Source organism: Paenibacillus aceris (assembly GCF_017874035.1).
GTDB lineage: Bacteria > Bacillota > Bacilli > Paenibacillales > NBRC-103111 > Paenibacillus_E > Paenibacillus_E aceris.
The window spans coordinates 344,599-391,300 of sequence record NZ_JAGGKV010000006.1 but is presented as its reverse complement, the minus strand read 5'-3'; the positions used below and the strand labels follow the sequence as shown (position 1 = coordinate 391,300).

Genomic DNA, 46,702 nt, shown 5'->3' with positions numbered 1-46,702 from the left:
TCTCTCAAGTGCTCACGCACTCTCTCAAGTGCTCACGCACTCTCTCAAGTGCTCACGCACTCTCTCAAGTGCTCACGCACTCTCTCAAGTGCTCACGCACTCTCTCAAGTGCTCATGCCTCTCAAGTACCCCCGCACTCGAGCTCTTACTTCAGCAGCGCAATCATCTGATACACCTCGCGGTGATCGCCGGGAAGCAGGTAATCGGCGACTTTGAGCTGTGAGGAACCGTCGCCGTCAAGGAAGAGGCCGTCCACCAGCTGGCCGTTCCCCACCTGCTCCTGCACAGCTGTGCGGAATTGATCGCCGGTGCATGGCGTCGGGGCAACGACTAAGTACACGTTGTTGTTCCTGTCATAAACAATCCCTGAGCGCATCCGTTTCTCATCGATGACGGGCATCTCCTCCGAAATGGCTTGAGCAGCCCATCCGTCCGGATTCGTCAGTCCCATGCTTACGCCACCCTGCGCCCAATAATGGTCCCGATCCATGACTTTCAGCTCATCGGCGTGTTCAACGACTTGAATCGTGAAGGTTTGTGCCTTCTCGTCCCAGACTAACGTTCCCCGTTTGCGGTCAATATTAAACCAACCGGATCCGTAATCGCCAGGCTGCCCTTTGACAGGGCGGTCGTTGATGACGGCGATGCTTAGCAGATAGCCCTGCCAAAAGAAGCCGCCATTAATCCCGTTTTCTTTCATATCCGTAACATTTGCGGTGATGGCCTTTAGCCCGATATTTTGAGGCAGAGTCCGAATGCTATGGAGGGTAACGCCGTTGTTGGCTTGGACAATTCGATACTCGGATATCGGGAGGTTCGGCGGTTTGACATTGTGATGGAACCCCAAAATAATCGTCCATATGAAACTAGTTATCATAATCAGGATATAGATAAGTAGGGAGGCTGCTTTACTTTTGGCGGGACGGAACGTGGACATAAGGCAACTCCTATTCTCGTAATCATTCAACTCTTTTCTATCAGTCTATGACTATCAAATAGAAATTATGCTTGCTTGCCGCACGAAAAAAGCCCATCTGCATAAGTGAACGAATCACTCGGACAAATGGACTTTACGTCTATGTAAAGCTGATTTTAGAAAATTGGTATTCTAGCTTTATTTCCATCCTTTGCATATAAAATGGCTTCTGAACTAAATAGGTCCACATGCTCTAACGTATGGCCAAGGTTCGTCGTTGTAAATTTGTTATAACGAAGAGCGTTGATCAGAGATGGAATTAGTTTGTGGTCCGTACCAATAAAGTTCACAGAAATCGGTCGCTTGTTAAATAAAATATTCATTCTCAATTTCAACTCATCTCCTGACATGAAAATTATTATCAATTAACTGAGTTCTAAGCGTAACATGACTTGTAAAGGATGTCCGTCGATTATCGTTGTCGGAAAAGCACTACTTTTGTCGTTGTTGGAACGGAGGGGTTGATCAGGTAGTAGTCTCTTCAAGCTATTGATATGTAAGTGTGTTGTCATATAATCTTACATATGATAAAATCATGTCAATTGTTGTCGAATATAGTGGGGGCGAAATTAAGAGAAAACCTCTTCACAACGTCGTGAAGCGCATATTGAGCAATGAAGCTCTGAAAACCTGAAACTAGCAGAAAAGACAAAGTTTTTTTGTCTTGCTTGTTGGGGGTGTTTTAGAGCTTTTTTTATATTCTTTTTATAACAAAATTTCAACGGGGGTGGCTCGAATGAAGGTTTTTCGTTCTTCTGCGAACCAATGGATGGAAGACAAATTGATGGGCATGGCATCTGGTGATTTTAGTATGAAGCTTGCTTCGAAAGGTCGCCAACCTGTTCTGATCGTGGCCTTTAAGAAAGCGATGAGCAGTTTAAAAGCCATGATCCGAGTCGTTAATCGTTCTTCCGAGTATCTGCATTTGAAAATGGTAAATATGAGTGAACAATCGATCGTCATTGCTGATCAGGTGGAGGGTGTTACGAGCACAGTTCGCGAAATAGCCATCGGCATGCAAGATACATCGGAAACCATACAGCAGATGGCTGAGAATATGTCGCAGATTTATCGCGTTATACATAGTTTAGGGCAAAGCAACAGCGAGTTGTTACGAGACGCCAATCTTTTTTCGGAAAAGGTATCAGCGGGTAAACAGGACATTCTGTCTTCGAAGGAACAGATGTTTCGAATATCCAGGGATAGCGCCAGCATTCATGAAGGCATGAAGCAGTTGAACAGCACAATTAGCCAAATTACAGGCATCGTCCATCAGATCAAAGAAATATCCAGACAAACTCAAATGCTGGCGCTGAATGCCAATATCGAGGCTGTTCGCGCCGGTGAACAGGGTAGGGGATTTGCCGTTGTGGCCGGTGAGATTTCCAAGTTGGCTGTACAGACCCAGCAAGCTACGGTCAACATTAACGAGCAGATTATATCTGTAACGGGAAACGCAAACGGGTTAAAAGAAGGGATTGATCAGATGCAGCATGCCGTTGGCACCGGGGTAGCGACAATGGAAGCTTCCATGCAGGAGTATGATGAGATGGCTTTGTTCCTTGATCGTATTTTGGGACAGATGAAAGAAATGGATGGCCGCTTCTTGGTAATGATGGGCAGCAGTTCGTCAATTTCGGATGCCTTGAATCAAACGTCTGCCATGATAGAGGAGGTTGCTGCAGGTTGTGAGGAGGTACTCGCCTCGACGGAGATTCAGCAGCAGTCGATTTACCTGATGAATGATCATATTCAGGAAACGACGCGAGACAGCTTATCGCTTCGTTCTGTGATTTCGCAATTTAAGCTGCCTGATCCCAAAGATGCTCATCACCTTCAAGCGGCAATTGACCGCTGGGTGGAATGCGCACTTGGGATGCGAGCCATCATGGTTGCGATGATTGATTCCAGGGATGCGGATAAAATCCGTTATTGGGATGATCAAAAAGCAGCGAAAGAAATTGAGATGTCACAGTGTCTGGAGCAGCTGGGCAGGCAAACCGTCGATGAAAGAGATCGAACCTATTTTATTGCGCTGAAACAACGCTGGCAGGAATTTAATCGGGTGAAGGAACAAAATGCGAAATGGATGCTGGGTGCGGAATATGAGAAGGCGAAGGATGGATTAACGAATAAAGGGAGACAGTGTTTTAAAGGTGCTATGGACGTTGTAAATGAATGGATGGAGTTGGAGGAATGAAACAACGAATGGTTCATGTTTATTCGCTTCAGGATGGCAGTTATCGAAATAATCCAATCAAATGTTTTTAACGACTTGCAAATATCCATGGACAGGCTGTTCAGTCTTGAATAAATAACAGAAACCGGCCAGATGCGCTCGCGCACTCGGCCGGTTTTTTTCCCTTAAAGAAACCTGCGATGATGCTTCTTACCGTCAAAAGAGAACAAAACCGGTTTCTCTTCCACGACCGTATGCATGTGAATGGACTTGCCCCAGAGCTTGTAAATATAGGGGAGCGTTCGTTCAACGTATTTGAGATCCAATTCGACCCCTTCGTAACAATGCTTCAAATACAACTCGCCGTTGCGTTGGTAATCGCCATCCTCCACTACAATGTAGGGGAAACCGCCGTTGACGCGCGAGGCGAACAATTGATCCCGAGTATGTTCCCATGTTTTATCGGTAATTTTCCACTCTGGACCTTTCTTCTCAAAAATATATAAATCCAGTTCCTCCACCAACGGTTTATTCAAATAATTTCGGATAAAAGAGGTATCGGATTCATACTCGCGCACCTCGAACATTTTGCTCCGGCCTTCCCCTTTCTTACGGCCTTGAATGCGCATTTCCTCTTCGGTCGGATTGTCCCAGTGCTTCTCGATGTCTTCGAAAATTTTGACCCCCAAATAATACGGATTCAGCGTATGTCGGGAGGGAACGACGACGGACGAGTTGAGTTTGGAGTATTCAATTGTTTCTTCTTCGGTCAAATCCATTTCGCGCAATATGCGTTGATGCCAGTACGAAGCCCAGCCTTCGTTCATGATTTTGGTCTCCAACTGCGGCCAGAAATACAGCATCTCATCGCGCAGCATGGTCAGAATATCGCGCTGCCAATCCTCCATATACGGCGCATTCTCCTCGATAAAGAGCAGAATATCCTTTTCGGGCTTTGGCGGGAAGCGTCTGACTTCCTCTTTGTCTGCCGCTGGAGCGGGTTTGTTTTTGGGGTCAAGACTCCATAAGTCTTCATAGCCATAAGTCGCTTCAGAACGAGCAGCAGGGGCTGAGGCTCTGTTGGTTTCTTGACGATTGCGTGCCTGCCTGTAGGAAAGGGTGAGCACAGGATCAATATGCTCTTGAATCGCAAGCACCGCGTCAATGAATTGTTCGACTTCATCAATGCCGTGGTCGATTTCATACTGCCTGATGCGCTCCGCCGTGGCGGACATGCTCTCGACCATGTTACGGTTCGTTTTGGAGAAGCGGACGTTGTTTTTGAAAAAATCACAGTGCGCCAGCACGTGAGCAACGATAAGCTTATTTTGAATGAGCGAGTTGCCATCCAGTAAAAATGCGTAGCAAGGGTCGGAGTTGATGACTAACTCGTAAATTTTGCTTAACCCCAGGTCGTATTGCGTCTTCATGCGGTGAAAATTTTTCCCGAAGCTCCAATGGCTATAACGGGTTGGCATTCCATAAGCCCCAAACGTATAAATAATTTCGGCGGGACAAATTTCGTACCTCATCGGATAGAAGTCGAGCCCAAACCCTTTAGCAATCTCCGTTATCTCATCAATGGCATATTCAAGCTGCTGAATTTCGGATTTACTCACGGAACAGCCACTCCCTCCTGCTTGGTAAAAAAGGTTTTCAACGCTTTGTAAACTTCGCCTTTTTCGCGAATGACATAGTGCAGAAATTTAGGATCGTGAATATGGCGAAAAGCGGACATCAGCGTGGAGCTGCGGTTATATTGATTCACCTCGCCATAACCAAACATATTGCAGCGCTCCATTAATTGGGTGATGAGTTTCACGCAGCGTTCGTTATCCGACGTTAAATTATCTCCATCGGAGAAATGGAAAGGATAAATATTAAACTGCGAGGGCGGGTAGCGTTTATCGATAATATCGATGGCGGTTTGGTACGCCGAGGAGCAGATCGTGCCGCCGCTTTCGCCTTTTGTGAAAAACTCCTCTTCGGTGACCTCTTTGGCTTCCGTATGGTGAGCAATGAACACAATCTCCACGTTCTCGTATTTCGTGCGCAGAAACCGCGTCATCCAGAAGAAGAAGCTGCGTGCGATGTATTTCTCAAAGGATCCCATGGAACCTGACGTATCCATCATTGCAATAATAAGAGCATTCGAGTGCGGCTTCTCGACTTCATCCCACGTTTTGAAACGAAGGTCATCGGGGCTTATATGGTGAATACCCGGCGAATTCGAGCGTGAATTACGGCGCAAATTTTCTATGATGGTGCGTTTTTTATCGATGTTGGACATGATGCCTTTTTTGCGGATGTCGTTGAAAATTACTTCTGTGGTCGTCATGTTGCGCTTCTCTTTTTTCTGTAAATTTGGCAGCTCCAGCTCAGAGAACAGCATCGCTTGCAGCTCCTCCATGCTGACTTCGGCCTCATAATAATCTTCACCAGCCTGGTCGCCCGCACCCTCGCCTTTTCCTGGACCTTGAGCGGGCTGAGGGTCAGTTCCTAACACATCACCCACTTGTGAGTCGCCGTCTCCCTGTCCGACATGTTTCCCTTTGTTAAAGTTATAACGAAAACGGTACTCATCCAGACTCTTGATAGGTACCTTCACGACCTGCTTCCCGTTGGACATAACAATACTTTCATCTGTAACCAAATCAGGGAGGTTCTGTTTAATGGCATCTTTGACCTTCTCTTGGTGTCGGGTTTGATCTTGGTACCCTTTACGGTGCAATGACCAATCCTCACGGGAAACGGTAAATAGGGGTTCTGTCATGTTGACACCTCCTTGGGGGTGATCTTCCTAGGCAAGTAGCAGCTTACCCTTATCGTATGGCATGCACAGAGCAATGATTTAGATGTAAAAAAAAGCTTGTTACTAAATATATTCAAGAGCTTAGTGGATATGTGATGGTAAATGGATTTTATAGGATTGAATAATCGAATCAGTTCAATGGAACTACTATCGTTCGAGAAATTTACTCCTCGGAATCACTAAAAAGTCTGCTTAAACTCCTGCGACTAAGCAGCGGAGATCAAGCAGACTTTTTTTAATTTCTTCTGCCCCCCTCATATACACGGAAGGGGAGCTTACTTTATCTAAAAGAACATTCGTTCAACAAGCCAAATTCCGCCTAATGCTGTAATGACAAGTGAACCAATATTTATTGTGGACCTAAAGAACGATTTCTTCTGTAAGAAGATAAGAATAGGAAGCAAAACGAGTACAAGGCATAATTGAATACATTCAATTCCCACATTAAAACTAATAAGATCCACAGCTAAATGACTTTTCGGTAGATTCATTTCACGCAATATATCAGAGAAGCCGATTCCATGGATGAGACCGAATAAGAAAGTCACGATCCACCGGTTACGCAATTCTTTGCGGAACATATTTTCCAACGCGACATAACAAATACTTAAGGCGATCACAGACTCAACAATGCGTGAAGGAAGGCTGATGAAGCCAAGTACAGCGAGAGTTAATGTAATGCTATGTGCGAGGGTGAAAGCTGTAATAATGGAAGCATATTGTTTAAAACTTTGCTTGCGCAGCAGCAGCGCTAATAGAAACAACATATGGTCGTATCCGGTAAGAATATGATTGATGCCCAGCTTGAAGAAGGAAAACCATGATGATGTTGCTGGATCCGCTGAAGATACCGTTCCTTGATTACTGGTCTGAGCTTGCTGCGTTTGTTGCAACGGTTGGTCTACCTGGGCAGTACCCGCAGAAGTTGAAGGGGCCGGTTGTTGTTGTTGTTGTTGTTGTTGTTGTTCTTCTGCAAGGAGAGTGGTCCACGTACGGTTCTTTCCTTGTAAAACGGTTTCGCTGACTTGATTGCCATGCCGCGAAGTAAGCAAATTTACATAAGCGGAATCAGATGGGCCGGCGTACAGACCGTCATTGATACTTATCGTTTGTCCTGGTGCAAATGCAGGGTAAGTCAACTCCCAAGTAAGGACCTCCTTGTCCCCCTTCTTGCCGAGCTTCAAATCCGTAAGTTCCGCCTTTTGTTCTCTCCCGTCTTTCTCGAGGACTAAACTATCGTCAATCCATTCTTCTAATCGATGTTTGTTCTTTTCCAGTTCGTCTGCATCCAATAGGCCATTTTTGTTAGCATCTACATCCATACTTTCAATAACTGATAGTACATCGAGTGAAAAGGTGAAGCCCGTTTTGTCTTGTTCAAAAGCAATTGTCGTATAGCTAGCGCTGAGTGCATGAGCGGAGGCGTGAGAACTGAACGCATACAACAAGAAAGCTATTAGTATAGTCATGTTCAGAGTATTTCGAATAGCGCGCTTAAAATTGATATTACATGTTTGGTTAAACAAAGAAGCTCCTCCTCGAAGTTATACATGAAGTATGAAAAATGAATCTGCTATTAAATCATAGTCGACAATCTTCTTCACAGTATTACGCTAATGTAAACTTCAAGTAAAAGCGTTTACAAAGAAAAAACCTTGGGTTAATAATCTCCGTATAATCGCCAAGTAGAATGTTGAAGTGCGCCCATAACAAGATGAAGGGGACAATCATCGTAGAGATTTGATGAGAAATGAGGGCAGAATGATAGGGAAAGATGAAGTTTACGATGCTATTCAACCAGGTGCATGGAATCTAGGTTTTGATGAAAGAGAGGAAATGTATACATGATCGCTTCGTTTAACAAATTGAAGAAATGGACAAGCGTCGGGTTAGCTTCTTGTTTGTTTGTTGGTTCGCTGCTACCAATGAGTGGATTGTCGGTACCCAAGGCTTCCGCGGCCAGTGATCACATTGTGATCAGCCAAGTGAACGGTGGGGGAGGCAATTCGGGGGCAACATATAAAAACGATTTTATTGAGCTTTATAATCCTACGGATGTTGACGTAGATTTGACTGGATGGAGTGTACAATATACCTCATCAGCGGGTACATCATGGGCAGCTACGGTACTTGCAGGCGAAATAAAAGCACATAGTTTTTACTTAATTCAAGAAGCTGCTGGATCCGGTTCACAGCCAAATCTTCCAACCCCGGATGCAACTGGAACCCTCAACATGTCAGGAACTGCAGGGAAAGTGGCATTAGTCAATAAAACAGCCTCCATTACGGGGAAAGCGGATCCCGCTGTGATTGATTTTGTCGGGTTTGGAGGCGCCAATGAATATGAGGGTTCAGCTCCTACAGCTACACTGGGTAATGCCACAAGTGCACAGCGCAAATCAGAGGATGGCAGTAACTCGGCAAACGGTAAAGGTGCTGGTTGGGATACTGATAATAATAATACGGACTTTGTGGTTGGGCCTATCATTCCCCCAAGAAATTCAGAGACTCCGGCAGTTGTAGTTTCCAAGAGCGCACAGCCGATTCCACAACAAATTCAGTTTACCAATCAAGGAATGGTAGGTAGTGTAATAGGAAATAGAGCTTCTGTCACGCCGTCTACATATGTTTCTTTATATTTAAACAATCCGGATACGGCAAGCGTAGCTGTTACAGCTGCTGTATATGCAGATAGTACCGGTAAATTTAATTTAAATTTTGATAATTCTGCTAACCAAACACAAGTGTATCTGACAACCCGGGATGCAGATAAAACAGAGAGCAGCTCCGTTATGATAAAACAGGCTGCAGCCAGTGCGGGGCTAAGCGCTAGCAAACTGAGTTATTACGTTGATGCTGGCTTGGTTGGAAAAGTCGTAGGTGCTGCCGGAGCCGCAGCGGCAAACTCCCAAGTTTATGTATATAACCTTGCTGCAGGAGGCAGCCGTTTTATCTCAACAGCGGATGGCCAAGACCATGCTGTTGCAGGCGCCGACGGTTCCTTCACCTTTACATTCAGCGCTGGGACAGATGATGTTTATGTGTCTCAATTAACGACAAGTGTGAATGGTCTCAACTTAGAAGGTCCATTGACCAAAATCACTAAAGCTGACAATACGGTCGTAACACCGATTAGCAGCTTACGGACAAATGACAGCGCTGGAAAATCAGATAAGATTAATCAAGTATTTACGATCCAAGGCGTTGTTATTGGCAATAACGAAATAACGGCAGCTAACACCTTTTATATGCAAGATAGCACAGGAGGCATCGCTGTATTTGGAGCTTTACCACAAGGCGTTACGGTTGCTCAGGGTGATGTTGTTGCGGTGACAGGTGCTGTTCAATTCTATAATGGTTTAACAGAAATCACACCTACTACGGTAGTCAAAAAGGGGACAGATACGCTCCCGGTTCCTGTGGAATCTACCATTGTTAATTTAATAGACAACACGAAGGCTGAACCGCTGGAAGGCTCGTTGGTTAAATTTACTGGCAAGATTACCGACATCCCAGCTATCTCCGGCAATGGCTATAATGTGACTGTAGCTGATGCGGCAGGGAAGACGATTACACTTAGGGTAACGACCGCAAGCGGCATAAATACCGCATCAGACATCCAAAAAGATGCTACTTATACCTTCACGGGTATCTTCAGTCAATATGATTCCACTTCGCCTTATAACAGCGGATATCAAGTATTCCCAAGATCGGTAGCTGATATCGTAGAGATAAAGGAACTATCGCTAACGCATCAAGCGGTAACTCAAGCTTATATCGATACAGATATTAAGTTCGTGGCTAGCGCTAAAAATGCGAGTTCGGTTACGCTCTATTACAGGGCAACTGGCGGTACTACTTATTCGGCGTTACCAATGACTTCTACAGATCAAAATTCTTATAGCGTCACTTTGCCGGCAGCATCGGTGCCTGCTGGAAGCACTTTTGAATATTATATTGAAGCTAAGGACGCCACTACGGCAAAGCAGTCCGGCTCTCCCAATGCGCCTTATTCCATTTCCGTCGTAGCGGATACATTTGCGCCTCAGTTTCTAGATGAAACGCCGATTCAAGGTACGAAGACAGAGGATAGACAACCATTAATCTCTGTTCAGTATTTTGAACCAAGCGGCCTTGACTTAGCTACTTTAGCTGTAACATTGGATGGTCAATCTGTGCAAGCAACGGCTACAGCCGAGCAAATTCAGCTGCAAATCAATTCAGATCTGGCTATCGGCGATCATACTGTTAACGTAAATGTGAAGGATACCAAAGGGAATGCAGGCACGTATACGTGGACTTTCAGTGTAGTCCCTGTGTTTACTGGAGGCACGCATTACCGAGGTACGACGCATAATCATACCGACATCTCTCACGATGCCGCTGGTACACCGGAAGAAGCCCTATTAGCGGCTAAAGCGCATAATTATGATTTCTTTGCTTTTTCCGACCATTCGCATGACATTGACGCAGCGTTAGTGGGTCAAGATACAGTAGACCATAAAGGATCACCAGAGCGTACGGGGGGTGCCGATTGGCAGCTTACCAAGAATCTAGCAAACCAATATACGAAGAACGATCAATTCGTTGTATTCCCTGCTTTTGAGATGACTTCAACGACTTGGGGACATTCGAACGTTTTTGGAACGCAGAACTTTATTGACCGCAAGCAAAACGCAGGCCAATATCAAGATTTAAGTAAATATTATGCATGGGTGTTGACTTACGACGATGTGGTGGCACAGTTCAATCACCCGGATATGTCGGCTAATGCGTTCAATAATTTCATGCCATACGATCGAAACGTAGATAAATTGTTTACCATGTTAGAAGTCGGGAATGGTTCAGGTCACTACGGTTATGCGAATGCCGAAGGGAAGTTCTTCAAAGCGTTGGATCTTGGATGGCATGTTGCACCAACCTACGGAGAAGATAACCATGATGGTACTTGGGGCCAAACGAATGCTAGAACCGTTATCGTAGCCAATGATCTGTCTCAGGAGTCATTACTTCAATCCATGCGCAATATGCGCGTTTACATGAGTGAAGATCCAAACTTTAGCTTGGATTTCCTTGCCAATGGCAGTTACATGGGCGCAACTGTCAAGGGGAGTACATTGAACTTTACTGTTTCTGGTAAAGACCATGTGGTAGAAGCTAAGACAATGCCTGAGTATAGCTACCTTAGCAACACTTACAAATCGGATGATCGCATTGCCAAAGTAGAATTGATTACGAATGGCAACAAAGTGGTGAGTTCCATTTCGCCGATGTCGACTGATTTTACTTGGAATCCAACTGTGGATATCACTGGCGGTCAACAGTGGTTTGTGGTTAAAGTAACACAAATGGACGGAGAGCGTATTTATTCGGCTCCAATCTGGTCTCAAGTTGTAACAACAGATGTGAAGATCAGCGGTATCAATGTGGTAGGGGACAGTTTAGTTGCAGGAAGCCCATCCACATTGGAAGCAGGTCTTACTAACCTGGGATCGCAAGACCTTTCCAACTTAAATGTTCATTTTTACTATGATACGGTCGATGCTGCGCACTTGATTGGCGATGCTACAGTAGCTTCGATCACATCCAAAGGAACGGCTACAGCCAGAGTGACTTGGACGAATCCGTTGCAGGGAGATCATACATTAATTGCCGTTCTTGATACTCCTCCAGGTGATTCGCCACTCGACAACCAGTTCAACCAATCGGTGACGATTAAGGCATCGTTGGGTATTAAAGTGATGATAGACGCTTCTCACAAAAATGAGAATACAACCTTAGATGCTGGAACTTACAAAGATAACTTGAAAAGTTTCACGAAACAGCTGCAGCAGGAAGGGTATACGGTTGTTGAGAATACGTCTCCTCTTACTTCTGCATCACTAAGCGATGTTAAAGTACTGATGTTTACTCATCCAAGCGTTGCGGTAACTGCGGATGAAAGCGCAGTGATAGCCGCATTTGTGCAAGCTGGGGGATCGCTCCTATTAACTGAGAAAAGTAATAACAGCAGCAATCCAACCATTAGTAATAACTTGCTCCAGCAGTTGGGATCGACGATCCAAGTAAGCAATGATGGTATTTTTGATACGAGTTTGGATGGGAATTTTTGGACGCCGCCGATTGGTACCAATACATTTACTGTTCGACTACATCCTGGAATTGTTAAGAATTATATTACGGATCGATCGCTGACCGTAGAGTATTACAGTGGGGCAAGTCTGGAGAAAGTCGGCCACGAGGCGCTTGTAGATAGCGATAAGGTGACCATATTAGTTAAAGGGAATGAAACAACGTTCCAAGACAAAATTAGCAGCGGCGGATATGCCTATGATACGACGGATGACGGAAGCGGCGGTTCAGCTATACCAGCGATTGCTTCTGAAGAGGTCGGAAACGGGAGAATTATCGTCTCGGGTATGAACGCTTTTAATGACAAGCAAATGGACGAGTCGTATAATGCCAAAGGTAATAATGAGCTGGGCCTGAATGCGATCAATTGGTTGGCTCATCGTGAAACCCGAATTGATACCATTGCTAAAGCCCGCACGATGCCGGATGGAACTCCTGAAGTCATTGAGGGTACAGTAGTGACGGGCTCCAACATCTTCTTCGATGCCTTCTATGTTCAAGATGCTACCGGCGGGATTATGGCCTTTAAGGAATTGCCGGAGAATTCATTGGTTGAAGGCGATACCGTAAGAATTTACGGGCAGATGAAGACTTTTGAAAACAATAAAGAATTAGATTTTAATGCTTTCAATTTAGATGTTATCAAAACAGGTCATACCGACCCCGTTACGCCACGGAAATTAACAACAGATCAGGCTACCTTAGAGGAAAATCAAGGTATGCTGGTAAAAGTTACTGGAAGAGTGGTTTCCAAATTTGATGATAATTCGTACGTGATCAATGATGGAACCGGCCCTGTTCTTGTTTTTACAGATGGATATATTGTGAACCAAAGTGGACCAGTTCCAAGTCTAGCAGTTGGTGATACCCTAGAGGCTGTAGGCTTAGCAAGCAAGAATACAGAGGGAACCCGAATTCGTGTCCGCAATACGAAAGAATTGGTGAAGTTGAGCACTCCAGTGGATGTTGCACCAGCGAATACTGGGGGAGGCGGCGGAGCTGCATTAGCACCGAATACGGAAATCATTTATGCAAACAATGGCGGAACTGTAACCCTGAATGGGGCTAAAATTGCCATACCAGCTGGATCCGTTAATGGAAACATTAGTAACTTCAAGGTTACTGTGAATAAAGTTACGGACACGTCCAGCTTACCGATTGATGCATCATCGAAGCTAATTAGCGATGTCTTTGATATTAGCAAAGATATTGCAGGTGAGTTCAGCAAACCGGTACAAATCACTTTGCCATTCGATAAAAACAAAGTTGATATGGATCAATCATTAATTGGTATTTATTGGTTAAATGAAGAAACGAAAAAATGGATTCCGTTAGATAATCCGCAAGTGGATAGCAGCAACGCTACGGTAACTGGTTCAGTTAATCATTTCACAAAGTTCGCCGTTCTAGTTACTTCCAAACCAGCTATCCCTGTTGCGTTTTCTGACACGAAAGGACACTGGGCGGAAAAAAGCATTATCGAGTTGGTTCAGAAGGGATCTATTAATGGATATCCAGATGGAACCTTTAAACCGAATGAGAACATTACTAGAGCTGAATTCGTTTCGATGATCGTAAAAGCTTTTAACCTCAAAGAGCAAGTCGGTAAAGTATTTGCGGATACAAGCAGCCATTGGGCAAAAAGTTTCATAGCGACAGCCGCATCTCAGGGTATTGTTAATGGTTATACCGATACGACGTTTGGTCCAGATGATTCAATCAGCCGCGAGCAGATGGCCGCAATAATTGTTCGTGCTGCTCAAATCAATTCGGTGGCAGAAGCCACTGCCTATACGGATAATTCGGAGATTTCGGAATGGGCAAAAGCAGCGATTTCTACGGCCAACTCGGCTAGATTAATGAATGGTTACGAGGATGGCACGATAAGACCTAAAGGAAATACAACACGAGCAGAAGCCGCAACTGTCATCCTGAGGGCGTTAACTTTTAAAAAATAAAATATTAATATCCCGAGTCTGTCCCAAATGTCTGTAAAAAGATAATGGGGCGGACTTTTTTTGTTATTTCAGATACGCCTGATTCTGGTTTTCATAAAGGTATACAAATTAGTAATGATAATCATTATCATTTATGGTAGAATGGGCTTTATGAATAGGATGGATGTTATTACATCATCCGAATAAGGTCGTTATCGGCGCTGCATATTTTTGGATTGCAGCTGGCTGCAGCCGTACTTGCGTAAGTTTATCTTGAAAGGAGAACATTCCTATGACTCGTTTGTATACACAGCAAGTAGATATCGCTTACGACGATCGTTTGATCGTCAGCAATCTAAATTTGGCAATACCTGATGCCAAAATTACAGCGCTTGTTGGCGCCAATGGCTCAGGCAAATCCACCATTTTGAAATCGCTCGCGCGAATTATGAAGATAAAAGGCGGTCAGGTATACCTTGACGGTAAGTCCATCCACCAGCGGACAACGAAGGAGGTCGCTCGGGAGCTGGCGATTTTCCCGCAAAATCCGACTGCGCCAGAGGGCTTGACGGTGAGTGAGCTGGTGTCCTACGGAAGATTCCCGCATCAGAAGGGTTTCGGTTCGATGACGAAGGAAGATAAGGAGACGGTCAACTGGGCGATTGAGGTCACCGGCATGACGCCGTTTGCCGATCGTCCGGTGGATCAGTTGTCCGGCGGTCAGCGGCAGCGGGCATGGATTGCGATGGCGTTGGCGCAGCAAACCGACATCCTTTTTCTGGATGAGCCGACGACGTTCCTCGATATGGCGCATCAGTTAGAAGTGCTGAAGCTGCTGCAAAAGCTGAACAAGGAAGAAGGAAGGACCATCATTATGGTCGTTCATGATCTGAATCATGCGACTCATTATGCGCATCATATGGTCGCGATTGTGCAGGGGCAGGTAGTCAGCGAAGGGACACCGGAACAGGTTGTAACCACGCCGGTGCTTCGCGAAGTGTTCGGCATTGAGGCGGATATCGTTAAGGATCCGCGTACGGGTGTGCCGCTTTGTATCCCTTATGACCTTGTCGGCGCAGAGAAAGCGGATGAGCTGACGAAGGAGCAAGGGCGAGGACTAGAACTAGAACTGACTAGAACCACAGTTGCGGCTGGTGAATCCCGCTAAAGAGAAAGAAGGAGGCATGAAAATGAGTTCATCTTTACAGCATGTTATGGCGGAGCAGTTTGGAGTTACGACGGAGTTACATCCGCAGCCGCTATTTACAATAGCAGGCAGTCGTCTCTCGACGGAGTCCGGCATGCAGGAACTGATAAGCGCCTATTCACCGCTGATGAAGGCGCTTGAGCCTGCTGCAGCAGGTGCGTATTTTATCAGCAGACTGAGTGTTTTGAATATGGCTATGCATGAGATGTTGATAAACGATGAGTTGATTGATTTGGCTCCGGAGCTTTGGACGCTGCAAATCTACAAGCACGACAAAGGGCATGCCGAGTTCCGCTATGTACTTCACGAAATTCGGTATCTGGAAGGCCCGCGAGAAGGAGAGCGCAGCGCATGGCGTGAAGAGCTTCTGTGCCATTGGTACGGCACCCACATTCGCCCCATTGTAGAAGCCGCTGCCTTGGCTGCTGACATGGATATCACTCATTTGTGGAAGTTGTTTCCGATTCGGCTTCGATACAGGTTCGACCATTTGAAGGAACAAGCAGGTTGCGAGCGACAACAGCTGCGTATCGAGGAAGAATGGACGTTTGTTACGAAAGAGCTGAGCGGCCAGGTTTTCGGTCGTGCTGGAAATCCGCTTAACGTGAAGTTTATCCACCTGGACTATCCAGGAGCACCGGGTGAGCCAGATAAGCAGATGCGCATGAAGACGGCTTGTTGTATGTTTTACCGCACGGAAGGCGGCCATTATTGTTTCACATGTCCAAGAATGAAGCCTAGTGAACGCGAAGAGCGTAAGGTGCAGATCCGAGAGAAGCTTGCACAAGAAGCAATGGCCAAAGGCTGCTGCGCAATAGATTCTTCGATGGGGGCTCCAAAATAAAGGCTTGTGGTTCCCTCTTGCCCAGCTATTCGCTATGCATTTTACAATGGGAATGAGGGCAGCCCTCAAGCAGATTTATCTGCTTTTGCGGCAGCCCTCAGCCCTAAGCGTAGCTCCTAGCCTACTTCTTTAACGCTTGATCGATGAATTTACTTTCGAGTACTTGTGACGTATCCAGCTTTTTCGTAATAGCGCCGACAGATTGCAGGAAGTCAGCCTGCTCTTGATGTGCCTTGGCAAACTCCGGCGTGATCGAGGAAAGGATCGGGAATGTGTTTTTCAAAACATCGACAACGATGGCTTTGTCCAGCTTTTGGGATTTGGACAGTTCATCGGCAATTTCGTCCTGATGATCGACGTAGTACTTACGGGCTTCTTCGTAGGTTTTGAGGAACAGCACGGTAAGATCCGGATGCTCCTGTGTAAATTTGGTACGGGCAATCAGGAAGGAGGGGGCGTTGATGTTCAGCTTCTCGCCAGTGACCAGAATGGTGGCTCCTGATTGGTACACGGCTGTAGTCGCATAGGGCTCCCAGATGGACCAAGCATCGATGGCGCCGCTGTCGAGAGCAGGTCTGGCTTCATCGGGCTGAAGTTGAATAACTTTCACGTCATCGCCTTTTAGTCCGGCCTTATCGATCGCCATGTACAGGAAGTTATAGGCGCTGCTGCCTTTTGCGACGGCGACCTTCTTGCCTTTGAGATCCTTCAATTCCTTAATGGGGCTGTTTTTCGGCACGATAATCATATTGCCCTTTTTACCGTCGCTTGTCACGGCGATCCCTTTAAAATCAACCCCGCCTACCTGACCTGAAATCAGGGGAGTACCTCCGGTTGCGCCAAAATCAAGCCTTCCGGCAGCAATAGCCTCGAAGTGAGGAGGGCCGCTGGCGAACTCATTCCATTTCACTTCAGCGCCTGCAGCGCTAAAGGCTTTTTCAAAATATCCCTTCTCCCGCGCAAAGTTAAGGACGCCTGTTTTGCCTTGGATGCCGATGTTGACAACGACCTTCTCTTTCGAGGCAGCCGCGGGGGTTGCAGCGGTATTGCTGCCTTGTGCAGCGGATGTGCCGATTGGAGCCGCAGTGCCGGCGTTTGTCGGAGCGCCCGCCGTTTTTGCCCCGCAAGCTGATAGCAGAACCAACGTGATAACCGCCAGGAAAGATAAACTTTGATGGTAAAATGATTTCTTTTTCATACAGACATGACCCCTTCCTAATTGAAGCAAATGATTAATGAGCTGCTTGTGCTGACGCTTGGGTTGGCGTTAATACAGGTGTTGATGCAGACGCAGACGGTGACGGTGACGCTGACGCTGACGCTGACGGTGACGCTGACGGTGACGCTGACGCTGACGCTGACGCTGACGCTGACGCTGACGCTGACGCTGACGGTGACGCTGACGGTGACGCTGTGGGCTTAGCAAAGCGATTCACGGGTTTAGCTAAGCCGAGGTGATCGCGCAAAGTCCGACCCGTATACTCAGAGCGGAATAAGCCGCGGCGCCTAAGCTCAGGGATGACGAGATCAACGAATTCATCCAGCCCGCCGGGCAAGTAGGGAGGCATAATGTTGAAGCCGTCGCAGGCTTCATTCACGAACCACTCCTCCAATTGATCGGCAATTTGGACAGGCGTTCCAGCGATCGTGCGATGTCCTCGGGCGCCGGTTACCCGGTGGATCAACTGGCGAATGGTGAGTTTTTCTCTGCGCGCCATATCCAGCAGAAGCTGGTATCGGCTTTTACCGCCATTAATATCGGTAGCATCCGGTAAATCAGGCAGCGGTCCATCCAGCGGATAGCCGGAAAGATCGACTCTCAGGATATTCTGCACCATCCCCAGTCCGACGGCAGGGAGGACGAGATCTTGGAACTCGGCTTCTTTCCGTTTCGCCTCTTCCTCTGTTTCGCCAATGAAGGGGAGAACACCCGGAAGTATTTTCAACTCATCCGGCGATCGCCCGTAAGCAGGGAGCTGACCTTTGAGGGACGCATAGAAGCTTTGCGCTTCTTCGAGCGTTTGCCATGCAGTGAAAACAACTTCTGCTGTCTGAGCGGCAAAAGCTTGCCCTGTCGTAGAAGAGCCGGCCTGCACAACAACGGGACGACCCTGTACGGAGCGGTGAACGTTCAGCGGGCCGCGAACGGAGAAATGTTCGCCTTGGTGATTGATGGCATGGACTTTACCAGGATCTGCAAACTGGCCGGATGCTTTATCTATGAGGAGTGCGTCATCTTCCCAGCTGTCCCAAAGAGCGGTAACGACATCAACGAATTCCTTCGCCCGTTCATAGCGGAGGGTATGATCCAAGTGATGGTCGCGACCGAAATTTTTGGCCGTGCCTTCCATGCTGGTCGTAACAGCGTTCCAGCCTGCCCGGCCCCCGCTTAAATGATCGAGCGAAGCGAATTTACGTGCAACGTGAAAAGGCTCGCTGTATGTCGTGGACACCGTTCCGACAAGCCCGATTTTCTTGGTGACGGAGGCCAGCGCTGACAGCAGCGTCAACGGCTCTGCCCGAACCGGCAAGGTGTACTGAACAGCTCTGTTCAGCGGCTCAGGAAGCACGGGGATGTCTTCGATAAAAACGAGATCGAATTTGCCGCGTTCCGCCGTCTGCGCGAATTGTTTGTAGAAATCAAGCTTCAAAAGCCCGTTTGTATCTGTCAATGGATAGCGCCAAGCCGCAATATGATGGCCTACGCCAAAAATAAAAGCCCCCAAATGAAGCTGTCTTTGTTTATTGTTCGTTCCCATTGCTCATTCCCCCCAATTCACTGTGCTCATCAGTATCCACTTGCAGAATCAGCTTTTTGAAAGCGGCTTGCAGGTCTTGACAGTCCGAGGTGATCGCGCAAGGTTGTGCCCTCGTATTCGGTTCTGAATAAACCTCTGCGCTGCAGCTCAGGTATGACAAGATCGACGAATTCTTCCAGACCGCCGGGCAAGTAAGGCGGCATGATATTAAAGCCGTCGCATGCGCCGCTTCTGAACCACTCTTCGAGCTGATCGGCAATTTGTACCGGTGTGCCATATATGGTGCGGTGACCACGGGCACCCGTCACACGGTACATGAGCTGGCGGATCGTCAAGCCTTCCCGGCGTGCCATATCGGAGACGAGTTGAAAGCGGCTTTTGCCGCCATTCACCTGCTGCACCTCCGGAAGATCGGGCAGCGGGCCGTCGAGAGGGTAGCCGGTCAAGTCGACATTCAGCGACGCTGAGAGCATGGATAATCCAACGGCAGGCAGCACTTGGGATTGGAGAAGAGCTTCCTTCTCACGGGCTTCTTCTTCGGTTGCGCCAATGACCGGGAATATGCCTGGCATAATCAAGATGTCATTCGGCGATCTGCCGTAAGTAACAGCCAGCTCCTTGACGCTGCGGTAGAAGAGCTGTGCTTCCTCCAGCGTTTGCCAAGCAGTGAAGACAACCTCCGCGGTTTGTGCGGCGAGCTGCTTCCCTGTTTCGGAAGCTCCCGCTTGAATGACAACGGGCCTGCCCTGCGGTGAGCGCGGCAGATTGAGAGGCCCCCTTACGGCGAAAAATTCGCCACGGTGATTGAGTTCATGCACTCTGCTAGGGTCGGCGAAAATGCCTATTTCTTTGTCGGCGACGATGGCGTCATCCTCCCAGCTATCCCACAGGGAGGTGGCGACATCGACGAACTCACGTGCTCGTTCATAACGCTTCTCGTGAGCAGGATGACGCTCTTGACTGAAATTATGAGCCTCTTCATCACGGCCTGATGTCACGACATTCCACGCTGCGCGTCCTCCGCTCAAATGATCCAAGCAGGAGAATTCACGCGCTAAGTTGTACGGCTCATGATAGGTCGTTGATACGGTAGCAGCCAAACCGATACGCTCCGTAACGCCTGCCAGGTAGGAAAGCAGCGTAATCGGCTCAGGCCGAACCGTTACTGTATGTTTGATGTTCGTCTTAAACCGGTCTACGATTGCGAGTGTGTCAGCAAGGAAAATCATATCGAACTTTCCGCGTTCCGCCGTCTTTGCAAAATGCTCATAAAAAGCATGCTGCAAAATCCCTTGCGCATCCGTATCCGGATATCGCCAAGACGCTACGTGATGACCCACTTGAAATAGAAATGCGCCCAAGTGCAGCTGTCGCTGCTTAAGGTTGCTCATTCTTCATCCCTCCATGATTAAACTAAGTATGAGTTGCCCGGGTAAAAAGAAAAGCTCTCCAAGCTGCCGCTAGGGGCAGTGTCTGGAGAGCCGTTGGTGGTCCAATGGGCTGTTTGGGTTATTGATTAGTTATGCTAGCATACTAATTCCGATAAAACAAGTGGGTAATGTAAGAATTAGAGGGTTGACTTCCAAAATTTGTGATGATATGATCCATCTATATCCAAGTTAATCACTATGAATTGAAATGAGTCCACCAGGTATCTGGAGACTTCCTGACTTCCCCGCAAAGGGGGTTGTGTGGAGGTCTCTTTTTTTATTTTAGAATAAATGGCTAAAGGGGGAGAGCTTGATGAGCGTTATTTCACTAGACATTGATTTGCCGAGCAAATGGTTCCAGACGCCTCAAGGGCACCGTGTAGAAGCGCTGCATAACATTCAATTGAAAATTAAAGAAGGTGAATTTATTACCATCATTGGCCCAAGCGGCTGCGGCAAAAGCACATTGCTCAAAATCATTGCAGGGCTGGACACCGAGCATAACGGAAAAGTGCTTCTTGAGCAAAAGCAGGTTGAAAAGCCAGGCATCGATAAAGGATTTATTTTTCAGGAGCATCGCTTATTCCCTTGGTTGACTGTCGAAAAAAACATCGCCGCAGATCTTAGCTTGAAAGATCCGGACGTTCGGGCGCGCGTCGATCATCTGATTGAGCTTGTCAAACTGAAAGGATTTGAGAAATCATATCCGAGGGAATTGTCCGGGGGCATGTCGCAGCGGGTCGCCATAGCAAGGGCATTGCTCCGAAATCCGAAGGTGCTGCTGCTGGATGAACCATTTGGGGCATTGGATGCCTTCACTCGTTCGCATTTGCAAGAGGTGGCTCTGGATATATGGGAGAAAAACCGGACAACGATGATTCTCGTTACGCATGATATTGATGAAGCTGTGTTTTTGGCTACCCGAGTCGTTGTGATGGATGCCCGCCCGGGGACGATCCGTAACATCATCTCAGTCGACCTGCCCTATCCGCGCAAAAAGACAACCGTTTCGTTCCAAGAACTTCGCAAGCTGGTACTCAGCGAATTTGAGCCTGTTGATGAACTAGAGCTGGTGGACAGTTCGGGTATTTAAAGCATTTTACTAATGAGAATGAAAGTGAGGGAGCAGCGATGAGTCAAGCAGAAGTTATTGTTGGAAAAAATCAGCCCATTTCCCGGGCAAAGGCGGTTGAACCGCCTGTCTCTTTCGAACAGCCCGGCATTTCAAAGCCGCAAAGGAAAGAAGGCAAATGGGAGCTCGTCGTCAGGGGCAGCATTTTGCCGCTTACAGTGTTAATTTTATGGCAAATCTTCGGTTCATTAGGCGTGGTGTCCAAAACGCTGCTGCCAACGCCATTTGCGATATGGCAGGCCTTTTATGACTTGCTCATTAGCGGAGAACTCTTCAAGCATGTCAAAATAAGCATATGGCGCGCAGCTGTAGGCTTTCTGATTGGAGGCAGTCTAGGGTTGGGATTTGGCCTGCTCGTCGGCTTGTTCCGCAAGTTTGAGCAAACGGTTGACCCTTCCGTACAGATGCTGCGCACGATCCCTCATTTGGCAATTACGCCGCTCTTTATCCTATGGTTTGGCTTTGGGGAGTTTTCCAAAGTATTGCTGATTGCCAAGGGGGCCTTCTTCCCGTTATATGTGCAGACTTTTCTAGGCATCCGCAATGTCGACTCTAAATTGTTCGATGTAGCCAGAGTGCTGGAATTCAGTAAGTTTAAACAAATTACCAAACTGGTACTGCCGGCAGCTTTGCCTAACATTTTGTTAGGCTTACGGCTCTCAATCGGCGTAGCTTGGTTAGGCTTGGTTGTGGCGGAGCTGATGGGGTCAAGCGAAGGGGTTGGTTACTTGATTCTGGATGCGAGACAGTTCTCTCAGACGGCGATCGTGTTTGTGGGGATTTTGATCTTTGCTTTCGTAGGCAAAGGGTCCGACTCCTTGGTGCGTATATTGGAAAAGAAGCTGCTGAAATGGCGCGATAGCTTTAATGGATAGGTTTGGAGCAGTGCTAGAGCCAGTGTGAGAAATCAGCCCGATTCGAGTTATATCAGGAAAATAAGAGCCCCAAAGGACTCCTATCACAGTCGAAAAGACCTATTTTCGAAGGATAGTAGTCTTTGGAGGCTCTTTTTGCAAACTGCCTTATTTCGACAGACAAAATCCAGCTTATATTTTATGATTAGAACAAAAAATGAAAACGCTTTCGTATTATGAAGCATACGATTAGAGGAGGTGATCAAGTTATGATGAAGCTAAAATTTAAGCTGAAGCTGGAGCACTCCCCCATTTTCAGAAGTTTTCTTATTTCCTACGTGCTCGTCCTGTTTATTCCGATGCTGACGGGCTTCATCTCTTATTATGTCTCCTCTGACATTATTAAGTCCAGTTCGCTGGAGGCTAGCGCAATGATGCTGAACCAAAGCAGGGATATTTTGGACCGCAGAATGGAAGAGGTTGAGAACATTACGAGGCAGCTGTCGCTAGATCAAGAATTGAATTACGTGCTGAACGAACAAGTAGATGCCGAGCACTATGATGTGTACGCGATATGGAAATCATGGAGGAATACGACGGCATACAGCTTGACGAACACGTTTTTGGAGGATTTCTACATATATCTGAACAATTATCACGCTATTTTTACGCCTTCGGGTGTATTTGTTCGCCCGGATGATTACTTCGACCTGTATCATTATCAAAATGTCGATCCGGTTCAATGGAAACAGGAGATTTTGGGCAAAATCCATCGCAGAGAGACCCTGCCGTCACAACCGTTCATCAATAATGGGAAGAAGACAAATGTGATCACGTATTTGCAGTCCATTCCATTCGACAGTTTCCAGCACTCGCTCGGAACAGCGGTTATTTTGATTGACGAAAATGAAATCGCCAAAATGCTGGAGCGCATACCGAAGCAATATGGGGGATGGGCGTATATCAGCGATAAAGACGGTCATCCGATTGCTAGAATTGGCATTGAGGATGCACAAATAAAAGATTTGAACATCCAGGAACTGATTAATAGTAAACCGGGGAATACATTTGTAAAAGATAAAACGCTGCTCATCTCCTCAAAATCGGCGTATAACGGATGGGTGTACGTAGTCGGCCTGCCGAAAAGTGTTGTCATGGAAAAGTCCGTGTTTATTGCGAAGGTTACCTGGACGATCACGGTTTCAACGTTATTGCTTGGCATTGTGGCAGCTTTGTTATTCGCATACAGGAATAGCGCGCCCATTAACCGGATCGTTACGGTTTTTCGGGAGCAAACCGGGCAGGTCGGCTACAAGGGAAAGAATGCCTTTGATTTTTTGCAAGGGAATATTTCGCATTTGCTGGCCAGTCAGCGAACGCTGGAGGAGGAGCTTAGGCGCCAACTGCCTTTATTAGAAGATGCTTTCGTAAAGCGGCTGTTAAAAGGGGAGTTTGATTCTCTCCAGGAAATGCGGACTTTAATGCACTCATTGCCAAACTTGAATTTGAAAAGAGAAACGGGTTATGTCGCGATGATCCGAATTAACGGCTACAGCGGCTTGGTCAGCAAAGAAATTATTCACGAGCTGAATGCGGCACGACTTTTGATCAAAAAATGTCTGAACGATTTGAGCGGTGTCTTTCAACTGAATGTGACCGATATCGATTCGGATAAAATTGCGATTCTCATGACGTTAACCGAAACGGCGAACTATTCAGAGGCAGATGAAATGACAGCAGGTCTAACAGAACTGTTCGAGCAGTTGAGGGAATATGTGAAAGAGGAATACCGGATTCAAATGACCGTTGCCATTGGCGGCAGCTTCCAGGCACTCTCCGACAGCAGTCGATCCTTCGAGGAAGCAAGAGGCGCGCTTGATTATTCGGTGCTAAGAGAAGAAGCGGAAACGATCTGGTATCGGGATGTGATCAAGGAATCTACGACCTATTATTACCCGATTGATATGGAGCTGCGCATGATGAATGCGGTCAAAATCGGTGAGCTTCAAGAGGTGCACCGCATTTTTGAACAACTGCTGGAGCACAATTTCTCGGAACGGCAGCTGTCAGCGGAAATGGTTCAACAGCTATTCGGGGAATTGAAAGGGACTTTTTTTAAGCTGCTGCAGCATAGTCCGTTTACGGATCAAGCGGTATCCGAAGGACTCAAGCCGCGCGTTGAGCAGTTACAGCTATCTACAAGTTTGGATCGCTTCCGCAATGAAGTTCTGGTACTTCTAGAAGCATTCTGCAGCAGGGTGTTAAAGAAGAAAGAGGATAGCACCGGTGAAATGATAAACAAAATTGTTTCCTTCCTCGATAGTCGCTATGCGGATGCTGACTTAAATCTGTATAAGATTTCTACCGCAGTCGAGCTGCCTGAGAAGTACATTTCGCAGTTATTTAAAGATCACACAGGTGAGAACTTATCGGACTATCTGGAGAAAATCCGCATTAAGAAGGCAACGGATCTTCTTTTTAACAGCGATCACACGATTGATGAAATTTCACAGTATGTCGGCTACAACAGTGCGCATGCGTTTCGGAGAGCTTTTAAACGGGTATCGGGCGTGTCGCCGAGCATTTACCGAAAAACGGTCAATTAATGTTGATTTTATTCAAAAGTACCTTAGAAATGTCCTTATTACAGATCGTAATTTTGTGATGTAGTTGGGGTAGGCATAATTCTATTTGTTAAAGGAGCTGTTTATCATGAAATTACGTTATCAAAGCTTCGCCAAGGCATGGACGGAAGCGCTTCCTATCGGAAACGGACGTCTGGGGGCTATGGTTTTCGGGGAACCGGAAGCCGAACATTTGCAGTTGAACGAAGATACGCTTTGGTCCGGGCGGGGTCCTGTTGACGGAAACAATCCGAGCGCGAAGAACGTTCTCGCCGAAGTGCGCGGGCTCATAGCGGAAGAGCGCTATACGGATGCGGACAAGAAGTGCAAGGAGATGATGGGGCCTTACAATCAATCGTATATGCCGCTTGGCGATCTTCACCTGAAGTTCCGTCACGGTGGTGTAGTTAGGGACTATGAGCGCAGCTTGGATCTGACAGATGCGATCGCTAGGGTGGCGTACCGGATTGGCGAAATTACGTATACACGGGAAATGTTTGCGTCATATCCAGACCAAGTGATTGTGATGCGCATCGAGGCAAACGCTCAGGGCGCTCTGAATTTCTCAGCGCGGCTGGATAGCCCGCATCCATATCGAACAAGCTCTACGGCAGAGCAGCTGTATTTGCAAGGAATTTGCCCGGAGCACGTTGATCCTAATTACTACAACAGGGATCTTCCCGTCGTATACGGTGAGCCCGAGACAACGGAGGCTATGCGGTTCGAGGGGCGTCTTGGTGTTCAACTTGAGGGCGGCGCTTGTGCAATTGATCATGACGGACTTCATATTAAAAACGCGAAGGCTGTTACTCTGCTATTCAGTGCGGAAACCAGCTTTCAAGGATATGATAAGCGGCCTGCCAGGGAAAGCGGCGAAATAGCCGCCACCAATGTTGAGCGGCTGCAGCGGGCGATGGCCAAATCCTATGAGCAATTGCGGCAATCACATATAGATGATTACACGGCATTATTCAATCGTGTGGAACTAAAGCTTGGCGCTACCGAGGCGGCAGAACGGATGCCGACCGACCGGCGAATCGCCGAGTTTGGGGCGAAGGATGCGGGGCTCGTGGAACTGCTGTTTCAATATGGCAGGTACTTGCTGATCGCAAGCTCGCGTGCCGGGTCGCAACCCGCTAACCTGCAGGGCATTTGGAACAAAGAGCTGCGCCCCCCATGGAGCAGCAATTGGACGTTGAACATTAATGCCGAGATGAACTATTGGCTGGCGGAAACTTGCCATTTATCCGAATGTCACGAGCCGCTTCTCGGGTACATACAGAATTTGTCCAACAACGGGCGGAAAACGGCCGAAGTGAATTACGGCTGCCGAGGCTGGGTCGCGCATCATAACGGAGACATCTGGTGCCAGTCAGCCCCTGTCGGGGACTATGGGCACGGCGATCCGGTGTGGGCGTTATGGCCGATGTCGGCAGCATGGCTGTGCCAGCACCTCTGGGAGCACTACGCGTTCACCAAGGATGAACGTTATCTTCGCGAACAGGCTTATCCGATTATGAGAGAAGCGGTACTTTTCTGCTTGGATTGGCTGCATACCGACGAAAACGGCCATTTGATCACGTCGCCTTCCACCTCGCCTGAGCATAAATTTGTGACTGCGGATGGGCAGAAGGCAGCGGTGAGTCAGGCGACGACGATGGATTTGTCGTTACTATGGGACTTGTTTACGAGTAGTATCGAGGCTTCGACCGTTCTTCACGTTGATGAGTCTTTGAGAGCTGAAATGGCAGCAGCACGCGAGAAACTGAAGCCGATGCAAACCGGCAAGTACGGCCAGCTCCAGGAATGGTCGGTGGATTGGGATGACGAGGATGTTCATCACCGTCATGTGTCTCACCTCTTCGGCATCTACCCTGGCCGTCAATTGACGCAATTGGAAACGCCGGAACTGTTTCAGGCGGCCAGAACTTCCTTGGAGCGGCGCGGTGATGGCGGGACGGGCTGGAGCCTGGCGTGGAAAATTTGTTTGTGGGCTCGTTTCCAGGACGGGAACCGAACGCTGCAGCTGATCTCCAATCTGCTTCAGCTGGTGAAGGAGGACGAGACGAACTATCATCGTGGTGGCGTCTACGCCAACTTGTTCGATGCGCACCCGCCTTTCCAAATCGACGGCAATTTTGGATTTACGGCCGGCGTTGCGGAGATGCTGGTTCAATCTCATGCCGGCGAAATTTCTCTGCTTCCGGCTTTGCCAGATGCATGGCCGAAGGGCTCTGTGAAGGGACTTCGAGCAAGAGGCGCGATGGGGGTAAGTCTATCGTGGGAGGGAGGCGTCCTTCAGGAAGCGGAAATTACAGCTCAATTCGGAGGAAGCTGCCGCATTCGCACGAAGGGAGATTTGCTCTCGATTGAATCGGAAGGCAAGCGTGTACCTTTTGAACATATGATGGACGGTGTCATCCGCTTCGATACGGAGGCAGGTAAAACATATACGCTGCGCAGCATATAAGTTCCCATAGTATAACGGCGGGTTCCATCCGGATCCGCCGTTTGATGTTTCCGCTGAGAAAAGTACCTGCCAGACGGAAGTGTACCTTGCTCATTTTCGGCAAATGTACGCCGTGTTTTGAGGTGTACCTTTACGTTAAAGGGGGAAATGTGGTCTTGTAGATATAGAAAGCGCTACCAAACAGGAGGGATTGTTCTGGATACCGTATCAGTCAGAGAAACGCGCGCTCCGAGTGTGACAAAAGCGAAGAAGTCCAGGCTGTGGATGGAAGCGAACAAGAGCTTTCGGAAACACTGGCAGTTCTACTTACTCATTATACCGGCAGTTCTTTATTTCATTATTTTTAAGTACATTCCGATGATGAACGCTGTCATCGCCTTCAAGGATTATAGCGTCGTCAAAGGGATTTGGCACAGTCCTTGGGCCGGGTTCAAGCATTTCCATCTGTTCTTCAACAACCCGCAATTCTGGATGCTGATGAAGAACACGCTATTCCTTAGTTTGTATCAAATCGCAATTGGGTTCCCTATTCCGATTTTGCTGGCTCTGGCATTGAATGAGACCCGAAACGGCATTTTCAAAAGAACGGTGCAACTCGTCACTTATGCGCCTTACTTTATTTCAACGGTTGTTATGGTTTCCATGATTATGCTGCTTCTCTCCCCGAGACTAGGCGTGATCAATATCATCTTACAAAGCTTCGGCATGGAATCGATCAACTTTCTCGGTATCCCCAGCATGTTCCGAAGTGTCTATGTTTGGTCTGACGTCTGGCAGGGGGCGGGTTACTCGGCGGTCATTTATTTAGCGGCGCTTGCCGGGGTAGACCCATCGCTCTACGAAGCGGCGAAGGTCGACGGGGCTTCCCGAATTCAGAAAATTATTCATATCGATATTCCCGGCATTATGCCGACAGCTGTTATCATTTTGATTTTAAGTGTAGGGAACATCATGTCCGTTGGGTTTGAAAAAATTTATTTGCTGCAAAATCCCCTTAATCTCGAAACGGCAGAAATTATCGCTACTTATGTGTATAAGATCGGATTATTGAACGCGAATTTCAGTTTCGCTACGGCGGTCGGCTTGTTCAACTCCGTAATTAACTTGATTCTGCTACTGCTGGTTAATGCGGTTGCCAAACGAATTTCTAGTACAAGTCTTTGGTAAAAGAAAGGAGAGGAAGCGCCAAATGATCAAGCTGGGTCGCGGTATTCGCGAATCGACAGGGGACCGGGTGTTCCTCACGGGCGTCTATATATTGCTGGGGATCGCGCTAGTCGCAGTTCTTTATCCGTTGGTGTTCATTGTCAGCTCATCGTTAAGCAGCCCGCTCGCAGTTTCATCGGGGCGAGTTTGGTTATGGCCGGTGGATCTCACGTTCGTCGGATATAAAGTGGTTTTGAGCAACCCGCAAGTGCTGCAGGGCTACGGGAACTCGCTGTTTTACGCCTTCACGGGCACCTTGATAAGCGTCATGCTCACGGTTATTTTGGCCTATCCGCTATCCCGAAGGACATTTTTTGGCCGTAATGCGCTTATGATGTTCATCACGTTCACGATGCTGTTCTCAGGCGGTTTAATCCCAACGTATTTAGTGGTCAAACAGCTCGGGATGCTTGATACAAGATGGGCACTGCTTATCCCGCAAGCGATCTGGGTATGGCAAATTATTATCGCTAGGACGTTTTTTCAGTCATCCATTCCTGAAGAACTGGCGGAAGCAAGCGAAATGGATGGCTGCAGCGATTTGCGTTTTCTATGGAGCGTTGTGCTCCCTCTGTCCAAACCGATCATCGCCGTACTGATTTTGATGTATGCGATCGGGCAGTGGAACGCTTACTTTGATGCCTTGATTTACTTAAAAACACAAAGCCTCTACCCCTTGCAGTTAATCCTTCGCAGTATTCTCATTCTGAATTCAGCGGCCTCCAGCAACATTGATGCGGCAGAACAGTTGAGAAGACAGCAGTTTGCCGATTTAACCAAATATTCGCTTATTGTCATAGCAAGCTTACCTGTTCTAATGATTTATCCTTTCGTGCAGCGGTACTTCGTAAAAGGAATGCTGATTGGCTCCGTGAAGGGATAAGTAACACCTATTAGAGGGGGTGATGCTACCGAAATTAACGAATTTCAAACGGAGATGGGCTGTATAAATTGATAAACAAGCACATGCAGGGGTTACCATTTGACAATGAAAGGGAGAGGGCGCATTTGAAAAAAACGGTTTCAACATTATGGATAATGCTGCTTACGATCAGTCTCGTTCTTACAGCTTGTACATCCCCAACTGCTTCTGATACGAGTACGCCGGCCGCCACGGGTGGAGCGAAAACATCGGAGGGCACGGGCGCTCCGGTTCCGATCAAAATTTTTGCGCAACAGGATGCGAATACCGATCTGGCGACAAACAGCTTTTCGAAATTCGCGGAGCAGAAATTTAATATTAAGTTTTCATGGCAGACGGTTCCGTTCGACGGAGCGGCCGAGAAAAGACAGATTTCATTGGCTAGCGGCGATTACCCTGATTTGTATATGCTGATTCCGTGGGTTGATAAATTTTCACAAACAGATATTCTTCGGTACTCCCAGCAGGGTGTGATTCTCCCGCTAGACGATCTCATTAACCAATATGCGCCGAATGTCAAAGCGGCTTTGGACAAATATCCTTACTTCAAGGCGATGAACACAGCTCCTGACGGCAAAATATACGGGTTAACGCAATTGGTCGAATGTTACCACTGCTCGTATCCGAATAAAATGTGGATCAATTCGTCATGGCTGAAGAAGCTGAATTTGCAAATGCCAAAAACAATGGATGACTACAAGAAAGTCTTGGAAGCGTTCAAGACGAAGGATCCGAACGGCAACGGCAAAGCGGATGAAGTACCGCTTAGCGGATCCATTGAGGACTATGGGGTTCACATCATTCCTTACTTTATGAACGGCTATATCTATGACGACGATAAAACCTATCTCCTGCTGAACAATGGCAAAGTGGATGTAGCAGCTAACAAAGAAGAATGGAAGCAAGGTTTGCAGTTCGTGAAGTCCATGTATGACGGCGGCTTAATTGATAAAGGGGCATTTACGCAAAATGCTACAGCTTACAAGAAAATCGGCGACAATGCGGATGCGCAAATTTTGGGCGCTGGCGCAGCTATGCACCCGTACATTTTCGTCACGGGCGGATCAGATAATTCCAAAACGTATGACGCCGTACCGCCACTGCAAGGACCGAATGGCGCTTTTGCGACTTATAATTACCCGAGTGACCCCGGCGCTACTTTCGTACTGACGAATAAAGCAAGCAAAGAGGCGCAAATCGCCGCTATTAAACTAGTCGATTATATGTTTACGCAGGAAGGCCAAATTCGCGGTCACTTCGGCGAGGAGGGCAAAGACTGGAGAAAACCGAAGGACGGCGATTCTCCAGTAGAGAAGTCAGCGACTCCTCTTTTGGCGACAATTCCAACGCCGACGGGGGAAACTCCGCACAACTCGGCTTGGGGCGCGATGGCGCAATATTTCCAACCGAAGGAGTTCCGGGACAGCTGGGTTGCGGCTACCGATATTTATGACACGACGGGCTATGAGCGCAGATTGCAGGAAGCTACCCATCTCTATGACGGCAAGCAGCCCAAAGACGTGTTCCCGCACTGGGCGATCTGGATTGACCCGTCTACGGCGGACGAAGCGGCCATGCTCAAGACGAACATTAAGAACTACATCGATCAGAATTCGCTGCAGTTCGTCACAGGCGCCAAGGATTTGAACAAGGATTGGGATACGTATGTAGCCGGTTTAAATAAGTTAAATCTAAAGCGTTACATTGAAATTATGCAGCAATCTTACGATAAATCGTTCAAAAAGTAACGGGGCAAGCGGCGTTGGTCCTGTACGGCCCGGGCGGTCGTACAGGATTTTTTACGCTGCCGCACGTAGGAAATGGAGCGGGTAACCATGCATACAAGCGAACAAGCGAAGCGGCATCCAATTGGCTATGAGAAGCCGGCGCCGGATTTTTTCGAAGGCGCATTGATGGGGAACGGCGGTCTAGGCGCCGTTGTCACAACTCGTCCAGATGCGGTTGTCATCCATTTTGGGCATAACAATGTGTGGGACATCCGGATTGCAGAGGATAATCAAGACAAGATCGGGACTTTTCAAGAGGTGTTCGATCAATTGAAGCAAATTCCCAAGGAATTAAATTCGTTTCAAGAGAACGAATGGTATCGCGAATATTGCGACATGACACAGGAAAATTACCGCAAGCCGTACCCCCGGCCAATGCCGTGCGGCTCCTTGCTGCTTGGTTATGACCGGCGCAAGGCGGAGGTGCTGGGTCATAAAGTACATATTCATAACGGACTTTGCGAAGTTTACTTCAAAGTGGAAGCGGGGACTGCCACGCTGCAATTGTTCATCGAGCCTGAGGCCGATCGGATGTGGATGAAGCTCATATCGCCGGAAGGCGCCATCGGGGCACTGTTCGACAGGGTGAAGCTCATTCCCGATCCGGATACGCCCAAGGAGCTGCCGCTCGCGGAAAAGACGGTAGATGCCGAGTTGAGGCAGCTTGGCTTCAGGCAGACTCTCCCTAATAGGCCAGAGGGGAATGAGCGTCATCCCAAGGACAGAGCGTTTCGCTTAGATGTCCGGGTAGCCGAAGACATCTTGGCAGCGGAAACCAAAGGCGGGGTACAGGCTGCATTGCTCCAGTCTGCGCCGTTCCTAGCTTATGTGGAGCTATCAGAAGGAGAGGATGTCTCTGTTGCGGCGGGGCTGCAGGAGCTGGAGGCGCCTACGGAGCAAGGGGCTGCCGCTGCCTTCACTGCTTGCGAGCAGAGTTGGAAGTCTTATTGGAACTGCTCGGGCGTGAGCCTTGGCGATGAATTCCTGGAGCGGATCTGGTACTGGAATTTATACTTCTATCACTGCTCCGTCAAACCCGAAGCCACCTGTCCCGGCTTGTTCGCCAATTGGAGCTACCGCTCCATCGGGTCGGAGTGGCATGGCGACTACCATATGAATTACAATACGCAGCAGCCGTTCTGGCTTGCCTTCTCCAGCAACCATGTCGATAAGCATCTGGCTTATGTCAACATGGTGGATCATATTCTCCCGGTGAGCCGTAAATGGGCGGCTGAATACTACAGCATGCGGGGAGCCTACTATCCGCACTCCGCTTACCCTGTCGAAATGAACATCATGCCCTATCCGGTTCCGCACTGGGGCTGGGAAGTGTGTGAAACGCCGTGGACAGTGCAGAGCCTGTGGTGGCATTACCTGTACACGATGGATCGGGATTTCCTGGCGAATCGAGCGTTTGTGCCGATGAAGGAAGCCGTTCTGTTTCTGGTTGATTACATGATAAGACCGGATACGCACGGCGAGGCGTGGGGGGATGATCGCTATCATATTTTCCCGACGGTCGTTCCCGAGCTGTACGAGTTGACACCGGGATTTACCAAAAATTACGACTGCCTCGTGGATCTGACGCTGACCAAATTTGTGTTTCATGCGTTTATAACGGCTTGTGAAACACTCGGTATTGAGCAGGAAGAGGAGGAGCTGCTGGACAGTGTTCGGGAGATTTTAAGCAAATTCCCGGAATATGCAACCGCTGAATCCCAGCGTGGCACTGTATTCGTGTCCGTTCCCGGCGAGGACGCCGAAGTCGTCTATAACACGCCGAACGGCATTATGACGATATTCCCGGGCGAGGAGCATGGGCTTCACTCCACAGGCGAACAGTACCAAATTGCCCTTAATTCCTACCTGAATCATCGGAACGAAGGCGGCAACGAACTTGTTTTTTACCATCTTGCCGGAGCTCGAATGGGGATTCTGGATCTGGAAAAGTTCAAACGGCAAATCACTTACTGCCTGCTGCCTAACGGTACGTGCACCGACCGTGTCTTACTGTCAGGGGGGAGGTACAACGATACGCTGAGTTTTGATTTTATGAGCCGAGTTGGCATTTGGTTCGAGAACTTCGCGCTGCCAGTAGTTATCAATGAATGCTTGCTGCAAAGTTATACTGGCATTCTTCGGTTGTTCCCGAACTGGCCTGGCGAGCAGGATGCCGAATTTGCCACTTTGAGGGCAGTTGGGGCTTTTCTGGTTAGCGCATCAATTTCCGCCGGCGAAGTGCAGTGGGTGGACATTGTAAGCGAGGCCGGCGCCGAGCTGAAGTTGTATAATCCATGGAAGCACGGAGCCGTGTGCAAGCAAGTTAGCGGAGATAGGATCGTCCGCGAAGAGGTGATCCGGCTGTCTACCTCCCCGGGGGAGAGAATCCGGTTGGTTAGAGCTAGCGCTCAAGTGGCGGCGAACTGAGTTTATAGGGAGTAACTGCTTGATCACTGGGCCGAAAGGCAGGAGATCAAGCGTTTTTTTGTTATTAGCACTCTTATTTTTGCGCGCTGGCTGATGATGCATATGGAGAGGAACACTGGTACGCTATGTTAGCTAAAAGGGGAGATTGGGTTGATCAACGGGAACAACGATCCCTTATTTTTCTTATTTCCCCCGAAATGGAGGATATTGGGGCAAATAAGGCCTTGTAGTTCCCACTATCTCCTGAAAGTGCTGATTTTCCTCAAATAGCGCCCTGTAGTTCCCTATCGCGCATGATATGCAATCGCACGTTTGGCTGCATCGCACCGTCCGATCTGAATGAGCAGCACAAGTTGTATACTCAGAAAGTTACCTCAACGTAACTAACTTAAATTTTTGATATTATGTGAGAAACTTTTCACTACTTATATTCTTTAATCAACTATTGATATAATAGTAGAGCCTGAAATTGAAAATATGAGGAGGATGAAATGAGATGAAATATCGTAAATTAGGGCTTTCGGGATTAAAGGTCAGTGAGATTAGCTTGGGAAGCTGGTTGACATATGGCGGCTACGTTGAACGTGAGAATGCAGTCAATTCCATTCATAAAGCTTATGAATTGGGGATTAATTTTTTTGATACAGCCAATGTGTATGAACGTGGAGAAGCGGAGAAGGTCGTAGGTGAGGTTTTGAAGGCGTATCCGCGTCATTCCTATGTGCTGGCTACCAAGGTATTCGGTTCTATGGGGGACGGGCCTAATGATAGAGGACTCTCTCGAAAACATATTTTTGAACAGCTGCATGCGAGTTTAAAGCGGCTTGATACGGATTATGTGGATGTGTATTACTGCCACCGCTATGATAAGGAAACGCCAATCGAGGAAACTCTGCGGGCACTGGATGATCTCGTTACACAAGGCAAAGTCCTCTATGTCGGCGTGAGCGAATGGACAGCAGCCCAAATGGCTCAAGCATTAGCCGTAGCCGATAAGTATTTGCTGGATAGAATCATCGTAAACCAGCCTATCTATAACCTTTTTAATCGGTATATCGAGAAAGAAGTTATTCCGCTAGGTGAGCAGCAGGGGATTGGTCAGGTTGTATTCTCTCCATTAGCGCAAGGCTTGCTGACAGGGAAATACAAGTCTGTTTCCGATATTCCTCAAGATAGCAGAGCGGCGAAGCTGGATAATTTCCGAAAAGGACTGACGGAGGAAAACATTGCCAAGGTACAACAGCTTGAAGCGGTTGCCTCAGAGCTGAACATTTCCATCGGGAACTTAGCCCTCGCTTGGATCCTGCGTCAGCCTAATGTGGCTAGTGCCTTAGTAGGTGCAAGCCGTCCTGAACAGGTTGAAGACAATGTGAAAGCTTCGGATATTACATTATCTGCTGACGTTCTAGAACGCGTAGAGGCGATAATGACTAAATCTTAATTCTCTGCAAAGGAGACCAGCAATCATGGAAAAGCGGCTTTATGGAAAGACTGGCATGCAAGTTAGTGTTCTGGGCTTTGGCGGCGCAGAAATTGGCTTTTCGGGTGCTACACCGGAAACCGTGGATCAGCTTTTGGGCAGTGCTCTGGATGCCGGTCTCAACGTGATTGATACAGCCGAATGCTATAACATCAGCGAAGAATTAATCGGCAAAACGGTCTCGCATCGGCGGGACGATTACTATTTATTCACCAAATGCGGCCATGCAGCGGGATTTGATCTCCCTGATTGGGACCCGAAGCTGCTGGAACAGAGCATAGACCGCAGCTTAAAGCGTTTGAATACGGACTATGTGGATGTCATCCATCTGCATAGCTGCTCGGAAGAAATACTTCGGCGCGGCGACGTTATTGAAGTTTTGCTGCGCGCGAAGGAACAAGGGAAGACGCGTTTCATCGGTTACAGCGGCGATCATAAAGCTGCCCTGTATGCGGTTCAGTCAGGCTTATTCGATTCGTTAGAGACCTCCATCAATATTGCGGATCAAGAAGCAATTGAACTAACGATCCCGGAAGCGATTCATAGAGGCATGGGTGTAGTTGTCAAACGCCCGATTGCCAATGCAGCTTGGAAAACTGGACAGAAACCGACAAGTAGCTATCATCATACCTATTGGGATCGGCTGCAGCAGCTGAAATACGATTTTCTGCAGGCAGAGCTGAACGAATCTGTTGAAATTGCTCTGCGGTTCACGCTATCGGTACCAGGTGTCCATACTGCCATTGTCGGCACAACGAACCCTGATCGCTGGTTGGAAAATGCGAAGCTGCTTGAACAAGGCAATCTTTCCAAAGCAGCTTTCGAGGCTATCCGCGCGAAGTGGCTGGAACTGGCTAAGGACGATTGGATCGGGCAAGGTTAAGTGGAAAAGTGCGCCAAAAAAGAGAAAGCCTGCATCTAGGCTTTCTCTTTTTTGTGCATCCTCACACGATACTATTTCTTTTTGCAGTATCCTCATCAGACTCCATGCCCGCAGGCGTCTCATATCTAGCCAAAGCTCTTTGTGCCGACTCCAACATCCTCTTTTGCAAATGCTCGCCCTGTGTGACGCGCACTCGCTTGCCCAAAAAGCGAAGCTTGCTAAGCACGTATTCGGCTTCATTGTTTAAATACTTTAACTGGATCGTATAAGTACCTTCGATTTCGTCATAGTCGACCTGCTTCTCGAAGCAGGAGAAGGCATACAGAATCCGCGACAGTTCTCGATTGTATTCCTTCAGGACGACGATGGTTGCGTGAATATGCCGTTTTTGCAGCAGCTTTTCAATTTGGAACCGGACTTGGGCGGCCCGCTCGGGGGAAAACGGCAAATCATAAACAGCTTCAATGCTGTCGAGCTTCGTACTCATCATCGCACGGTGTCTGAGATGAAACCACAGCAAGTACCAATCTTTTTTGACTTGAGAATATTCTAGTTTATACGGAAAGGCCATTTCATTGGTAAACGTACGCTCATCCTTCACACGGTACGTGATCCTGACAGCGCCTTGTCGTGTAATTACCCTGCGCAGTGTACGCAGCATCGGATGAAACACATGCTTCTCTTTACTTCGGGCTTTCTCCGTAAACGCTTCGGATAAGTCCAAAGCTGTTTCTGTATCCAATACCTTCTGAAGCTTATCCAAAGCAGCCGGTGTGAAGGCATGCGGGGCAGCAGGATGGCTCAGCATCGTTTTTAACCAGGATTTCTCCAGAGAAGTAATCATGAGGGTACCGGAATTTTCCAACCGGGTTATCATGTCATAGTTAAAAATTTTCTCGAACAGGTTCATAATACTCCGCAAGCTCCTTCCACTCTGCAATCATTTCCTTCCGGAATCCGCGAGGTTCCAACACCTCACAACTTGAGCCGAAGCTTCGAATCCATGGCTTTATTTCGGTGGTGCCATTAACGGTGATCTCGTAAACGAATGAATCTTCGTTTTCCTCCGTAATTTCTCCCCACTGACCCTGAAGATGAACGCGGTCTTTGATGAAATTAGGTCCAGAACGGGCCGGGTTATAAAATCTTGCTTTTACCGTAACCGCACGCCCCGTGTCAATGACCCAGCTTAGCTTGATTCGCTCATCCACTTCCATCTTCTTTTCCTCGAAAAAAGCGTTATCGACAGGATCGCCGTGCTCAATTTGTGTCATCCCTTCCATGCGGAATTTCCGGATGCCGTGCCGCGAGTCATGGGCCAGCAAATACCACCGCCCGTATTGGTGATCGTACACAATTTGCAGCGGCACCGCTTTCTGCAGCTTTCCTTCCATTTCCCGTTCGAATAACGGATTTGTATTTTTTGAGGAATAAGCTTGGTTATTTTTGGGGGAGAAGTAAAGGAACTGGACCTTGAGGCGCTGTGTGATCGCGGATAGCAATGTGGATAAGTGCGCTTCGTCCAAAATCCGTGAGTAATAGTGATATTTATAAAGAAACGGCTCTGTCCCTGCCGTTTCGTTGGAAGTGCCTGTTGTGCGGTTCATATGCTTTTTCAGTCCGTCACGCAGCAAATAGCCTTGCACCGACGGGACCTGCGTATTGGCCATAACATCAATAAAATCATATAGATCAAGGAGCTCATCCTGCGTAAGCTCGTAGATGAATGCATTATGTATGCGATAGCGGTAAGGGCGGGATCCGGATGCTTTCGTAATGACCCCGACTTCCTCTAAATATTTCAAGTCGTTTCGAATCGTTTTCTCATCAGGAAGGGAAGCATCGGTGGGGAGCTCTTTACTGCACACTTCAAGCAGTTGAGTCGCGGTCAAAGGCTGCTCATTTAGTGCGGCAAGCAGTGTAGAAATTCGTTGGCTTTCCGACTCTTTCAACGATTTGGCTCGAAATAAAAACAGCAGCATCGGGTCTGTTGAATCGAAATAACTGTAGCGCAGCATATCGGCGAATTCTTTCTTTTGTGTATCCGGCACTTGTTGATGCATCGCAGCGACGACTTCTTTCAGTCGCCGTATCGTCTTATCAAAGGTATGAACCGAGATTCCGAGTCTTTCGGCAAATTGCTGCCGGCTGTACGCTCCGCTTGTCAGAACGAACATCCGCAGAAACTGGATTTCTTTATCAAAGCTTTCCCTAGCCACATAATCCCCTCACTCTTCCTCTAACCTGATCTTATTGTAACAGGGGAACGAATAGGAGAAAATGGAAAACTTTTCACTTGTCGTCATACTTTCGCCATATTCGAAAATGACGACACACGGCAACTATCATCGTGAAAATAAGTATAACTAATCTTTCCGCCGCAGGATGATTGACGTGATGTGGGTTTGACTCGTATGATGTTTGTAAATGAATGGAAAGGAGGCCGACGATATGATTCGCAATCAAATTTCTATCCGTAACCTGACAATGCATATAGGCAACATACCATCGGTCTCGACCGGGTTTGTGACGAATACGTAAGTCCTCTGTGGAGTGACTTCGTTTAAATTTGACATGAAAAGCCGTAGACGATGCTGGTCTACGGCTTTTTTGCGTCCACATTTGGAAGAAAGGGTGAGTACGATGACTTTGGATCTAGAGCATATACATTCGCAGCTTCAACAAATTGAGCAAGAGGAGGGCGTCCGAATCCTGTATGCCTGTGAGTCAGGCAGCAGGGCATGGGGATTTCCCTCCAAGGATAGTGATTATGATGTGAGGTTCATCTATGTAAGACCGGTGGATTGGTACTTGTCCATTTTTGAGAAACGGGATGTCATTGAGCGTCCGATCAGCGATCTACTCGACATCAACGGGTGGGATTTGAAGAAGGCGCTGAATCTGTTTCGTAAATCGAATCCGCCATTGCTGGAGTGGCTGCAATCGCCGATCCCGTATTTGGAGAAGTATCGTATAACGGAGACAATCCGTCAGCTCTCTCCGATCTCCTTTTCCCCGCGATCAAGCATGTATCACTACCTGCATATGGCCAAAGGGAATTTTCGGGAATATTTGCAAGGCGATGTTGTCAAAATCAAGAAATATTTCTATGTGCTGCGCCCGATACTTGCCTGCGAGTGGATTGAGAGACACGGCAGTATGCCGCCGATGGAATTTGAAAAGCTTGTGGAGGAAGTGCTCCCAAACTCGAAATTAAAGCAAGAAATATACACATTGTTGACTCGGAAAAAGGCCGGTGTCGAATTCGACTTAGAGCCGAAAGTATCGGTGATTAACGATTATTTAGAGCGGCAAATCGCTTATTTTGAAGAAACCGCCAAACACATTTCGGTCTCTGGCGAGCAGCAGGATCAAGAATTAGATGCTCTGTTCCGAGAGGCACTGAAGGAGGTTTGGGGTTCATAGAGAGGATAAACAAGAATGAAAGAAAATTATGTACAGCAGGTTCAGCTCCCTTCTGGGGTTGTCCATGTCTATGCAGCGCCTGAGCTGTTTAAAGTGTTAGATTATCAAGTGTTTCAGATGGCTAACAACAATTTGCAGATCCCGAATCAGAAATATATGAGCTATACGCCGGACGTACACGTAGGTGTCGGCACTTGCATTGGCACAACCGCCGCGTGGTATACCCATGATGGGTATGTGTCGCCATCGATCGTCGGCAGCGATATCGGCTGCGGGATGAGGGTGCATATGACGAATGTGCACAAGGATGAGCTGAAAGATGTAAATCTGCGGCGCAAGCTCGTGAAGACGATCGAGAAATACTTGCCTGTGGAGGATCACGCACGAGGTCATTTCTCGGATGTTCGTCTGGAGCATATCGTGACCAAAGGTCTGCACGGCTTGCCGAAAAAGTATATACCGGACGGCTATACGCCTAGGAAGGCGACGTCCCTTACTCATGTTGAGTGCAGCAAATTTACATTGGATGAAAATGTGTTGAACCGCTTTCCCAATGCGGTGTGGCATCGCTCGCATCGTCAGCTCGGCACACTGGGGAATGGGAATCATTTTGCAGAGATTCAGTCCATAGAAATCGCCGAAGAAAACCGCGAGGTAGCGGAAGCTTGGGGGCTGTTCGACGGTCAAGTTATCGTCATGATCCATTCCGGATCACGCGCGTGGGGCGGCTCCGTCAGCCAAGTGTGCAGCAGCGAGATGTCGAAGGTCATGCGAATGCTTGGATTAGGAACCGCTGATCCTAAGCTGGTCTTTGCTCCACTGGGGCATGAGGCTGCGCAGTCCTACGTCAATTTGATGTACTCGGCGCTTAATTATGCCGTTGTAAATCGACATCTCATCGCATATGCCATTCGTGAGGCCGGCAAGGATGTGTTCGGGTCGAAGTTTGAAATGACGACCTTGTACGATCTCATGCATAACTACGCCTGGGAGGAAAAGCATGAGGGCGAGTCTTATTTTGTGCATCGCAAAGGGGCGACGCGGTCGCTTCCTGCAGGGCACCCGGATAATCCGCAGCCCTATATGAACACCGGTCATCCGGCACTGATACCGGGTTCGATGGGGACGGCATCCTATATCATGGTTGGAGCGCCGGGCGGCCAAGCCAACTTTCACTCCATCTGCCATGGCGCAGGCCGTATCCGTTCGCGCAGTGCAACGAAAAGGCTGATTACGCTTAGTGAATTTGCCGCCTCGATGCGCGTAGGGACTGAAGAGGAAATCGTAGTCAACCAAAAGTCGCTAGAATCTATCCTCGATGAATCCCCGCAAGCCTACAAAGATGTCGATCAAATTATAGAGAGTGTTGTCGGAGCAGGTTTGGCTCAGGTAGTTGCGAAGTGCAGGCCCATGGCGACAGTAAAAGGTGCCAAATGAAAATGGAACACAGGATGAAAATAGAGAGAGAGCCTGCAGCGGCTGTATCCGTCCCGAATAGGGCAGGTAGCGGTTCGCTCACCGCGTACGGGGATTATGCTTATGTTTTGGAACGCATTCTTAGCGTGTTTATATGGGCAGCAGTTTGAGCCGTATGTGAGCGATGATGGGAAAGAAGAATACTGGGAGCTGCTGGAACACGATGTGAAAACGCGGTCCCCTCAGGTTCTGCATGTGACCAAAATCTTCGATCACATGGAGTCACGTGCATTCGGAATGGAAGGAGATAGCGAAATATCGGCTTACCGTACATTTCCGACTTTACGGAATAACGTCTTCGCCTATCCGGAATGGGGAATCGCTCTTGCTCGGGTACCCATTTTTCGAATGCATGGGATCGGTGCTGAGGATTTTGTTTTTGCTGTGGATGACGCCAGTCTCCGGCGTTTTTTAGAGCTGGCGCGGCAGCGCCGAAGAGATTTGGATCGGCGGCAGGTGACGATTTTTACAGACGGACCCCATGGTATGGAAAAAGAATTGGCTCCCATTACTCGCATGGTCGACCGCGTAGAAGTCATTATGAAGGATGATGTGAAGCGGGATATTTATAGGTCCATCGATCAGTTTTTCGACGAAGACCGTACCTTTTTCAAGGAATATCAGCTTCCTTACAAAAGAGGTATCCTGCTCTACGGGAAGCCGGGCAACGGAAAAACAACGCTCGTCAAATCTATTGCCGGCAGTGTGAAGGCACCGGTCGCTTACTGGCAAATTACAGAGAATACGTGCAGCGATTCTATACAAGAGGTTCTTCAAGCAGCGGCGAACTTGGCGCCTATGATTCTTGTAATCGAGGACATTGACGCGATGCCTCAACGGGCAAGGTCTTATTTTTTAAACATTTTGGATGGCGCGACTTCGAAAGAGGGTATTTTTCTAATTGGAACAACCAATTATCCCGAACAAATTGATCCAGCGTTAATGAATCGGGCGGGGCGTTTTGACCGAGCTTATGAAATCAAGCTTCCTGACGTTGCGCTTAGGCAGACTTATTTGGAGCAAAAAGGATTCGGAAAACTGTTGAGCGATGACTTGATACGGGTTACGGCGAAGCAAACGGAAGGATTTACTTTCGCCCAGTTAAATGAGTTGTACGCAGCGGCTGCGCTTCAGTGGCATTATGAGCAGAGTGTGGACATAGAGAAGCTGGTGAAGTCAATGAAATCGGATCTGCATAAGGGGCAGACGATGTCGTGGCTGAAGGAAGATTCGGAGGTTAGGGTTGGGTTTGTGGTTAATTGAGATGAGGATAGATGGAAGGATGTGAGTCAAATGGTATCTAATAACATGCAAACAAGCTTAAGTAAGTTGATGAGCAAAATATTGCGGCATTCACCGGAAAAGTTCGGGCTGCTACTCGATTCTGTTGATGGATCTTGCGCAGTTGCAGATTTATTGGATGTTCTTCGTGCTCAGACCAAGTGGTCCGAGCTTAGTGTGAGTGATATGGAAGAGGTTGTAGAGCGCTGTGAAAAGCAGCGCTTTGAAATAATTGGCGATCGCATCAGGGCCAGGTACGGGCATAGCCATGATAAAGTCAGCTATCCAAGCGGGGTTCCGCCTATGGTGCTCTATCATGGTACGAATGTGCAGGCTGCGCCAAAGATTTTGAATCAAGGACTGCACCGCATGCAGCGTCAATATGTGCATTTGTCTGAAGGGCTTCATTTCGCCACACTTGCAGGTAAACGTAGAGGTGAGCTTATCATTTTGAGCATTGATACGGCAAAAGCTTTAAGCGCGGGGATTAAGTTTTATTATGCAGGCAATGAAGTATGGCTTGCAGACACCGTTCCTGCGGAATTTTGCAGCCTTTATGAGGCTGGGGGGGCGAACAGAAGTGAATCGGCAACTGATTGACATTGGCGTTAATTTGATGCATCGATCTTTTGAACGGGATCGGGATGAGGTCGTTGGAAGATCCGTTGAGGCTGGTGTATCGCCTCTTGTTCTGACGGGCACCAGCGAGCGGAACAGCGATGCGGCTGCGCGATATGCGGCGAAATTCCCAGGGCAGCTGTTCACGACAGCCGGTGTCCATCCACACGATACGCGGAATTGCACATCGCGAACGCGGGATACTTTGAGACGATTAGCCAAGATGTCTCAGGTTGTGGCCATTGGCGAATGCGGGTTGGATTACAATCGCGATTTTTCGCCTCGTGATGTGCAGCGCACTTGGTTCGAGGAACAAATTCAGCTGGCTTGCGAGCTGGAAATGCCTCTTTTTCTGCACGAGCGAGAAGCGCATCCTGATTTCGTGCGAATTTTGAAGCCTTACTTGGGAACAGGGAAAAGCAAGGCCGTTGTCCATTGTTTTACGGGGACATTGCAGGAGCTTGATGTCTATCTGCAATTAGGGCTGTATATCGGAATCACTGGCTGGATCTGCGATGAACGTAGGGGCAAACATCTGCGCGAGCTAGTGAAGCGGATTCCGTTGGAGCGTCTGATGCTGGAAACCGATGCCCCTTTTCTGACACCGCGTGATTTACCCGTTAAGCCGCAGGATGGCCGGAATGAGCCGGTGTTCCTTCCTCATGTGGCAGCCACCGTTGCTCATTGTTTAGGTAAAACGGTGGAGGAGGTTGCGGAAGCAACGACGCGTACGGCGAGGGAGTTTTTTGGGCTGCGATGAGCTGGAAGGAGCTTCAGTGAGCTGCGATGAGCTTCATTGAGGCAAGGCCGCGCAGGCTGGGGCTCCCTTGAGCTGAAGGCGAGCCCAAGGGAACTACTGGGCGCTATTTCGGAGAAAAGCGCTCATTTTGCCACTTAGAGGGAACGTTGTTCCTCTATTTGTCTGTTTTGAGCGGGAAACGGGGCTTGGCGAGCAAATAAGGCCCTGTAGTTCCGTCTGGATCTGGAAACTAGCTGATTGTGGCGAAATAGCGGCCTCAGTTTTCCCTTATTCTGAAAGGTGGCACCCCGCTGCCTCGCCACCCAGCACTCTGCACCTTGCACCCTGAACAGTGCCACCCCGCCACCCAGCACCCTGCGACCCAGTACCCCGCCACCCCCTCCTCAATCCCAAAAAAGGAGCTCATAGAGCTCTCTTTTTGCTTTATGTGCACTTTTCATATTCTCGTTCTATTCAAGAAGGAAAAGCCATACCCATGAAAAAGGAAATTCAGGGACTGTGTGGAAACAGTTTGTATAACCAAGTTATGAGGGGTATAAGATGAATTATTTAACGGAAGCGTATGTCGATAGTTTGGCGCTCAACAGCAGTGCAATCAAAAATGGCAAGGATTTGGTGAAGAAAAACAGTTTTCCGCTTCTTTGTCAGTCAGAGGACGGGACAATCATCTTTGGGGAGTGTAAAGGTAGCGGTAAGGATCCGTATCGCTGTTCGGTCGATGGGCAGAAAGAAGGAAGTCCCGTTTTCCGCTGCACTTGCCCGAGCCGGCAGTTTCCATGCAAGCACAATCTCGGTTTGATGTATGCATTTACCTCAGGAAAAACATTTGTCACGGCTCCAGTTCCCCAGGATATTGTGGACAAAAGGGAGAAAGCAGAGAAACGGGAAGAGAAGAAGAAAGAAGCTGCGGATTCTGATGCTGGGATCAGCATTGCGGAGAAGCTCATCCTGCAGCTTGTCACGTCGGGACTTGGCAGCTTGGACAAAAAAGCGCTGCAAACCGCGGACGAGCAAGCGAAGCAGCTAGGCAATTACTATATTCCGGGAATTCAAGCGGCCCTGAGAGGTGTGACGCTGCAATTTCGCGCTGATGATACTCGCGAAGCCCTATATCCCATCGTTATCGAGCAGCTCACTACCCTGCAATCACTGATCAAGAAAAGCAGGGAATACCTGAACAGCAGACTGGAAAATCCAGATCTTCCAATCGATTCGGAATCGACAGTAGAGGAGTGGATTGGGCATGCTTGGCAAATCGCAGAGCTGCGAGAGCAAGGTCGGGTTCGGAGGGATGCGGAACTGCTGCAGCTTGCTTTCCGGTCCTATTCGGATCAGGCGAGGGGGGAGTTCATCGATGAGGGATACTGGTCCGATCTCCATAACGGACAAATCCACCTTACAAGAACCTATCGCCCCTTCCGAGCTGCGAAACACATTCGTGAAGAGGATTCCATCTTTCAAGTCGTGCAAGCAAGTGAGCTTGCGCAATACCCTGGCGAGCTGAACACAAGGGTGCGTTGGGAGGAAGCGACGTTCCGCGAGGCTAACCCGTCCGATTTTCAAAAAGTCATCGCCACAGCCCACAGATCATTCCCAGAAGTCATCAAGCAGGTGAAGAACTTGATCAAAAATCCGCTTTCTGACAAGCATCCGGTCGCGCTGCTGCATTTTGCGGAAATGAAAAAGACGAGTGCGTCTTATGTTCTTTTAGATGAACAAGGTAAGCAGCTTCCTCTTGCGGACATTGCGCATCTCAGTGAGGCTACGACCTCGTTGCTGCCGATGCTGCACAAGGGGCTGCTGCAAAATCAGGCATTGTTGGTTATGTTTGAGCACAATTGGAAGCAGAACAGGCTTGAGGCGCAGCCTTTAAGCATTGTAACTGCCAATGAAGTCGTTCGATTGCTCTATTGATGAAAAGAATTAGGAGACGATTCCATGAGTATAGATGTACTGTTTGAACTGCAGCATGAGGTGCGTCGCTTGTTTATCGCGGGGAGCGGAATGGCGGCAGGCGATTTGCGATTGCAGAAAATGCTTCCTCAGCTGCAAAAGCTAGGCGAATCGGCGCCGGTTTTTACCCGGATGGCGCAGGCGGTTAGTCAAGTTTTGGAAGCGGAAACGAGCAGTTCAGCGGGGAAGCTGCTGGAGCTGGGCACGCTGTTAAATTCGGTGCTGTATACACAGGGGAAAACGGAAACGAAAGAGGATCTCGTCCCTGTAGAGGGAACGGAAATCGTACTTGCAACCTCCATTCCTTACCGCAAGCTGCAACCGCTAATTGAAGCGTTGACACAAAAGGGGCAGGGCAGAATGGAGCAGCTTCGGCTGGGATACGACGAGAAGTTATTTCATGATTTCCGCGTCATTCCTGCGGCTGTTTCTGCATTGGATGACAGCTATGCGGAAATTCCCGATTTTCTGCACCGCAAAGTACTGCCTGCACTGGGAACAGCAGCGCTTCCGGCGTTACAGCAGCAGCTTAAGCTGGATGGCGGCAAAGGTGACGCACGCCGTTTGGAACTTATTCATGCTTTACTCCCTGCTTCGGAGAAATTAGATCTTCTTCTTCAAGCGGCGGCAGGAACGGAAGTGCGCTCCATGGCGATTGAGCTTCTGGGCGATTATCCGGATCAAGAGGATTTTATGTTGGAGCAAGCTGACGATAAGAAAAAAGAGATCCGCAAAGCGGCTTTATTCGCTTTGTCACGTCTTGGAACCGAGCAAGCGATTGCTCGTTTATACAAAGCTCTCAATTCCAAGGATCAAGATATTGCTATTGAACCTATCCAAAATTGCAGAGCCAACGACCTGACACTCCGCATCATACGTCATGCAACTGAGACGCTGGAGCAAATTGTTCAGCGCACGAACATCGCGGATTCCGCACAGTTGTTGATGGCAGACATCCGCAGTTTACAAGGCAAGAGAGTGCCTGAGGTAGTAAATTTGCTGGAAACATTGCTGTCAACGCCTGGTTTTATCGTGCCTGAAACAGAAGCTGTTCAAGAGGCGGCTGCCGATCTTTTGCTTCAATTGGATTTGCCTGAGGCAAACCGTTTTGCGGTTATGCTTCATGA

31 protein-coding genes (1 of these 31 cut by a window edge) are annotated in these 46,702 nt (G+C 48.1%); 21 read left to right on the top strand and 10 right to left on the bottom strand.

Features of this window, described 5'->3' with window-relative positions; translation table 11 throughout:
* Positions 1 to 145 precede the first annotated feature (145 nt).
* Both J2Z65_RS14590 and J2Z65_RS14585 read right to left on the bottom strand, forming a co-directional pair.
* Positions 146 to 937: a hypothetical protein gene (locus J2Z65_RS14590; protein ID WP_167061447.1), complete on the bottom strand. Its 792-nt coding sequence runs from the start codon at positions 935 to 937 to the stop codon at positions 146 to 148.
* A gap of 155 nt (positions 938 to 1,092) precedes the next feature.
* Positions 1,093 to 1,305 carry a hypothetical protein gene (locus J2Z65_RS14585; protein ID WP_157323138.1) on the bottom strand — a complete coding sequence of 71 codons (213 nt, stop codon included), beginning with the start codon at positions 1,303 to 1,305 and terminating at the stop codon, positions 1,093 to 1,095.
* Between the two features lie 407 nt (positions 1,306 to 1,712).
* Here J2Z65_RS14585 and J2Z65_RS14580 point away from each other — a divergent pair, with 407 nt between their 5' ends.
* Positions 1,713 to 3,176, top strand: coding sequence for a methyl-accepting chemotaxis protein (locus J2Z65_RS14580; protein WP_167061441.1), 1,464 nt, complete (start codon positions 1,713 to 1,715; stop codon positions 3,174 to 3,176).
* A 164-nt stretch (positions 3,177 to 3,340) separates the two neighbouring features.
* On the opposite strand, the gene J2Z65_RS14575 is transcribed toward J2Z65_RS14580, so the two are convergent.
* The 3 genes from J2Z65_RS14575 to J2Z65_RS14565 all read right to left on the bottom strand — a co-directional run bounded on the left by J2Z65_RS14575 (position 3,341) and on the right by J2Z65_RS14565 (position 7,493).
* Positions 3,341 to 4,774: a SpoVR family protein gene (locus J2Z65_RS14575; RefSeq protein WP_167061438.1), complete on the bottom strand. Its 1,434-nt coding sequence runs from the start codon at positions 4,772 to 4,774 to the stop codon at positions 3,341 to 3,343.
* Positions 4,771 to 5,928 carry a sporulation protein YhbH gene (gene yhbH, locus J2Z65_RS14570; RefSeq protein WP_167061435.1) on the bottom strand — a complete coding sequence of 386 codons (1,158 nt, stop codon included), beginning with the start codon at positions 5,926 to 5,928 and terminating at the stop codon, positions 4,771 to 4,773. The genes J2Z65_RS14575 and yhbH overlap by 4 nt, the downstream gene beginning before the upstream one ends.
* A gap of 323 nt (positions 5,929 to 6,251) precedes the next feature.
* Entirely contained in the window at positions 6,252 to 7,493 is a 1,242-nt protein-coding gene (locus J2Z65_RS14565; RefSeq protein WP_240159818.1) for a HupE/UreJ family protein, read from the bottom strand.
* A 318-nt stretch (positions 7,494 to 7,811) separates the two neighbouring features.
* Between J2Z65_RS14565 and J2Z65_RS14560 the strand changes: the two genes are divergently transcribed.
* From J2Z65_RS14560 to J2Z65_RS14550, 3 genes are all read left to right on the top strand, one after another.
* Positions 7,812 to 14,057 (top strand): S-layer homology domain-containing protein, encoded by a 6,246-nt coding sequence (locus tag J2Z65_RS14560; RefSeq protein ID WP_167061432.1) that lies wholly within the window; start codon positions 7,812 to 7,814, stop codon positions 14,055 to 14,057.
* Positions 14,058 to 14,328: 271 nt separating this feature from the next.
* Positions 14,329 to 15,204 carry an ABC transporter ATP-binding protein gene (locus tag J2Z65_RS14555; RefSeq protein WP_167061429.1) on the top strand — a complete coding sequence of 292 codons (876 nt, stop codon included), beginning with the start codon at positions 14,329 to 14,331 and terminating at the stop codon, positions 15,202 to 15,204.
* A gap of 22 nt (positions 15,205 to 15,226) precedes the next feature.
* Positions 15,227 to 16,087, top strand: coding sequence for a (2Fe-2S)-binding protein (locus J2Z65_RS14550; protein WP_167061426.1), 861 nt, complete (start codon positions 15,227 to 15,229; stop codon positions 16,085 to 16,087).
* A gap of 121 nt (positions 16,088 to 16,208) precedes the next feature.
* Here J2Z65_RS14550 and J2Z65_RS14545 read toward each other — a convergent pair whose 3' ends face one another.
* Genes J2Z65_RS14545 through J2Z65_RS14535 form a run of 3 tightly spaced genes read right to left on the bottom strand, consistent with a single transcriptional unit; the run spans position 16,209 to position 20,237 of the window.
* Positions 16,209 to 17,285 carry an aliphatic sulfonate ABC transporter substrate-binding protein gene (locus tag J2Z65_RS14545; RefSeq protein WP_167061422.1) on the bottom strand — a complete coding sequence of 359 codons (1,077 nt, stop codon included), beginning with the start codon at positions 17,283 to 17,285 and terminating at the stop codon, positions 16,209 to 16,211.
* A 34-nt stretch (positions 17,286 to 17,319) separates the two neighbouring features.
* Complete coding sequence (locus J2Z65_RS14540; RefSeq protein ID WP_167061419.1) at positions 17,320 to 18,846, bottom strand: LLM class flavin-dependent oxidoreductase; 1,527 nt, start codon at positions 18,844 to 18,846, stop codon at positions 17,320 to 17,322.
* A 29-nt stretch (positions 18,847 to 18,875) separates the two neighbouring features.
* Positions 18,876 to 20,237 carry an LLM class flavin-dependent oxidoreductase gene (locus J2Z65_RS14535; protein ID WP_167061416.1) on the bottom strand — a complete coding sequence of 454 codons (1,362 nt, stop codon included), beginning with the start codon at positions 20,235 to 20,237 and terminating at the stop codon, positions 18,876 to 18,878.
* Positions 20,238 to 20,589: 352 nt separating this feature from the next.
* On the opposite strand from J2Z65_RS14535, the gene J2Z65_RS14530 reads away from it, so the two are divergent.
* From J2Z65_RS14530 to J2Z65_RS14485, 10 genes are all read left to right on the top strand, one after another.
* Positions 20,590 to 21,369: an ABC transporter ATP-binding protein gene (locus tag J2Z65_RS14530; RefSeq protein WP_167061413.1), complete on the top strand. Its 780-nt coding sequence runs from the start codon at positions 20,590 to 20,592 to the stop codon at positions 21,367 to 21,369.
* Between the two features lie 38 nt (positions 21,370 to 21,407).
* Entirely contained in the window at positions 21,408 to 22,283 is an 876-nt protein-coding gene (locus J2Z65_RS14525) for an ABC transporter permease (protein ID WP_167061411.1), read from the top strand.
* 248 nt (positions 22,284 to 22,531) lie between these two features.
* A complete protein-coding gene (locus J2Z65_RS14520; protein WP_167061408.1) occupies positions 22,532 to 24,868 on the top strand; it encodes a helix-turn-helix domain-containing protein in 2,337 nt (778 codons plus the stop codon).
* A 106-nt stretch (positions 24,869 to 24,974) separates the two neighbouring features.
* Positions 24,975 to 27,356: a glycoside hydrolase family 95 protein gene (locus tag J2Z65_RS14515; RefSeq protein ID WP_167061405.1), complete on the top strand. Its 2,382-nt coding sequence runs from the start codon at positions 24,975 to 24,977 to the stop codon at positions 27,354 to 27,356.
* Between the two features lie 312 nt (positions 27,357 to 27,668).
* On the top strand, positions 27,669 to 28,523 hold the full coding sequence (locus J2Z65_RS14510; protein WP_420850845.1) for an ABC transporter permease: 855 nt from the start codon (positions 27,669 to 27,671) through the stop codon (positions 28,521 to 28,523).
* 22 nt (positions 28,524 to 28,545) lie between these two features.
* Positions 28,546 to 29,445, top strand: a complete 900-nt coding sequence (locus J2Z65_RS14505; RefSeq protein ID WP_167061402.1) for a carbohydrate ABC transporter permease — start codon at positions 28,546 to 28,548, stop codon at positions 29,443 to 29,445.
* 125 nt (positions 29,446 to 29,570) lie between these two features.
* Positions 29,571 to 31,232, top strand: a complete 1,662-nt coding sequence (locus tag J2Z65_RS14500; protein WP_167061399.1) for a type 2 periplasmic-binding domain-containing protein — start codon at positions 29,571 to 29,573, stop codon at positions 31,230 to 31,232.
* Between the two features lie 87 nt (positions 31,233 to 31,319).
* Complete coding sequence (locus tag J2Z65_RS14495; protein ID WP_205301014.1) at positions 31,320 to 33,698, top strand: glycosyl hydrolase family 95 catalytic domain-containing protein; 2,379 nt, start codon at positions 31,320 to 31,322, stop codon at positions 33,696 to 33,698.
* A 496-nt stretch (positions 33,699 to 34,194) separates the two neighbouring features.
* Positions 34,195 to 35,139 carry an aldo/keto reductase family protein gene (locus J2Z65_RS14490; protein WP_167061394.1) on the top strand — a complete coding sequence of 315 codons (945 nt, stop codon included), beginning with the start codon at positions 34,195 to 34,197 and terminating at the stop codon, positions 35,137 to 35,139.
* Between the two features lie 25 nt (positions 35,140 to 35,164).
* Positions 35,165 to 36,061 (top strand): aldo/keto reductase, encoded by an 897-nt coding sequence (locus tag J2Z65_RS14485; RefSeq protein ID WP_167061391.1) that lies wholly within the window; start codon positions 35,165 to 35,167, stop codon positions 36,059 to 36,061.
* Positions 36,062 to 36,122: 61 nt separating this feature from the next.
* Here the strand turns inward: J2Z65_RS14485 and J2Z65_RS14480 are convergent, their stop codons facing one another.
* Positions 36,123 to 36,971 carry a WYL domain-containing protein gene (locus J2Z65_RS14480; protein WP_167061389.1) on the bottom strand — a complete coding sequence of 283 codons (849 nt, stop codon included), beginning with the start codon at positions 36,969 to 36,971 and terminating at the stop codon, positions 36,123 to 36,125.
* Positions 36,946 to 38,280 (bottom strand): WCX domain-containing protein, encoded by a 1,335-nt coding sequence (locus J2Z65_RS14475; RefSeq protein ID WP_167061388.1) that lies wholly within the window; start codon positions 38,278 to 38,280, stop codon positions 36,946 to 36,948. Before J2Z65_RS14475 ends, J2Z65_RS14480 begins: the two co-directional genes overlap by 26 nt.
* A gap of 424 nt (positions 38,281 to 38,704) precedes the next feature.
* Here J2Z65_RS14475 and J2Z65_RS14470 point away from each other — a divergent pair, with 424 nt between their 5' ends.
* The 7 genes from J2Z65_RS14470 to J2Z65_RS14440 form a co-directional block, all read left to right on the top strand.
* Positions 38,705 to 39,487, top strand: a complete 783-nt coding sequence (locus J2Z65_RS14470; protein WP_167061385.1) for a nucleotidyltransferase domain-containing protein — start codon at positions 38,705 to 38,707, stop codon at positions 39,485 to 39,487.
* A gap of 15 nt (positions 39,488 to 39,502) precedes the next feature.
* Positions 39,503 to 40,924: an RtcB family protein gene (locus J2Z65_RS14465; protein WP_167061382.1), complete on the top strand. Its 1,422-nt coding sequence runs from the start codon at positions 39,503 to 39,505 to the stop codon at positions 40,922 to 40,924.
* A 102-nt stretch (positions 40,925 to 41,026) separates the two neighbouring features.
* Positions 41,027 to 42,226: an ATP-binding protein gene (locus tag J2Z65_RS14460; RefSeq protein ID WP_240159817.1), complete on the top strand. Its 1,200-nt coding sequence runs from the start codon at positions 41,027 to 41,029 to the stop codon at positions 42,224 to 42,226.
* Between the two features lie 30 nt (positions 42,227 to 42,256).
* A complete protein-coding gene (locus J2Z65_RS14455; protein WP_167061378.1) occupies positions 42,257 to 42,844 on the top strand; it encodes an RNA 2'-phosphotransferase in 588 nt (195 codons plus the stop codon).
* Between the two features lie 16 nt (positions 42,845 to 42,860).
* On the top strand, positions 42,861 to 43,622 hold the full coding sequence (locus J2Z65_RS14450; protein WP_240159862.1) for a TatD family hydrolase: 762 nt from the start codon (positions 42,861 to 42,863) through the stop codon (positions 43,620 to 43,622).
* 540 nt (positions 43,623 to 44,162) lie between these two features.
* Complete coding sequence (locus tag J2Z65_RS14445) at positions 44,163 to 45,536, top strand: SWIM zinc finger family protein (RefSeq protein ID WP_167061374.1); 1,374 nt, start codon at positions 44,163 to 44,165, stop codon at positions 45,534 to 45,536.
* A gap of 24 nt (positions 45,537 to 45,560) precedes the next feature.
* On the top strand, positions 45,561 to 46,702 hold the 5' portion of the coding sequence (locus J2Z65_RS14440) for a HEAT repeat domain-containing protein (protein WP_167061371.1). Its footprint extends 664 nt past the window's final position; 1,142 of the gene's 1,806 nt are visible here — the first part of the coding sequence; it begins with the start codon at positions 45,561 to 45,563; its stop codon lies off the right edge, out of view.

Coding starts and splice junctions, on each gene's coding strand:
- J2Z65_RS14515 (WP_167061405.1), top strand. CDS start 24,975: ATGAAATTACGTTATCAAAGCTTCGCCAAGGCATGGACGGAAGCGCTT.
- J2Z65_RS14470 (WP_167061385.1), top strand. CDS start 38,705: ATGACTTTGGATCTAGAGCATATACATTCGCAGCTTCAACAAATTGAG.
- J2Z65_RS14460 (WP_240159817.1), top strand. CDS start 41,027: ATGTTTTGGAACGCATTCTTAGCGTGTTTATATGGGCAGCAGTTTGAG.
- J2Z65_RS14450 (WP_240159862.1), top strand. CDS start 42,861: ATGCATCGATCTTTTGAACGGGATCGGGATGAGGTCGTTGGAAGATCC.
- J2Z65_RS14525 (WP_167061411.1), top strand. CDS start 21,408: ATGAGTCAAGCAGAAGTTATTGTTGGAAAAAATCAGCCCATTTCCCGG.
- J2Z65_RS14590 (WP_167061447.1), bottom strand. CDS start 937: ATGTCCACGTTCCGTCCCGCCAAAAGTAAAGCAGCCTCCCTACTTATC.
- J2Z65_RS14520 (WP_167061408.1), top strand. CDS start 22,532: ATGATGAAGCTAAAATTTAAGCTGAAGCTGGAGCACTCCCCCATTTTC.
- J2Z65_RS14540 (WP_167061419.1), bottom strand. CDS start 18,846: ATGGGAACGAACAATAAACAAAGACAGCTTCATTTGGGGGCTTTTATT.
- yhbH (WP_167061435.1), bottom strand. CDS start 5,928: ATGACAGAACCCCTATTTACCGTTTCCCGTGAGGATTGGTCATTGCAC.
- J2Z65_RS14545 (WP_167061422.1), bottom strand. CDS start 17,285: ATGAAAAAGAAATCATTTTACCATCAAAGTTTATCTTTCCTGGCGGTT.
- J2Z65_RS14445 (WP_167061374.1), top strand. CDS start 44,163: ATGAATTATTTAACGGAAGCGTATGTCGATAGTTTGGCGCTCAACAGC.
- J2Z65_RS14505 (WP_167061402.1), top strand. CDS start 28,546: ATGATCAAGCTGGGTCGCGGTATTCGCGAATCGACAGGGGACCGGGTG.
- J2Z65_RS14560 (WP_167061432.1), top strand. CDS start 7,812: ATGATCGCTTCGTTTAACAAATTGAAGAAATGGACAAGCGTCGGGTTA.
- J2Z65_RS14485 (WP_167061391.1), top strand. CDS start 35,165: ATGGAAAAGCGGCTTTATGGAAAGACTGGCATGCAAGTTAGTGTTCTG.
- J2Z65_RS14555 (WP_167061429.1), top strand. CDS start 14,329: ATGACTCGTTTGTATACACAGCAAGTAGATATCGCTTACGACGATCGT.
- J2Z65_RS14550 (WP_167061426.1), top strand. CDS start 15,227: ATGAGTTCATCTTTACAGCATGTTATGGCGGAGCAGTTTGGAGTTACG.
- J2Z65_RS14495 (WP_205301014.1), top strand. CDS start 31,320: ATGCATACAAGCGAACAAGCGAAGCGGCATCCAATTGGCTATGAGAAG.
- J2Z65_RS14580 (WP_167061441.1), top strand. CDS start 1,713: ATGAAGGTTTTTCGTTCTTCTGCGAACCAATGGATGGAAGACAAATTG.
- J2Z65_RS14480 (WP_167061389.1), bottom strand. CDS start 36,971: ATGAACCTGTTCGAGAAAATTTTTAACTATGACATGATAACCCGGTTG.
- J2Z65_RS14530 (WP_167061413.1), top strand. CDS start 20,590: ATGAGCGTTATTTCACTAGACATTGATTTGCCGAGCAAATGGTTCCAG.
- J2Z65_RS14455 (WP_167061378.1), top strand. CDS start 42,257: ATGGTATCTAATAACATGCAAACAAGCTTAAGTAAGTTGATGAGCAAA.
- J2Z65_RS14490 (WP_167061394.1), top strand. CDS start 34,195: ATGAAATATCGTAAATTAGGGCTTTCGGGATTAAAGGTCAGTGAGATT.
- J2Z65_RS14535 (WP_167061416.1), bottom strand. CDS start 20,237: ATGAGCAACCTTAAGCAGCGACAGCTGCACTTGGGCGCATTTCTATTT.
- J2Z65_RS14465 (WP_167061382.1), top strand. CDS start 39,503: ATGAAAGAAAATTATGTACAGCAGGTTCAGCTCCCTTCTGGGGTTGTC.